The following is a 55,277-nucleotide window of genomic DNA, read 5'->3' as shown; positions in this document are numbered from 1 at the left end:
TGAAGATCATCACGCCCATCACCATCGGCAGGTCGAGGGTGGTGACCGAGTCGACCGCCAGCCGGCCGAGTCCCGCCAGCTGGAAGGTGAACTCGGTGATCATCGCGCCACCGAACAGCGAGCCCAGGTCCACACCGAGGATGGTGACGATCGGGATCAGCGAACCGCGCCAGGCGTACCGCAGGAAGACGTAACGCGCCGGCATGCCCTTCGCCTTGGCGGTGCGGACGTGCTCCTCCTGGAGCTGCTCGATCATCGTCGAGCGCGCCATACGGGTGTACTGCGCGGTGAAGATCGTCGCCATCACCAGCCACGGGATGAGCAGACCCATGAACCAACCGACCGGATCGCTGGTGAGGTTCACGTACGCGGGCGCGGCCATGATGCCGCTGTAGACGAAGATGCCCAGCACGACGGGGCCGAGGATGTAGATCTGCACCGAGCTGAGGATCATCGACAGACTCGTGACCGTCTTGTCCAGCAGCGAGCCGCGCTTCCAGGCGGCCAACAGGCCGGCGCCCACGCCGATCAACAGGAAGGCCACGACACCGCCGAAGGCCAGCGACGCGGTGAGGGGCAGCCGGTCCATCATCGTGGCCCAGACGTCCTGCTTGGTGGCGAAGGAGTAGCCGAAGCAGGGGGCGCTGCAGTGGCCGAGGGTGAAGTCGCGGCCCGCGAAGATCCCGACGAGGAAGTGCCAGTACTGGACGGGCACGGGCTGGTCCAGGCCCAGGTTCTTGTGGATGAGCGCGACGTTGTCGGCGGTGCAGTTCTTGCCGCACGCCATGAGCGCGGGATCACCGACGGAGAAGAAGACGAAGAAGGTGAAGGCGCTCAGCAGGAGGAGGATGACGACCGCGCCGATCGTCCGGCGAAGTAGGAAGGGAAGCATGACAGTTCGCTGCTCTCAGGACGGCGGCTGCAGTGGGGTGAGGGGTGGCGGGAAGGCCCCGGAGTGCGCGCCCCACCTTGCGCGCGCACTCCGGAATGCCTTCGGCTGTGTGCTGCTTACTTCTTGATGAACAGCGTGTTCACGTCGAGGTAGTTGGTGTCCGTGTTGTAGCGGATACCGCCGATCTTCGAGCCGTACAGCTGGAGCGACTTGACGAAGAACACCGGGACGGCCGGGTTGACCTTCTCCACGATGTAGTGGTGGAGCTTCTGCCACTCCCCGGTCTGCTTCTGCACGTCCGGGATCTGCCGGATGCGGTCGATCTCCTGGCTGATCTTCGGGTCACGGACGTGCGAGTAGTTGGAGGCACCGTCCGCGATGATGCGGCCGTCGTAGGACGGCGGGATCACCGTGGAGGCGTCGGGCCAGTCCTGGCCCCAGCCGGTCAGGTAGACGTCGAAGCCGTTGTCGACCTTGCCCATCTGCTGGTACCAGGAGGAGGAGTCGACCTCCTTCTTCTGTACGTCGAAGCCGGCCTTGGTCAGCCCGTTGGCGATGGCGACCGCCTCGTTCTGCCGGATCTCGGTGTTGGCGTAGGCGTAGACGAGCTTCATGCCCACCTTGCCGGCTTCCTTCAGGAGCTGCTTGGCCTTCTCCGGGTCGCCGTTGGGCTTCTTCAGCTTGCCGTAGGGGTCGTAGCCCTTCTCGTAGCCCGCGACGGTCGGGGAGAGCAGACCGCCGGCGACCTCACCGCCGTAGCTGCCGCCCTCGATCCGGACGACCTGCTGGCTCGGCATCGCGTAGGTGATCGCGTCACGGATCCGCTTGTCCTTGATGCGGTCCATGTTCATGTTCAGCTGCCAGACGTAGGGCTGGTAGCCCTGTACCAGACGCTTGCTGGCGCTGGGGTCGCTCAGCACCTGCTGGGTCAGCGTCGGCTCCACGGCGTTGGTGAAGCTGATGGCGGTCTGGTCCTCGCCCTTGTCGGCCATCAGCCGCTTGGTGGAGTCGGAGAACTGGTGGTTGAAGGAGATGTTGTAGCCGTCGACGTACTGGTGGCGCGCCGGGTCGGTCTTGGGGTCCCAGCTCGGGTTCTTCACCAGTGCCATGGACTTGCCGGATTTGAACGACGCGATCTTGTACGGACCGCTGGTGACCGGCGCGACGTCGTAGCTGTCCTTGGTGTCCTTGGCGCTGTCCGGGACGGCGCTGTAGCCCGCCATCGCCAGCGCGTAGGGCAGCTGCGTCTGCGGCACCTTGAAGTGGAAGACGACGGTCTTGTCGTCCGGGGTGTCCAGGACGGACTTGGGCAGGTGGTCGCCCTTGTACGGGCCGTCCGGCAGCGCCTTGCGGTAGGTCGTGCCGTCGCCCGACAGCCACTGCTGGATGTAGGTCGGACCCTCGGTGATGAACGGCGCGTACATCCGCTCGATGGAGTGCCGGATGTCCTTCGAGGTGATCGGCTTGCCGTCCTCGAACTTGATGCCGTCCTTGAGCGTGTACGTCCAGGTCTTGCCGCCGTCGGACATCTTTCCGGCGTCGGTGGCGAGGTCGCCGACGAGGGTCTTGTTGCCCTTGTCGTCCTGCGTGTACGTGGTCAGGCCACGGAAGATCAACTTGGCCAGGTCGCCCACGTCGCTGACGTACATCTGGGCCGGGTCCAGGTGGTTGTAGCTGTCGCGCTGGTAGACGGTGATGGTGCCACCGTTCTGCGCGCCGGCCACCGCGGCCGCGGGGCCGTTGGACTGCGCCGCGGTGCCCAGCGGCACCACCTTGGACTGGGAGGCCGCGTCCTTGTCGGTCTGCGCGTTGTCCTTGCCCGCACGGCCGCCGCCGCTGCAACCGGTGAGCGCGAGCGAACCGGCCGCCAGGGCCACGATCACCGCGCGGGTTCTACGCGTGGAGAGTGTGTTCATGAGGATCCAAGCACCTGCCTGTCAGTCGTTGTCCCGATGTGCTGTCTGACGCATCCGGAGCGCCACCGGCGCGGGGGTGACAGCTGCCCCCGTCAAGAGGGCGATCAGCGCCCGGACTTGGGGTCGAACGCGTCCCGGACCGAGTCCCCGAGCAGGTTGAAGCAGAGCACGAAGATCACCATGGCGGCGCCCGGGAAGAGGAGGAAGGTCGGATCGTTCTCATACACCTGGCCGGCCGTTTTGAACAGTCGACCCCAGTCCGGAGTCGGCTCCAAGATGCCGACGCCCAGGAAGGACAGACCGGCCTCCGCTGTCACGAACAGCGGGAGCATGTAGGTGCTTTGCACCAGGATCGGGGTCACCACGTTGGGCAGCAGCTCCTTGGTGATGATCCGCCAGGGGGAGGCGCCGGTGATCCTCGCCGCCTCGACGAAGTCCCGCTCCCGTAGGGACATCACCTGTCCGCGCAGCAGACGGGCCAGACCCATCCAGCCCAGCGCCCACTGCACGAGGATCAGCGCGATCACGCGGATATAGGTGGGGGTCTCGTCGCCCGGCGCCACGAAGACCGCGACCACCGCGGGCATGAACGCCACGAACGTCAGCTGGCTGGGGAAGGCGAGCAGGAAGTCGATCAGCCGGCCGACCCAGTAGTCGGTCTTGCCGCCCAGGTAGCCCGCCGTGATGCCGATGATGGTGCCGGTGATGACCACCAGGATGGTGACCGCGAGCGAGATGCCCAGCGAGGTCCGCATGCCGTACAGCAGGTTGGTGAACAGATCGCGGCCGAGACGCGGCTCGATGCCGAACCAGAAGTCGCCGGACATGCCGCCGTTGGGCCCTGCCGGATAGCTGAACTCGTCCAGCAGATTGGGGTTGTCGCTGCCGTACAGCGTGTACGGGTTCTTGCCGTAGAGCGAGGCGATCACCGGGGCCAGGGCCGCGATGACGAAGAACGCGAGCACGATGATCGCGCAGATCATGCCGGTGCGGTCGCGCTTGAAGCGCGCCCACATCAATTGCCCGGGGGAACGGCCTACGAGCTCACCGCCCTTGCCCTTCTTTTCCTTCTTCAGACCCTTGGATGCAAGTCCCGGGGTATCGGGCTTGCCTGCCGCGGTCTGGGATGGACTAGTCATCGCGAAGTGCCCCCGCGCCGAGTTCTCTTGGAACGTGAAGCGGCACCGGTCGCACCGCTGGATGAGCGCGACTTTCGCAAGGGATTTACGGCGGAGTCAAGGGTATGAGGTGTGGTTGTGCACAGGACGTCCGCTTCTTGAGCGAACATTGCGCAGATTGACGCTAAGGCGTGCTTGACATGGGGTTGTCATGTGCGGCATTCAGGGAAAAATCACCCACCACCACTTAACGTGGTGGCAACTTGACTGTCGCAACACCGATATACGGACGCGTCATGCTGGAGTCCGTACGGCCGTGCGGGTGCCGTAAGCCGGCCGGGGGCGCCGATGGCTCCCCGGCCGGTCACCGCCTTGTGCGTCCTTCGGGCACCACTTCCTCCGTGTCCGTCGTCCACGTGCGGAGACCCGAGTAGACCTGCGGTAGCGCCTTCACGTATGCGAGGGCGCCGTGGAGGGGCGGGCCATCGACGCGGACGGGGGTGCGGGCCATTTCCGCGGTGCGGAAACGCCTTCTCGGCCGCGGCGAGCGCGGTACCGGTGGCCTGGCCTGTCTGCCGCTCGCGCCGGTGACAGCGCCAGTGGCCGCCCGGCGCCGCTCAGGCCATGCCCAACGACCTCTTGAGGAAGTCCACCTGGAGCAGCAGCAGGTTCTCCGCCACCTGCTCCTGGGACGCCATGTGCGTCACCCCCGACAGCGGCAGCACCTCGTGCGGCCGGCCCGCGGCCAGCAGCGCCGAGGAGAGCCGCAGGGAGTGCGCCACCACCACGTTGTCGTCGGCCAGGCCGTGCACGATCAGCATCGGACGGTGCGGTTCCGCCGCCCCGGACAACCCCTCGTCCGTCACCAGGGAGTTGAAGGCGTAGACCTCTGGCTCCTCGTCAGGGTGGCCGAGATACCGCTCCTGGTAATGGGTGTCGTACAGCCGTAGATCGGTGACCGGCGCCCCGACCACCGCGGCGTGGAAGACCTCCGGCCGGCGCAGCGCCGCCATGCCCGCCAGATAGCCGCCGAACGACCACCCGCGGATCGCCACCCGCCCCAGATCCAGCGGGAAGGAACCGGCCAGCGCCTCCAGGGCGTGCACCTGGTCCTCCAGGGCCAGCGGCCCGAGGTTCCGGGAGACCGCCTTCTCCCACGCGGGGGAGCGGCCCGGGGTGCCCCGGCCGTCCGCCACGATCACCGCGAAGCCCTGGTCGGCGAACCACTGCGAGGTCAGATGGGCGTTGTGCGCGGCGACCACCCGCTGGCCGTGCGGACCGCCGTAGGGGTCGAGCAGCACCGGCAGCGGGCCGTCGCCCTCCTCATAGCCGGTCGGCAGCAGCACCGCGCACGGGATCCGGCGCTCACCGGCGAGCACCAGCCGCGGCCGGGCGGTGAGATGCGGTGTCTCGGCATACGAGCCGATGACGGCTAGCACCTTCTCGCCGCCGTCCGGATCCAGCCGCACCACCTCCGACCGGGCGCCCGGCCGCTGCAACGACGCCTGGGTCAGCACCGTCAGCTCCCCGCCGCGCACCGCGGAGGACACCGTCGGATACGGCCGGTCGCCCACCCGCTCCCAGCCGCCCTGGTCCCCGCTGCCGCGGAACCACGCCCGATAGACCCCGATGTCGTGCGTGTCCGCGCCGCTCGCCGAGAACAGGACGTCGTCCTCGCCGATGTCCAGCACCGCCCGGACGTGCAGCGGCTCCCCGGTCAACGGCCGGTCGCCGACGAACAGCTTCCGGGCGCCGCCCTCGTCGGCGATCCGCACCAGTCGCCCGTCCGGCGTCCAGGCCGGAGCCCCCGGGAACGGCTCGACCCACGCGTCGTCCTGGTCCTCGTGCACCACGGTGGTCGCGCCGGTCTCCGGGTCGACCGTCAGATAGCGCTGGGCGCGCTGGTCCCGGGTCTGGACCAGCAGCAGCGGCGGACCGGCCGCCGACCAGTGCACGCGGGCCAGATAGGGGTAGTGCGCGGTGTCCCACCGGATGTCCGTCCGGGAGCCGTCCAGGCCGAACAGCGCCAGAGTGACCTCGGCGTTGGCGCTGCCGGCCACCGGATACGGCACCCGCGCGGGCTTCCGGTCCGGGTGCGCGGGGTCGGCGATCCACCAGCGGGTCACCGGTGCGTCGTCGACCCGGGCGGCCAGCACCCGGTCTCCCTCCGGGGACCACCAGAAGCCCCGGTGGCGGTCCATCTCCTCGGCCGCCACGAACTCCGCCAGTCCCCAGGTGACATCGGGGCCGTCGGGCTCCACCAGTGCCCGGTCCGCGCCCGCGGCACCGTCGCCGCCGCCGTCGGCCGCGACGACCCGCAGCGCGCCGTTCGCCACATAGGCCACATGGCGGCCGTCGGGGGACGGGCGGGGGTCCACCACCGGCCCCGCCGTGGGGAGTTCCCGGGTGGTGCCGGCCCGCAGCTCCGAGACGAAGAGCCGCCCCGACAGCGCGAAGGCGGCCAACTCCACGGCGGCGTCGACGGCGTAACCGACGATGCCCGCCGATCCCTCGCGGCTGCGCTCGCGGCGCGCCCGCTCCTCCGGGGGGAGCTCCTCGTCCGCGCCGGCCAGCAGGGCGTGCGGGTCCGCCGCGGCGAACTCCCCTCCACCGTCCAGATCGAGGACCCAGAGCTGCTGACTGCGGTCGGTGCCGGTGCGGGATCGGAGGAAGACGACGCGCGCGCCGTCGGGGGAGAGGGAGAAGTCGCGGGGCGTGCCGAGCGTGAAGCGCTGGGTGCGCGCGTAGTGCCGGGGGAAGGGCAGCTGTCCGGTCATGCCGCCGAGCCTACGGCGGGAGGGGCCCGCCGGTGCGGGACTGTGGAAAACGGCGTGCGCCCCCGTCGTGCTCCGGTGCACCGACTTATGCGCACGGACGGAAAGTTATGATCCCTTGCGCGTGGCGGGTGCGGGGTAAAGAGCCCTTGGCATACCCGGGTACATGGCGCCGACCCGTCGGCTCCCGTACCGTCAACTCTGTCCGGACCATGAGTACTTGGAGGTGAGCCGCCGTGGCACTCTCGATTTCGGCGGTGGTGCTGCTGGCGATCATCGTCTTCTTGTTGATCAAGAAGTCCGGGCTGAAGACGGTGCATGCATTTGTCTGCATGCTGCTGGGCTTCTATCTGGCCAGCTCGTCCATCGCCCCGACGATCAAGACCCTGACGACCAACGTCGCGGGGATGCTCGGCGGTATCAAGTTCTGACCGCGGTCCGAAGGTCCCGGGGGCCTGTCCGGAGGATCCGCGCGGGCCCGCTGTCGCACGTTCCCGGCTGACGCGGGGAGAGGTTCGCGCCCCGCGTCGTCGCATCGCCCGCGGACGTCCGGTCCGCGGCCGGCGCTCCGCCCGGCGACGCCCGGCTCCGCGCGCCGCGGAGTGTTCCACACCGGCCCACCGGGCCGACCCTCGGCCCCGCGCTCCCGCGGGGCGCACGGGCGGCCGTCCCGATCGGCTGCGGAGGGCGCGGCGGGCGGCTCGTAGGCTGTCCGCATGACCTCCCACCCGTCGCCCGCCGCCACCCCGAGCGGAGCCGCTGCGCCGCGTGGCGCAGCGCCCGTTCCCTCTCGCCGCCTCCTCTTGGTGCACGCGCACCCGGACGACGAGTCGATCAACAACGGCGTCACCATGGCCAGATATGCCGCCGAGGGCGCGCTGGTCACCCTGGTGACCTGCACCCGCGGCGAGGAGGGCGAGGTCATCCCGCCCGAGCTCGCCCACCTGGCGCCGGACCGCGACGACACCCTGGGTCCCTACCGCGTCGGTGAACTGGCCGACGCGATGGCCGCCCTCGGGGTCGCCGACCACCGCTTCCTCGGCGGCCCGGGCCGCTACCGGGACTCCGGGATGATGGGCGCGCCCCAGAACGACCGGCCGGGCTGCTTCTGGCAGGCCCCCGTGGACGAGGCGGCGGCCCACCTGGTGGCCGTCATCCGCGAGGTCCGCCCCCAGGTCCTGGTCACCTATGACCCGAATGGCGGATACGGCCACCCCGACCACATCCAGGCCCACCGCGTGGCGATGCGGGCCGCGGAGCTGGCCGCGGAGGCGGACTTCCGCCCGGATCTCGGCGGCGCGTATGCGATCGAAAAGATTTACTGGAACTGCTCTCCCCGGTCGGAGGTCGAGGCGGGCCTCGCCGCGGTGCGCGCGGCCGGGCACGGCTTCGCCGGGGTGGCGGTGGTGGACGACGTCCCCGGTGTGGTCCCGGACGACGCGGTCACCGCATCGCTCGCCGGTGCGGGCGCGTACGCGGATGCGAAGGCCGCGGCGATGCGCGCGCACGTGACGCAGATCGCGGTCGACGGAGCGTTCTTCGCGCTCTCCAACGCCCTGGGCCAGCCGCTGTTCGGCACCGAGCACTACCGGCTGGTCCACGGGGCGTCCGGTGCGGCCGACGGGGAACGCGAGGACGATCTCTTCGCGGGAATCGGGGAGTCGGCGGATTTGGTGGGTATGGAGGAGAGTGCCCGAATTGAGGAGGCGGCGGAATGACGACGTCCAAGGGTGGCGGGGCCGCGGACAAGGGCGGTGCCCGTAACGGCGGCGACACGGAGAAGGCGAAGAAGGCGGACAACGGGCGGCGGACGCGGGCGTCCGGCGGCGGCTCGGTCGCGGCGCGCGGTGGCGGTACCCCCGCGGCGCCGGCGGGCCGGCCCGCGCCGGGCGCACCGCTGACGCCGGGTCGCGTGGGCGTGTACGTCCTGCTGCTGGTCACGGGCGTCCTGCTCGCGTTCGCCGGAACGCTTCTCCAAGCGGCCTGGTTCCCGGGCGGATTGCTGCTGGCCCTGGCCGGCACGGCCGGCCTCTTCTACGGGGGCTCCCGGGCCACCGGGACCGTGGGCGGGGTGCTGGTGCCCGGCGCCGCCTGGCTGGTGACGGTGTTCCTGCTGCTCAGCGACGTCCGACCGGAGGGCGATTTCCTGTTCGGGCCGGGTATCGGTTCGTACGCCTTCCTGTTGGGCGGCATCGTGATCGCTGTGATCTGCGCCACCGGGAGCCAGGTGCGCGCTACCGGCGTGTCCCCGGGCCGAGTTGGCGGATGACGTGGTTCATACCAGGACGGATGCTGCGCGGTTCCGGGTGACCGGCCGCGGTGCGGGGGCGGATCCCGGTGCGGCGGTCTTCCCGCGCACCCCGAGTGTCGGCCGGCAGCGGCCAGTATGGTGGTGCGCGCCGCCGCGCCGCCCTGGGGGCGCTTCCCCAGCTAACGCTGGGGGCTCCCCCACTCGGCCTGAGGCCGAGGATCATCTCTGACGAGCGGCGGAGCCAACCGGGAGAACCTGCTTTGAGTCGTGAATCTGACAGTTCGTCCTCCGGCCCCCGGGGCCGTGGCGGAGCCGTGTACCCGTCGGGGACACCGCCCTACGGCTCGCCCAGGGGAGAAGCCGGCGAGACGCCGGTGCCCGGAGCCGCGGACCGGCCGGGGGAGCCCAAAACCGAGACCACGCTGACCACGCGGATCAAGATCAACATTCCGGGGTCCCGCCCCATCCCGCCGGTCGTCGTGCGCAAGCCCGTCGGTGAGGAGTCCGGCATGAACGCATCGGCTGCATCCGGCGGTTCCGCCGGCCCGTCCGGTTCCCCGGGGACGTCCGGGCCGGCCTTCGGCGGCGAACGGCCCGCCGAGCGCACGGCGGAGACGCCGCGGCCGGAGGCGACGGCGGACGAGGCACCCGCCGCCCCGAAGGAGAAGACGACCAGCGACTGGTTCTCGCCGCGCAAGCCGCAGGGTCAGGCCGGCGGGCAGCCGGCGACGCCGGCTGCCACCCCGGCGCCCGGGGCGACCGGCGGCAAGTCCGCGCAGCGTCCGGACCTCCCGTACTTCTCGGATGCCCCGGCGGGCTCCGGGTCGGCCGCGCAGAGCCCCGGCACGCCCTTCGACGGCGCCCGCGGGCATGGCGGTTCGCCCTACGAGAGCGACCCGCTCGGTGGCGACCCCCTGGGCAGCGACCCGCTGGCCGGCAACCCCCTGGGCAGCGACCCCCTGGGCGGTGCCTCCCTCGGGAGCGACCCGTTGGGCAGCGACCCGCTGGGTGGCGACCCCCTCGGGGCCGATCCGCTGACCGGGCCCTCCCCGTTCGACGGTGGTCCGCGGGGCGAGGCGTCCCCGTTCGACGGTGGCCCGCGCGGCGGTTCGCCGTTCGACGCCCCGGCGCAGCCGGCCCGCGACCGCAACCCGTTCGACTCCCCGGCGGGCGCCGCCGCCCCCACCGGCCCGACGACCGGCCCGGCGCGCGGCGACTCGGCGCTCGACCTCCCGCCCGGATTCAGCGACCCCAGCGCCGGCAAGAGCGCCGCGGGCCGGATGAGCGACGACACCGCCGAACTCACCCCGCAGCCGTCGGCGCCGCCCGGCGGCCTCGGTGTCACCGGCGGCATCACGGGCGGCCGGAAGGACAAGGGCGACGGGACCGGCCCCAAGGGCGGCCCGAAGAGCGGCGGCCCCGGTGGCCGGGTGTCCGGCGACACCCTCGTCAGCGGGATCCCCAAGGTGCCCGGGAAGACCGGACCGACCGGCGCCACCCCGTTCGCCGGGGTGTCCGGTGGCGACGAGGAGAGCGCCGCCCCCAAGCCGCGGCCCAAGATCCCCGAGCCGATCAAGCCGGCCAAGAAGGGCCGCAACAAGCTGGTGCTCATCGGCGTCGCCGTCGTCTTCCTGGCCGGCGTCGCCTACGGCGCCGGGCTGCTGCTCGACCACGCCGACGTCCCCAACAACACCACCGCGCTCGGCGTGGACATCGGTGGCAGTTCCAAGGACGACGCGGTCAAGAAGCTGGAGACCGCACTCAAGGACCGCCGCACCGCGCCGCTCAAGATCACGGTCGACGGCCGGACCGAGACCCTGCTGCCGGCCCGGGCGGGCCTGGACATCGACCTGCAGGCGACGGTCCGCAACGCCTCCGGCAGGGACTACAACCCGGTCTCCGTCGTCGGCTCGCTCTTCGGCGTCAAGCGCACCGCCCTGCCCGCGGTGATCACCGACAAGGAGAAGCTGGCGGTCGCGCTCCAGGGCCTGACCGGGCCGGCGGACGCGGCGGCGGACGGCGGGATCACGTTCGAGAACGGCAAGGCGGTGCCGCACTACGGCGCACCGCACAAGGCGATCGACGCCGCGGCCTCCGAGAGCAAGATCACCGACGCCTACCTCGAGCGTGTCAGCACCGGCAGCGACACCCCCGTGGTGCTCGCCGCCACCACCCAGCAGCCCAAGGTCGACAAGGCCGCGGTGGACAAGGCCCTCAAGCAGTTCGCCGAGCCGGCGATGTCCGGGCTGATCACGGTCCGGACGGACCCCCAGCACACGGTCTCCTTCAGCCCGCAGAAGTCCATCCCGAAGTTCCTGTCCTTCAAGATCATCAGTGGCCAGCTGGTGCCGTTCTACGACCGGCCGGCGCTCAAGGAGCTCTACGGCAACACCTTCGACAGCGTCATGGTGACCAAGGGTGACGGCAGCAAGCACCCGGTCAGCGTCGAGGAGGTGGCCAGCGCGGTGGGCAAGGCACTGGTCGGCAAGACCCCCGCCGAGCGCGTGCAGACCATCGAGACCAACGGCAGCTGACGCCCGCGGTATCGCGCACCGGCCGCCGTAGAATACGGAAAGAGCAGGTCAGAGGCCCTCTGGGGCGAGTCCTCCGGGATTCCCCCTAGGGGGCCTCACCCATGACATCTGTCATGCCGATTCGCAGACGGTTGACACTGCCGCACGGTCCGGCGATCCAGGAAGCTAAAGGACATGACGACGACAGCTACCACCACAGCCACCACCGCGCAGGACGCGGGACGGGCCCCGGTGGTCAGCTTCCAGGGGGTCAGCAAGAGTTACGGCGCGGTGCGCGCGGTGGCCGATCTGCACCTGGAGCTGCACCCCGGCGAGACCGTCGCACTCCTCGGCCCCAACGGCGCGGGCAAGTCCTCCACCCTCGACCTGCTCCTCGGCCTCCGCACTCCCGACACCGGATCGGTGTCCCTGTTCGGCACCACTCCGCAGCGCGCCATACAGCAGGGCAAGGTCGGCGCGATGCTCCAGAGCGGCGGCCTCATGGAGGGCGTCAAGGTACGCGAGCTGGTCCAGCTGGCCCGCGATCTGCATCCGCAGGGCTATCCGGTCGACCAGATCCTGGCCAACGCCGGCATCACGGACATAGCCGACCGCCTGGTCGGCAAGCTCTCCGGCGGCCAGGAGCAGCGCGTGCGGTTCGCCCTCGCCACCGCCGGCGCCAACGACCTGATCGTGCTGGACGAGCCCACCACCGGCATGGACGTCTCGTCCCGGCAGACCTTCTGGGGCGCCATGCGCCGCCAGGCCCAGGAGGGCCGCACGGTCCTCTTCGCCACGCACTACCTCGAAGAGGCCGACGAGATCGCCGACCGGGTGATCGTGCTGCACCGCGGCCGGGTGCTGGCCGACGGCACCTCCGCCGAGATCAAGGCCCGTGCCGGCGCCCGCCGGATCAACTTCGACCTGACCGAGCCGGCCGACCGCGCCGCGCTGGAGGCCCTGCCGCACCTCACCGCGCTGACCGTGTCCTCCAGCGGCTCCGGGAGCACCGTCCGCATCCAGTCCCAGGACGCCGACGCGACCGTGCACGCCCTCTACGGCCTCGGCCTCTACCCGCGCAACCTCGAAGTCTCCGGCCTCGGCCTGGAGCAGGCGTTCATCGCCATCACCACCGCCGAGGAGGCGGCCCGATGACCACTCTGATCAAGCTTGAGATCATCCGCGCGCTGCGGAACAAGAAGTTCATGTTCTTCTCGGTGATCTACCCGCCGGCGCTCTACCTGATCATCGCCGGCGGCGCGGACAGCAAGCCGATCCCCGGCACGGGGCTCGACATGGGCCTGTACTACATGGTCTCGATGGCCGCGTTCGGCGCCATGACCGCCGTCCTGCTGGGCAACAGCGAGCGCATCGCCAAGGAGCGCGAGCAGGGCTGGGTGCGCCAGCTGCGGCTGACCGCACTGCCCGGCCGCGGCTACGTCGCCGCGAAGATAGCCGCCGCGGCGACGGTCAGCCTGCCCTCGATCCTGCTGGTCATGATCGCCGCCGCGACGGTCAAGGGCGTCCGCCTCGAAGCCTGGCAGTGGATCGCCATCGCCGTCGGCACCTGGCTCGGCAGCTTCGTCTTCGCCGCCCTGGGCGTCGCCATCGGCTATCTGGCCAGCGGCGACGCGGTTCGCCCGATCTCGATGCTCTGCTTCTTCGCGCTGGCCTTCCTCGGCGGCCTGTGGATGCCGATGACGCTGCTGCCGCAGTGGGTGCAGAACATCTCCGAGTGGCTCCCGACGCACGCCTACGCCGCGCTGGGCACCGCCGTTGAGGCCGGCGGCGCGCCGCACGTCAAGGACATGGCGATCCTGCTCGGCTACCTCCTCCTCTTCGTGGGCGGTGCGGCCTGGCTGTATCGCAAGGACACTCGGAAGGCATGAGACCGGTGGAGACGAAGAGCGCGTTCGACGACCGGAACCCGGTGCTGATCGGACAGCGGCCGCGCAGCCGTCGCCAGGCCCTGCGCAAGGCGATGTGGATCGCCCTCTGGCTGCTCTACCTCGCCGGCCCGGTGGGGGAGCTGACCGGCCACGGCTTCAGCACCGCCCAGCGGATCTGGGGCATCACCGGCCTCGCGCTCTTCGTCCTCGCCTACTGCGTCCTGGTCTTCCGCCACGTGTGGCACCGACCGCCCGTCTCCCAGCGCTACACCCCGCTGGCGGCGATGCTGGTGCTGTCCGTCGCCCTGACCTGGACGCTGGGCTACACCTGGCTGGTGCTGTTCATCTTCACCAGCGTGGCCTCCGCCGTGGTGCTGCCCTGGCAGCGCTCCCGCTGGGTCATCCCGCTCGTCACCGCGGTGGTGATAGCCGTCGGCGCCCGCTATCCGGAGATACGCGGCTACTACCTCTTCGCGTACGCCCTGCCCGCTCTCGGCAGCGGCTTCGTCATGGTCGGCGTGCAGAACCTGATCCGCACCACCCAGGAGCTCCGCGCCGCCCGGGAGGAGGTCGCCCGCCTCGCCGCCAACGAGGAGCGGCTGCGGCTCGCCCGCGATCTGCACGACCTCCTGGGCCACTCGCTCTCCCTGATAACGCTCAAGAGCGAGCTGGCCGGGCGGATGCTGCCCGGTCGCCCCGAGGACGCCGCCAAGCAGGTCGCCGACATCGAGCAGGTCAGCCGCCAGGCCCTGGTCGACGTCCGTGAGGCGGTCACCGGCTACCGCCGCCCCCGCCTCGCCGTGGAGCTGGCCGGCGCCCGCGCCGCGCTGCGCACCGCCGACATCGCGCTGACCGTCGATCCGGCCCTGGAGGACGAGCCGCGCGGACTGACCGCCGACACCGAGGGCGCCCTGGCCTGGGCGCTGCGCGAGGCGGTCACCAACGTCGTCCGGCACAGCGGCGCCGGCCGCTGCGCACTGCTGCTCACCGAGGAGTGGGAGGCCGACGACCGCCACTACGTCTGCCTCACGGTGAACGACGACGGGGACGGCCCGCCCCGCGCCCAGCACGACGGCAACGGCCTCGCCGGCCTCCGCGAGCGGCTGGCACTCGCCGACGGCCATCTGGAGACCGGCCAGCCCCGCGGGTCGCGGGGCTTCACCCTGCGCGCGTACGTCCCCAAGAGCAGTCCCACCGTGTCCCCCGACGACCCGATACCCGTGCCGGACACGGCTCCCGGAGCGGCGAACGGAGCGCCCTAGGGGGGGCGTGTCCGGCGGACTCGGGGTGCGGCCGGGCCCAGGGCGGCCGGGCACCCTCCGTGCCGTTCCCACCCGCTTTTCCCGCACCGGCTGCGGGCCGCCGTGTCGGTGCCAGGCCGTAAGCTGACCCGCATGATCAGACTGCTGCTGGCGGAGGACCAGTCGATGGTCCGGGAAGCGCTGGCAGCGCTGCTGTCCCTGGAGGACGACCTGGAGGTCGTCGCCCAGGCGGCGCGTGGCGACGAGGTCGTCGGCCAGGCGCGGGCCCACGAGGTCGATGTCGCGCTGCTGGACATCGAGATGCCGGGCCTGAGCGGACTCGACGCCGCCGCCCTGCTGCGCGCGGAGCTGCCCGGCGTGAAGGTTGTCATCCTCACCACCTTCGGCCGCCCCGGCTATCTGCGCCGGGCCATGGAGGCGGGCGCGGACGCCTTCCTGGTCAAGGACGCCCCGGCGGCCCGGCTCGCGGAGGCGGTGCGCCGGGTGCTGCGCGGGGAGCGGGTCATCGACCCGGTGCTGGCGGCGGCCGCGCTGGCCGACGGCGCCAGCCCGCTGACCGACCGCGAGCGCGAGGTGCTCCGGGCCGCCGCCGACGGCTCCACCAACGCCGAGATCGCCGCCGCCCTGCACCTGTCCCAGGGCACGGTCCGCAACTACCTCTCGCTCGCCATCCAGAAGACCGGCGCCCGCAACCGCGCCGAGGCCGTCCGCACCGCCCGCGACAAGGGCTGGCTCTAGGGCGCTTCTGATGGATCTCCGCGGCGTCGCGGCGCCTGCCACGCACGCTCGCGGCGTTGCCGAAATGCCCCCATAGCTCCGCTATGAAGACATCCCGGCGCCTTGCGATCGCACGCACCAGGCGCCGCTCCTTCTTCCACGGAGATCCATCAGAAGCGCCCTAGGTGTTCTGTCCGGGGAGGTTGTGGACGGGTGAGCCAGGTCTCGGCTGGGGGATCTTGAACGGGTGAGGGCCTTCCGGTTCGGTGTGGATTGCGACGTCTACACCGACAGAAAGGCCCTCATGCCCCACCGTAATGCACCCCTGACCGAGACCGGACGCCTGCGCCTGGCCCGCTGTGTGGTCGAGGACGGCTGGCCCCTGCGCAGGGCAGCCGAACGTTTCCAGGTCTCCCCGACCACGGCCCAGCGATGGGCAGACCGCTACCGTCAGCTCGGCGAGGCGGGCATGGCCGACCACTCCAGCCGCCCGCACCGCAGCCCGGGACGAACCCCGACCCGCACCGAACGGCGGATCATCAAGGTCCGCCTCCTGCGCCGGTGGGGCCCCGCCCGCATCGCGGGCCTGCTCCACCTGGTGCCGTCCACCGTGCACCGCGTCCTGACCCGCTTCGGTCTGGCCCGCCTGTCCCACCTCGACCGTGCCACCGGCCGTGCGATACGCCGCTACGAGCGTGAACGACCAGGAGAGTTGGTGCACGTGGACATCAAGAAGCTCGGCAACATTCCCGACGGCGGCGGCCACAAGGCGCTCGGCCGGCAAGCAGGCCGCAAGACCCGCTCGAACGCCGGCTACAGCTACATCCACACCGCCGTCGACGACCACTCCCGCCTCGCCTACAGCGAGATCCACACCGACGAGCGCAAAGAGACCGCCACCGCCTTCTGGCAACGCGCCCAGGCGTTCTTCACCCAGGCAGGGATCACCGTCGAGCGGGTCCTGACCGACAACGGCTCCTGCTACCGCTCACACGACTGGCGGGACGCGCTGGCAGCGGCCGGGATCACCCACAAGCGCACCCGGCCCTACCGACCCCAGACCAACGGCAAAGTCGAACGCCTCAACCGCACCCTGCTCGACGAATGGGCCTACGCCCGCCCCTACCGCTCGGAAACCGAACGACGCGAAGCCTTCCCACAATGGCTACACACCTACAATCACCACCGCGGACACACCGCACTCGCAGGCCAACCACCCGCCAGCCGCGTCCCCAACCTCACAGGGCAATACACCTAGGTCTGTCCGATGGCGCCAAGGCCGGCCCCGGCCGATCGCACCGTCGGCGCCGTGTCCAGGACCTTCGCCGGTGCGCGGCCGGACCTTCGCCCCTGTGCGGGCTCGCGGAACGTCCCGCAGGCTTGAAGTGTCATGCCAGCCCATCGCCCCGCCGAGGGCGGCCTCCTCGCCCCCGTGCTGCTGATCCTCGCCATCGTGGTCGTCGCGACCGTGGACGCGACGACCGGCCCGGAGCTGCACATCTCCGCCTTCATGGGGATCGCCCCGCTGGTCGCCGCGCTGCGCTGCTCCTACCACCGGACGCTGCTGGTGGCCGTGGTCTACGTCGTCTGCCTCACCTACGTCGATCTGCTGACGGTGCCGGACTGGGCCCCGGCCAGCCGGGTCGTCGGCGTCTTCGGCGCGTTCCTGGTGGGCGTCTTCTCCCTGGTGCTGTGCCGTACCCGACTCGAACGCGAGGCGCTGCACGCCCGCACCACCCTGGTCGCCGACACCGTGCAGCGGGCGATGCTGCGCGAGCTGCCGCTGCGCGCCGGACCGCTGGAGGCGTACGGCTTCTACGTGTCCGCCCAGGAAGGCGCCCGGGTCGGCGGCGACATCTACGAGGCCGTCGACACCCCGCACGGGCTGCGGCTGATGATCGGCGACGTCCAGGGCAAGGGCATGCCGGCGATCGGCGCGGGCCTGGAGGTGCTGGCGTCGTTCCGCGAGGCGGCGCAGTACCAGGAGTCGCTGGAGGGCGTGGCCGGCCGGATGGAGCAGGCCCTGACCCGCTACAACGCCCGCTCCGCCAAGGAGGGCGCCGACGAGCGCTTCGTCACCGCGCTGCTGCTGGAGGTCCGCGGGTCCGGCCGGGCCCGGCTCCTGTCCTGCGGCCACATCCCGTACTACGTGGTGCGGAACGGCATCGTCCAGGAGCGCTCCGACGGTGAGGGCGGGCTCCCCCTGGGGCTGGGCGGACTCAGCCGCGAGCCGCGCCGCAGCGTCCGTATCCAGCACGAACCCCACGACTGGGTGGTGCTGTGCACGGACGGCGTCACCGAGGCCCGTGGCGGCGACGGCCGCTTCTACCCGCTGGCCGAGCGGCTCACCACCTGGGTCGACCTGGAGCCGGTCGAGCTGGCCCGCACCCTCCGTGCCGACCTGGAGCACTTCACCGGCGGCGATCTGAAGGACGACGCCACGCTGCTGGTCGTCCGCCGCACCCCGGCGGAGCGGACCGCGCCGGCGCCGGCCCGGTCCGCGGCGGCCTGACCGGGCCCGGCCCCGTCGAGCCCTCAGTTCAGCCGGGCCCGGGCCGCCCCGGCCTCCCGGCGCAGCGCCGTCGCCGCGGCCGGCTGGACCGGCTCCAGCACCCGCGCGTACTCCTCCAGCTCGGCCGCCCCGGCCAGGAACTCGCCCCGCTGGACGAGGAGTTGGGCGCGTTCATGGCGCAGCCGCGCCGGATGGCTGGGCAGCAGCAGCGACAGGTCCAGCGCCCACAGATGGACCGCGCTGTGCTCCGGCCGGGCCTGGGCCCAGGCCCGGATGTTGTTGAGGATCCGCTGGATGATCTCCAACGGGCCGGCCGGGGACAGCATCCCCGGGGTCAGCGCCTCACCGGTCGCCCCCGCGACGATCATCGCCGCGTCCTGGTCGGTGAGCGGCCGCCCGCCCTCGAACGGATCCGCCAGCACATGCCGCCCGGCCGGATCCCCGAGGCCGACGACGAAGTGGCCCGGCAGCGCCACCCCGTACACCGGCGCCCCGGCCCGCCGGGCGACCTCCAACCAGATCACCGACAGCAGGATCGGCAGCCCGTGGCGGCGCCGCAGCACCTCGTGCAGCAGCGACGACTCCAGCCGGCGGTAGGCGCCGGGCGAGCCCACGAAGCCCTCCCGGGTGCCCAGCAGCTCGGCGAGGTTCCGGGCCCAGGCGCCGGGGCCGCCGGCGGGGGAGTGCGGCAGCAGACCGGCCAGCCGGTCCAGTTCGATCTGGGCCGCGTCGATACCGGCCTCGTCCAGGGCGGGATCGGCCTCGGCGCCGATCAGCAGGCACAGCAGCGCGAGGTCGGGCCGCTCCTCGCGGGCCGCCGCCGCGAACTGCCGCCGCCGCTCGTCGCGCGCCGCGTCCCGCTCGGGCCCCGGTTCCCCGCGCTCCGCTCGCTCACCCATACCGGACGGATACCCCCTCAGGCCCCGGCCCCGCCGCCCGCCGGGCCGCGTCGATAGTGATAGCCGTGGTGCTCGACGAACCCCAGCCCGTCGTAGAGCGCCAGGCCGCCGGCGTTGTCCGCCTCGACCTGGAGGTACGCCGCCGAGGCGCCCTCGGTCAGGGCCCGCTCGGCGAGCGCCGCCATCACCAGTGTCGCCAGTCCCTCGCGCCGCCGCTCGGGCGCGGTCTCCACCGCGGCGAACCCCGCCCAGCGCCCGTCGACGGCCAGCCGTCCGATCGCCGCGGTGCCGCCGCCCGGCGCCGGCACCCGTGCGAACCACACCGAGGGGCCGCCGGTCAGCACCGCCAGCCCCGTCGCCGTGGGCGCCCCGGCCCGGTTGTACAGGCCCAGCCAGCCGTCGTCCGGCTGCCGGGAGAGCAGTACGCCCGAGGTGTCCGCCTCGGTGTCCGCCAGCGGCGCCAGCGCCGCGATCCGCACGGAGGTGTGCGCCTCGTCGCGCCATCCGCGCTCGCCCAGCGCGGCGGCCAGTCGCTCGTCGGCGTCCGCCCGCCCGGTGGCGACGGAGACCAGGGTGGGCAGTCCGCGCTCGGCGTACCACCGGGTGGCCCGGCCCAACGCGTCGTCCAGGGGGACGCCGGGGTCGCCGAGCGGCAGCACGGAGTTGGCGCGGCGGGTGAAGCCGGTCCGCTGCGGTCCGCCGGGAGCGCCCGCCGCACGTGCCGTCTCCTGGACGGACGCCCGCAACGTCCACTCACCGAGACGCTCCGTCTCAACGGCAGGCCACCCGCGGGCGGCCACCTCCTGGAGCTCCCGGACCGTGGCCGCCGGGACCTTCCGGCGGGCCGGCGCAGCCGGGACAACCTTGGCCGCTACCAGCGAAGACTCCTCGACCCGCACGGATCCGCCATCGCGCCGTGTGATGCTCAGCACACCGTCGTCCCATGATGTGAGAACGCCGATCGCGTCGGTGAACGCGGGCTCCCCGGCCGGAGCCCCGGTCAAGCGCCGGACGGATACCCTTTTGCCCACGTCGGCACGGGTGATCCGGACCTCCGCGCGCCCGCCGGAGAGGAATTCCATTGATCTCTGACCGCCCCTCTTGTTCGTCTCGTGCCCGGGAACGGAGATACTAGGTGGCGGGCATCGACGACGCCGCGCTCCCGCGCGCCCAGCGGCGGTACCGCCGATCGGTCCGCCGGCCCTAACGAGGAGGAACGACAGCGTGACCTACGTCATCGCGCAGCCTTGTGTCGACGTCAAGGACAAGGCATGCATCGAGGAGTGCCCCGTCGACTGCATCTACGAGGGCTCCCGGTCCTTGTACATCCACCCGGACGAATGCGTCGACTGTGGTGCCTGTGAGCCGGTCTGCCCGGTCGAAGCGATCTTTTACGAGGACGACACTCCGGAGGAGTGGAAGGACTACTACAAGGCGAACGTGGAGTTCTTCGACGAGCTCGGTTCTCCGGGTGGTGCCAGCAAGCTCGGCCTGATCGAGCGCGACCACCCGTTCATCGCCGCGCTGCCGCCGCAGAACCAGGACCACTGACACCCCGGAGGGCGGAGCGGAGCCGGCCGGCTCCTCCCGTGCCTCCGAGGCCGCTGGGGGTAGCCCCGGCATGAGCTGGGGAAGGCCATACGGCGCCGCCCGGTCCCGTACGGCCCACCCGCTGTACGGGACCGCGGCGTTTTCGCGCGCCGACGTCCCCCGCGCCACCCCGTACGAGAAAGAGAGCACCGTGGGCGCAGTCTCCCCTCGCCACCCGTCGGGCGCGACCCTCCGCGACCTCCCGCCCGTCTCCCACCGCCGCCCTTCGGGGACGTCGCTTCGCGACCGCCTTCCGGCCTTCCCGTGGGACCGCCTGGAGCCGTACAAGGCGACCGCCGCCGCCCATCCGGACGGCATCGTCGACCTCTCCGTCGGCACCCCGGTCGACCCGGTGCCCGCGCTGGTCCAGCGCGCGCTCACCGACGCGGTGGACAGCCCCGGCTACCCCACGGTGTGGGGCACGACCGCCCTCCGGGACGCGCTCACCGGCTGGGCCGCCGACCGCCTCGGCGCCCCCGACCTCGCGCACACCAACGTGCTGCCGGTCGTCGGCTCCAAGGAACTCGTCGCCTGGCTGCCGACCCAGCTGGGCCTGGGCCCCGGCGACAAGGTGGCCTACCCGCGGCTGGCCTACCCCACCTACGAGGTCGGCGCCCGCCTGGCCGGCGCCGAGCCGGTCGTCTACGACGCCGAGACGTTCGCGTCCTCCGACGCGGGCGTCGACCTGGACCCGACCGGCCTGAGGCTCCTCTGGCTCAACTCCCCGTCCAACCCCACCGGTCAGGTGCTCACCGTCGACGAGCTGCGCCGCACCGTCGCCTGGGCCCGCGAGCACGGCGTCCTGGTCTTCAGCGACGAGTGCTACCTCGAACTGGGCTGGGACGCCGAGCCGGTCTCCGTCCTGCACCCGGACGTCTGCGGCGGCTCCTACGAGGGCATCGTCGCCGTCCACTCGCTGTCCAAGCGCTCCAACCTCGCCGGCTACCGCTCCGCGTTCCTGCTCGGCGACGCCGCGGTCCTCGACGACCTGCTCCAGATCCGCAAGCACGGCGGGATGATGGTGGCCGCGCCGGTCCAGGCCGCCACCGTCGCGGCCCTCGGCGACAGCGCGCACGTCGCCGAGCAGCGCGAGCGCTACGCCGGCCGCCGCACCGCGCTGCGCACCGCCTTCGAGGCCGCGGGCTTCCGCATCGAGCACAGCGAGGCGTCGCTCTACCTCTGGGCGACCCGCGACGAGCCCTGCTGGGACACCGTCGGCGACCTCGCCGAGCGCGGCATCCTGGTCGCCCCCGGCGACTTCTACGGCACCGCGGGGGAGCAGTTCGTCCGGATCGCCTTCACCGCCACCGACGAGCGGGTGGCCGCCGCGGTGCGCCGCCTGACCGCATGAGCCGCTGAACCACCGCACGCACGGGGGCCCGGGGAGAGCAGTTCCCCGGGCCCCCGTGGCGTCGTACGGAAGGTCAGTGGGTGCCGTTGCCGATCGGGATCCCGCCGATCAGGCCGTGGACCGGCGTGCGCGGCTCCTGGGGGGCGCCCACGAGGTGCTTGACCGCCTCGCCGGCCAGCGAGTTGGTCGACACGCCCTTCTTCGCGACCGGACGGGCCGCGTCCTCCGCCTGGCGGGCGGTCTCCTGGGTCAGCGGCGCGGCCTCCTCGACGATCGGGGCCAGCGTCCGGACCAGCGCGGGGGCGAGGGTGCGCGCGGCCTCGTCGCCGGTCTTGTTGACCAGGCCGACGCCGGTCCGTGCGGCGCCGTCCAGGGTCTTGGCGGTGTTCGCGGAGTCCACGGTGGTCAGTCCGCCCAGCTCGTTGCCCTGAGGCGGCAGGTTCACAGCGTTCGCGGATCCGGCCGCGGCGACCACGGGAGCGGCGCCCGCCGCGACCAGCAGGGCGGCTCGGGCGATCCGACGCGTAACGGGGAGGGACATGGTGCTCCTTTTACGGAGAAGAACTCGTACTTCTGACAGATGTGCCATGTCCGCCGGGCGGACGGACGCCCTGAATACCGCGTCAGGTGCCCGAAGGTTGCGGTGAAATCCGGTAAAGAATTGGCAACGTGTCACATAATCTGCCCTCGATAAATACGAGGAATGTGTGCGTGTGCCGAAGCCGCGCGGAAAGGTCACAGACCTCTAAACGCAAGGGAATTGGCCGAGGATACGGTCACAAGCAGGTGAAATCCCGGACCGGGAAAGGGCATTGCCGCCGCGCCGCCCGTCGGCGACGTCAACCACGGTCCCCCGAGGGGTCGGTGGACTACTGCGCGGTGACGATCCGCACCGCGCCCGCGGCGTCCCCGGCTGCCGCCGCGCCCTGCCAGCCCTTGTCCGAGTCGGCCGCCGTCCACGTCCGCCCGGCGTACGAGATCCGCTCGATGTGCAGGTCGGCGGCGTGCGCCAGCGCCCAGTTCGCCAACTGCCAACCACGCTGGCCGGCATCGCCCGGGGTCGTCGCCTGGTACCCGTCCGACTGCACCGGCACCGTCAGGCTGCGGCCGGAAACCGCCGCCCGCCCGCCGGCCGCGTCCGTCCGCGGCAGCACGTCCGCGCCGAACTCCCGCACCAGCTTCTCCCGCACCTTCGTCGCGCCGTCCGGCCCGGCGCCGTCCACGGGGTGGCTCACCGTGCAACTCAGCACGTCCCCGTTCCGGCCGGTCAGCGCCCCGGTGAGCAGTGCCGCATTCGCCTCGTGCTTGGCGTACGCCTGCGGATAGCCGCTGCGCTGCACCTTCTGTGCGGCAACGGTCAACGGCAGCCGGGAATAGCCGGGGACTTTCACCAGATGGCGGTAGAACTCCCCGGACGAATAGACCGGGTCCATGATCTGTTGCACGGTGCCCCAGTCCTGCGACGGCCGCTGCTGGAACAGCCCCACCGAATCCCGGTCACCGAAATTGATGTTGCGCAGCCCGGACTCCTGCATCGCGGTCGCCAGCGCGATCGTCACCGCCCGCTCCGGCAGCCCGCGCGAGGCCGCCACCGCCGAGATCGTCGCGGCGTTCGCGGCCTGCTCGGGGGTGAGCTCGTACGGGTCCCCGTCGCCCTGGACACGCACCGAACAGCGCGGCGCCCCGGGGCCGCTGGTGACGTACTGCACCAGGAGATACGCGACCACCCCGAGAAGGACGGCGACCGCCGCGGCGGTACGCCACAGGCGGGCGCGGCGGACAGGGGAAACGGGCTGGGCGGACACGCAGCACAACGTACCCGAGGGCCGCCGGATAGGGTCGGCTCCATGGAGCGCACCACTCACCCCGGCCTTGACCTGTCGCTGGACGCCGCCGCGCTGACCGCCCAGCTCGTCGACTTCCCGTCCGAGAGCGGCGACGAGAAGGACCTCGCGGACGCCGTCGAGAACGCCCTGCGCGCCCTGCCGCACCTGACCGTCGACCGGTACGGCAACAACGTCGTGGCCCGCACGCACCTGGGCCGCGCCGAGCGGGTGGTGCTCGCCGGACACCTCGACACCGTGCCGATCGCCGACAACGTCCCGTCCCGGCTCGACGAGCACGGCGTCCTGTGGGGCTGCGGCACCTGCGACATGAAGTCCGGGGTCGCCGTCCAGCTCCGGATGGCCGCCACCGTCCCGGCCCCCAACCGGGACCTGACCTTCGTCTTCTACGACAACGAAGAGGTCGCCGCGCACCTCAACGGCCTCGGCCACGTCGCCGACGCCCATCCCGACTGGCTCACGGGCGACTTCGCCGTCCTCCTGGAGCCCTCCGACGGCCAGGTGGAGGGCGGCTGCCAGGGCACCCTCCGGGTCCTGCTGCGCACCCGGGGCGAGCGCGCCCACTCCGCGCGCAGCTGGATGGGCGCCAACGCCATCCACGCCGCCGCCCCCATCCTGGCGAAGCTCGCCGCCTACGAGCCGCGCCGCCCGGTCATCGACGGCCTGGAATACCGCGAGGGCCTCAACGCGGTCCGCGTCGAGGGCGGGGTGGCGGGCAACGTCGTCCCCGACGAGTGCACCGTCACCGTCAACTTCCGCTACGCGCCCGACCGCACCCCCGAGGAGGCGGTGGCCCACGTCCGCGAGGTCTTCGCGGACTGCCCCGTGGACGAGTTCGTCATCGACGACCACTCCCCGGGGGCGCTGCCCGGCCTGTCCCACCCGGCGGCCCAGGCGTTCATGGCGGCGGTCGGCGGCACCGCCAAGCCCAAGTTCGGCTGGACCGACGTCTCCCGCTTCAGCGCCCTCGGCGTCCCGGCCGTCAACTACGGGCCCGGCGAGGCGCTGCTGGCCCACAAGAAGGACGAGCGGGTCGCGATCGACCGGATCCTGCACTGCGAGGAGCGGCTGCGCACCTGGCTGACCGCCGGCCCGGCGGCTTGACGGCCCCGTCGCCGACCGCCCGCATACCCGGCGAATTCCCCTCCGCTTCACACCGACGGATCTACGCTGAAGTGGCAAACGATCTGTCAGCGGAGGGAGCACGTCATGGTCGACCCCGAGGGAGCGCACGTCCCTGAGGAGCAGCGACTGGGCCCCGTACTGCGCCGGCACGACCAGGTGCAGACCGGCACGACGACGGACCAGCGGCTGCTGGACTCCGAAGGCCCCTCCGAGTGGGTGCACACCGACCCCTGGCGCGTGATGCGGATCCAGTCGGAGTTCGTCGAGGGCTTCGGCGCGCTGGCCGAGCTGGGCCCGGCCGTCAGCGTCTTCGGCTCGGCCCGCACTCCGCGCGGCACGGCGGAGTACGACGCGGGCGTGCGGCTCGGCGCCGCGCTGGTGAAGGCCGGATTCTCCGTGATCACCGGCGGTGGCCCCGGGGCCATGGAGGCCGCCAACAAGGGCGCCTTCGAGGCCGGCGGCACCTCCGTCGGGCTCGGCATCGAGCTGCCCTTCGAGCAGGGCATGAACGAGTACGTGAACCTCGGGGTGGACTTCCGCTACTTCTTCGTCCGGAAGACCTGTTTCGTGAAGTACGCGCGCGGCTTCGTCGTCCTCCCCGGTGGACTCGGCACCCTCGACGAACTCTTCGAGGCGCTGACCCTCGTCCAGACCCGCAAGGTCACCCGCTTCCCGATCGTGCTGTTCGGCTCGGACTACTGGAGCGGGCTGCTCTCCTGGCTGCGCGAGACGGTGGTCTCCCAGGGGAAGGCGTCGGTGCACGACCTGGAGCTGTTCCACCTCAGCGACGACGTCGACGAGGCGATCGCCCTGGTGACCAAGGAGGTCGGGATCTAGGACCGGGACCGGGGCCGGGGGCGGGGACGCGGGGCGAGGGCGGTGGCGATACAGGGCCGGGGCGGGGCGCGCACGGCGTCGCGGCCCCGCCCCCGATCCGACGACCCGGCCCCGGCCGTCCCCTAGGGAATCCGTTCGCACGCCCTCTGGGCGCGCCTCCTTACGCCAGGCCGCGGCGGGCGACCGCCGGCGGGCGGTGGCCGGCGATCGAGGCCACCATGTCCAGCACCTGGCGGGTCTCGGCGACCTCGTGGACGCGGTAGACCTGGGCGCCCAGCCAGGCGGAGACGGCGGTGGTCGCGAGGGTGCCCAGCACCCGCTCCTTGACCGGCTTGTCCAGCGTCTCGCCGACGAAGTCCTTGTTGGACAGCGAGACCAGCACCGGCAAGGGGGTGTCCCCTGCGCGAGCGAAGCCGAGAGCTCGGGGAACGGCCTCCGCCATCTCGCCGAGCCGCCGGGTCGCCTCCAGGCTGTGCCGGGTGTTCTTCCCGAAGTCGTGCCCCGGGTCGATCATGATCCCGTCCCGCCGGACGCCCAACTCCACGGCCCGCTCGGCCAGTCCGAGCGTCACCCGCAGGATGTCGGCCATCACGTCGTCGTAGACCACCCGGTGCGGCCGGGTACGCGGCTCGGCGCCGCCCGCGTGCGTGCACACCAGGCCCACGCCGTACCGCGCGGCGACCTCGGCGAGCCGCGGGTCGACCCCGCCCCAGGCGTCGTTGAGCAGGTCGGCGCCGGCCTCGCACACCGCCTCGGCGACCTCGTGCCGCCAGGTGTCGACGCTGATCACCACGTCGGGGTGGCGGCGCCGCACCTCGGCCACGAAGCCGACCGTGCGGCGGGCCTCCTCCTCGGCGTCCACCTCCTCGCCGGGGCCGGCCTTGACGCCGCCGATGTCGATGATCGCGGCGCCCTCCGCGATCGCCTGTTCCACGCGGTGCAGCGCGGGTTCGTCGCGGAAGGTCGCACCCTGGTCGTAGAAGGAGTCCGGCGTCCTGTTGACGATCGCCATGATCACCGGCTCATGCGCCCCGAACTCGCGTTTTCCCAGCCGCAGCATTCCCTTGACTCCCTCTCCGTGGTCCGGGAGCGACCCTAACTGTCAGACCCGCATGGCACGATCGGTGCAGGCACTCAGTCCGGGGAGTTGGTCGTGTTCTGGTTCATGCTGATCGCGCTGGTCGTGGTGGTGGCCGCGGTCACGCTGGTCGTCGTCGGCGGGGGAGACGCCGGCGGGGAGGGCGGCGGCCTGCGCGAGGCCGAGCCCGCGGGCCTGTACGACCCGCTGCCCCAGGACCGCCCGCTGGCCCGGGCCGATGTCGAGGCCGTCCGGCTGCCGATGGCCGTCCGCGGCTACCGCATGGACGACGTCGACGACGTCCTGGACCGCCTCGGCGCCGAGCTCGCCGAGCGGGACGCCCGGATCGCCGAGCTGGAGGCCGCGCTGGCCGGCGCCAACGCCGCGGCGATGGGCGGGCCGGGCCTCATAGAGGGTGCGTCGCCGGTGCCGCCCGCGGTCGGACCGGCCGGGCGGCCGGGTACGCCGGGCGGTGCCGCGGAGCCCGACAGTCCGGATGGCCCCGAGCGGGGAGACCGCCGCGCCGAGCGCGGAGAAGGCGAGGAGCAGGCATGAGCGAGCACAGCATGGGGGTCCCCCCGGCCGAAGGTTGGGGGAGAATCATCACGGGGTGCGCGCCTCGCGAATGCGCGGGCGAGCGAAGCGAGTTCTCGGCATGAGCGGAGTGGTGACGGCGCCCGACGGCGTCCCGCGCTGTCCCTGGGGCATGGAATCCGAGCAGATGGCGGACTACCGCGTCTACCACGACACGGAGTGGGGCCGTCCGGTCCACGGCGACGACGCGCTCTTCGAGCGGATGAGCCTGGAGGCGTTCCAGTCCGGGCTGTCCTGGATCACGATCCTGCGGCGCCGCGAGGGGTTCCGCACCGCGTTCGCCGGCTTCCGCATCGCGGAGGTGGCGCGGTTCACCGACGAGGACGCCGAGCGACTCCTCGTCGACCAGTCCATCATCCGCAACCGCGCCAAGATCGCCGCGACGATCGCCAACGCCAAGGTCGCCGCCGACCTGGCCCCCGGCGAGCTCGACGCGCTGATCTGGTCCTACGCCCCGGCCCGGGCCGGCCGCCCGGCGCCGCGCACCAGCGGCGAGCTCCAGCCGGTGACACCGGAGTCCACCGCGCTCGCCAAGGACCTCAAGAAGCGCGGCTTCCGGTTCGTCGGCCCGACCACCGCGTACGCCATGATGCAGGCGTGCGGCCTGGTCAACGACCACCTCGCGGACTGCCATGTGCGCGCGGCGGTGGAGGCGGCGGCCGCCTGACCGCCGGCCGGGCCCGCCGCCCGTTCACCGCGCGCCGGGCTCAGCGCCCCAGGAAGACCGGCTTCTCCTTCTTGACGAACGCCTCCACCGCGCGGTGGTGGTCCTCCGAGGCCCCGGCCCGGACCTGGAGCTCGTCCTCCTTCTCCAGGGTCTCGGCGAGCGCGCGCCCGGAGCCGAAGGCCAGCGACTCCTTGATCGCGGCGTAGGCGGCGGTCGGCCCCTCGGCCAGCCGGCGGGCCACCGCCGCCGCCTCGTCGGCCAGCTCGTCCGCGGGGACGACCTTGTTGGCGATGCCCAGCTCGTGCGCCTCCTGGGCGCCGACCGAGCGTGGGAAGAGCAGCAGATCGGCGGCCCGGCCCTGGCCGATCAGCCGCGGCAGCGTCCAGGACATCCCGGAGTCCGCGGTCAGTGCCACCCCCGCGAACGAGGTGTTGAAGGAGGCCGTGTCGGCGACGACCCGGTAGTCGGCGGCCAGTGCGAAGCCGGCACCGGCGCCCGCGGCGACCCCGTTGACCCCGGCCACCACCGGCTTGGGCATCCCGGCCAGCGCCGTGACGATGGGGTTGTAGTGCTCCCGCACGGTGTTCATGGTGTGCCCGGTACCGGTCTTCCGGTCCTCGGCCAGCAGTCCGATGTGCTCCTTGAGGTCCTGTCCGACGCAGAACGCGCGCCCGGTGGCGGTCAGCAGCACCGCCCGTACGGCCGGGTCGGCGGCGGCCTCCTGGAGGATGTCCCGGAGTGCGACCTTCGCCTCCGTGTTCATCGCGTTCATGGCATCGGGGCGGTTGAGAGTGACCGTCGCCAGTCCGTCGGTCACGTCGTAGAGCACGGTGTCGGCCATAGTGGAGTCCCCTCCGTCGCGGCTCTGGACTGCCCGGTAACGGCAGCCAGCGCTCAGGATGCCGGAGATCATCCGGCGTCGGCATGTGACGTACGTCAAAGATTGTGGGCGCGAGGGGTGGCGGAGAGTGGCGCAGTATCGCAGGGCGCTCCCCGAATTGGGTGGGTTTGCGGGAGCGCGTTGCCAAAGGGATGCCCCCTGATGTTGGTCATCGGGTCGTTCGATGCGGGATAATGGCCTGGAAGCAATGTGTTCGACGCCGGTGACACGCGCCTAATAAGGCCGTCGGCTGAGATGAGCTGGTTTCAGGAAGGGGAACGAGCATGGCGGCCATGAAGCCGCGGACGGGTGACGGCCCGCTCGAGGTGACCAAGGAGGGGCGGGGCATCGTCATGCGCGTTCCGCTCGAAGGCGGCGGTCGGCTCGTCGTCGAGCTGACCCCCGACGAGGCCAAGGCCCTGGGTGAGGCCCTGGAGAAGGTCACCGTCTGACGAGGGCGGAGAAACCGCTGCGGTTTTCGGGGACTCCACCCCGGTACCTCCAGCCAGATACCCCGGCCCCGGCACGCGGCACGCCAAGAAACGGCGTGCCGCGTGCCGGGGCCGTTTCGCGTGCCCGCGCGCGGTCGCGGACCGGTGCTCCGGCCGGGGCGGGGACAACCGGCTCAGCCGCGCTTGACCGCGCAGAGCAGCCCGTCGCCGACCGGTAGCAGGGCCGGCACCAGTGCGCTGCTCTCCCGAATGGCCCGCAGCAGCTCGCGGACCCGCAGCACCTCGTCGGGCTGCTCCGCGGAGTCCACCGTCCGGCCGTCCGCGAAGACGCCCTGGAAGCAGACGAGGCCACCGGGGCGCAGCAGACGCAACGATTCAGCGAGGTACTCCAGGTACTCCATGAGGTCGCCGTCGCAGAAGACGAGGTCGTAGCCGCCGTCCGCCAGGCGCGGCAGGACGTCCAGGGCCCGGCCCGGGATGAAGCGGGCGCGGTTGCCGGCGAAGCCCGCGGCGCGGAACGCCTGCTTGGCGAAGGTCTGCCGCTCCGGTTCGAGGTCCACGGTGGTCAGCACGCCGTCCGGGCGCATGCCGTGCAGGAGGTAGATGCCGGACACCCCGGTGCCGGTGCCGATCTCGGCGACGGCCTTGGCGTCGGCGGTGGCGGCGAGCATCCGCAGGGCCGCGCCGGTGCCGGCGGTCACCGTGCGGACACCGACCTCCCGGGCGCGGTCGCGGCACCAGAGCAGGGCGGTGTGGGCGTCGTCGTCGAGAGTTCCGGCGCCGTACGCCTCGGCGAATGCCAAGCTCGTCTGCCGGTTGCCGGTAATGGCCCTCTCCTGTCCCCGTAGTTGACGCAACCGTGACTGTATCCGCTGTGCGCGGGAACCCGCAGATGGGACCGGGCGTTAGGAGAGGGCGAGGGGAGAGACGGGGGGACGCACCGGTGGATACCGCGCAAGAGGCCCGGCGAGAGCCGCGGCAGGACGAGAAGCCAGACCAAATGCTGGTCAAAACTGCTTATCCGGAGCTAACGGGCGAGGTGGATATGGTAGGGGCTCTACTGGACACCACCAGAGCCACCAGGGGAGGTGCGGCTGCGGCGGGTGACCGAAGGGTGCGCAGGCGCTTGCGACGGTCGTTCACCGGGCCGAAATCCGTGACCAACACCGCTGACCGATTCCGCCCTCACGGCCCCAAGGCCAGGGGAGGGGCCCCCATCGCCGACGCCCCCACCGCGACCTTCGCCGCCGACGCGGACGTGCAGGCGTGGTCTCCGCCCACCTGGGAGGAGATCGTCAGCACGCACAGCGCACGGGTGTACCGCCTCGCCTACCGCCTCACCGGCAATCAGCACGACGCCGAGGACCTCACGCAGGAGGTGTTCGTCCGCGTCTTCCGCTCGCTGTCGACGTACACCCCCGGCACCTTCGAGGGCTGGCTGCACCGCATCACGACCAACCTCTTCCTGGACATGGTCCGCCGCCGCCAGCGCATCCGCTTCGACGCGCTCGGTGACGACGCCGCCGAGAAGCTCCCCAGTCGTGAGCCCGCACCGCAGCAGCAGTTCGACGACACCCACTTCGACGCCGACGTCCAGCACGCGCTGGACACCCTCGCGCCCGAGTTCCGCGCCGCCGTGGTGCTCTGCGACATCGAGGGCCTGTCGTACGAGGAGATCGCCGCGACGCTCGGCGTCAAGCTCGGCACGGTCCGCAGCCGGATCCACCGGGGCCGCTCCCACCTGCGCAAGGCGCTCAAGCACCGCTCGCCGGAGGCGCGCGCGGAGGAGCGCCAGGAGCAGCGGCGCGAGCAGCGGACCCTGGCCGTGGTGCCCAGTAGGGAGGTCGGAATCGCGTGAGCGGCAGTGGCGGTCCGTCCCCCGCCGAGCAGCATCTCGGCGACCGCCTCGCGGCCCTGGTCGACGGTGAACTGGGGCACGACGCACGGGAGCGGGTGCTGGCGCACCTCGCGACGTGCGGGAAGTGCAAGGCGGAGGCCGACGCGCAGCGCCGGCTGAAAAGCGTGTTCGCGCAGGCGCTGTCCCCCGGGCCCTCCGAGGGGCTGCTGGCGCGCCTTCAGCAGTTGCCCGGCGGCGATCCCGACGGGCCCGGCAGCCGGCTGGGCAACGGCACCTTCGGTCGCGGCGAGTTCGTCCGCGGCGACGGTGCGTTCCGTTACGTGCCCTCGGACGACCACCTCGGTGGTGCCATGGCGGCCGTCGCCGCCCCGTCCCGGGCGCGCGGCTTTCGGGTGCAGGAGCCGGAGCGCGGCGTCCCGCAGCGGCGCCGGCTCGCGTTCGCGGCGGCCGGGGCGGTCTCGTTGGCGGCGTTCGCGCTCGGTGGCGCCCTCCCGCTGGAGGCCGCCGTCGACGTGCCCGGCCCCCGCGCCGAGGGCAGCGGCACCGCGGTCACCCCGCTCGGCGCCCGTCCCGCGGCCGGCTCCGGCGTCTTCTCCGGCGGTGCGGAGGGCCCGACCACGCGTGAGCCCGGTCCCGGGTCCTGGCCCTCCGCCAGCGACCCCACGGGCGCTCCCGCGCCGAGCCCGATGTCCCTGCTCGCGCCGGGCGAGAGCCGCCCCTCGGACGCGGTGCCGGCGTTCAGCCCCGCGCCCGGCCGTTTCGGACTCTCGCCGCTGATAGCCGCCACGGGCCCGGCGGCGGATTTCCGCTTCGCCCAGTTGTCCGCCTTGAGTGGCAACGCCCCGGTAAGTCATGTGCCGCCGTCGCTGCCGCCCCTGGAGCCGATGCGGCCGCTGCTCGGCTCGCCGGCCCCCACCGGCCAGGCCGCCTCCGGCCCGCACTGACCGGGCTCTGCGCGTCCCCGCCCGGAACTGGTTGAATCCCTTCTCGGGCGGCGCGCCCCTGCCCGGGGCGCGTACCGCACGGGCCTGTCGCCGGACAGGCCCCAGGTGGCGGTGGCCCGCGCAGGGGCGCGGGTGAATTGTTGGGGAGAGCATGGACGACGCGAAGGCCGCCGGGCCCAAGCTGAAGTGGTGGAGCCGCCCGGAGCAGGTTCCGGGGCCCGGGCAGTCCGCTCCGGCGGCGGCCGGGGAGCCGGAGCCCGGTGCGTCCGGGGCCGAGGCGTCGGGCGACTGGGTCGTCCGTCCGCCGCAGCCCGCGCCCACGGCGGCGGCCCGCACGGCGCCGGACGCCGCAGGTGCCGCAGCGGCCACGGAGGCCGCGGAAGGCACGGATGCCGCGGGAGCCGCGGGTTTCCAAGAGGCCGGTGCAGAACGGGAGTTGGCCGCCGCGCCGGCGGAGATGTCCGGGGCGGCGCCCGCGGCGGAGGCCGCCGGTGCCCACCCCGTCGAGGACGCGACGGCCGCGCCCGCCCCCGCGGAGCGCCCCGCCGCGACCATGACGCTCGGTCAGGTGCCCGCCGGTGCCCGGACCGATCAGCTGCCCGACCCGCGCACCGAGCCCCCGGTGGCGCCCGACGCCGCACCCCCTGCCGCGCCCCCCGCCCCCACCGGCGGCGTGCCGCGGCAGCGGCCACTGCACCCCGAGGACCCGTACGGCACGCCGCCCTACGGCGGCCCCGGCCCGTGGGCGCCGGCCCCGCTCGTCCAGCGCCCGACGGCCACGCCCGCCCACGGCACCGTGCTCCCGCCCGCGCCACCCGCTCCGCCCGCCCCGGCGCCGGCGGCCCACGCCGCCCCGCAGGACGCCCCGGCCGGCCCCGTCGCCGCACCGAGGCCGACCGGCCCCGAGCTGGCCGAGGGCGGCTTCGTCCCGCACCCCGGAGACGGCGGCCCCCGCCCCGCGCCCCCGGCCGCGCCCGCCGCCTGGCAGCAGTACGACCCCTGGAGCGCGCCCCGGCCCGCCGGGCCGGCCGTCGCGCCCCGGCCCCGGCCGCGCGGCCGGCGCTCCGGGCTGGTGGCCGGCGCCGTGGCGTTGGCGCTGCTGGCCGGCGGCGTCGGCGGGGTGGCCGGCGCATACGTCGAGCGGTACGGCGGCATCGACGACATCAAGCTGCCCCAGGTGGCGGGGGACGCGGGGAGCCGCAGCCCGGAGAGCGTGGCCGGGATCGCCCGGGCGGCGCTGCCCGGCGTGGTGACCCTGCACGTCCGGGGCAACGCCGAGCAGGGCACCGGCACCGGCTTCGTGCTCGACCGGCAGGGGCACATCCTCACCAACAACCACGTCGTCGAGCCGGCCGGGACCGGCGGCGAGATATCGGTGACGTTCAGCGGCGGGCAGACCGCCCGGGCGAAGGTCGTCGGGCGGGACGGCGGCTACGACCTCGCGGTGGTCCAGGTCGAGGGCGTCACCGGGCTGCACCCGCTCACCCTCGGCGATTCGGACGCGGCCCAGGTCGGCGACCCGGTGGTGGCGATCGGCGCGCCCTACGACCTCGCCAACACCGTCACGTCCGGGATCATCAGCGCCAAGCAGCGACCGATCACCGCGGGCGGCAAGAAGGGCGACGGCGGCGATGTGTCGTACGTCGACGCGCTGCAGACCGACGCACCCATAAACCCGGGCAACTCGGGCGGGCCCCTGGTGGACGCCAAGGCCCGGGTGATCGGGATCAACAGTGCGATCCGGGCGGCCGACAGCGGCAGTGGCGGGCTGGACGGCGGCGGCCAGGGCGGCTCCATCGGGCTGGGCTTCGCCATACCGATCAATCAGGCCAAGCGGGTGGCCGAGGAGCTGATCAACACCGGCCGGGCCACCCACCCGGTGATCGGCGTCACGCTGGAGATGGAGTACGCCGGCGACGGCGCGCGGGTCACCGAGGGCGGCAAGACGGGCGCGCCGCCGGTCACCCCCGGCGGTCCCGGTGCCAAGGCCGGCATCCGGCCGGGCGACGTCATCACCCGGGTGGACGGAGCGCCGGTGCACAGTGGTGAGGAGCTGATCATCAAGGTCCGCAGCCACCGGCCGGGGGACACGCTCACGCTGACGGTCCAGCGGGGCGGCGCGGAACGGCCCGTCCGGCTGACACTGGGTTCCTCAAGCGGGAGCTGATCGTTTGTACGGTGTTGGTACGGGCGACTCCCCCCCGACGCCCGGGGCCAGGTACCGTGAGAGGCGGCCTTGGCCCAAAGGCCCTCGAAGGCCGCGGATACCCCAAGGAGCTGCAAGGTGTTCTTCGACATAGGACCCCTAGAGCTGGTTGCGATCGTGGTCCTCGCGGTGCTCATCTTCGGCCCGGACAAACTGCCCAAGGTCATCCAGGACGTGACGGGGTTCATCCGTAAGGTCCGGGCGTTCTCCGACAGCGCCAAGGAGGACATCCGCAGCGAGCTCGGCCCGGAGTTCAAGGACTTCGAGTTCGAGGACCTCAAGCCGCGGAACTTCGTCCGCAAGCACGTGCTGGAGAAGGACGAGTACGGCCTGCGGGAGCTCGCCGAGATCCGCGACGGCTTCGACCTGAAGAAGGAGATGGCCGACGTCACCGAGGCGGTCCGGGACTCCACCGCGCCCCGTCCGGCGCCGGCTGCCCCCGCCGCGTCCGGTGGTGCGCCCCTGAGCCTCTCCAAGGAATCCCCGGCCGCGTCCGGCGGCCGACCGGACATGTTCACCAAGGGCGCCGACCCGTCCCGCCGGGAGCCGCCCCCGTTCGACGCCGACGCGACCTGACATCTCGTATGCCCGGCTGGGTTGACCCCACTGGCTATGCTCCGGGTGTCCGGGGTGAGGTCGCCTGAGGGGGGCGGGCCGCCCACGACGCAGGGCAACGAGGAGGCTCCGCGCAGATGGAGACGACGAGTCGGGCGGTCACCCGCGAGGTGTCCGCCGATACCGGCCGGAAGGTCGACGGCTATCTGCTGGCCGCATTCCCGTGGTACGGCCTCGATGAGGCGTTCACCGGACCGCGCTGGCTGATGCAGGTCGGCTCGGCCGCGGACGGCACCGTCGAGCACGGTGCGACCGGTCATGGCGTGGAGCCCACCATAAAGGTCGAGAAGCCGGAGGACGAGCGCTTCGCGGTGGTGGTGACGGTCGCCAGTCGCCCGGTGCGGCGCAGCGCGGACGGCACCGGCGTCCTGGAGGCCACCTCGGTCTCGACGGCGGCCTGGCTGGCCGGTTCCGGTCTGCTCTCCCACACCTGGCCGACCCAGATGGACCGGACGCTGCGCCAGGACTGGCTGGACCAGCAGACGACACTCGCCTGGGAGTTGGCCGACGACCTCGGCGAGGAGAGCTGGAGCGAGCTGATGCTGCCGGTGGACGGGGTGCCGACGCCGTTCTGCTACCGGGAGTCCGAGTACGGCTGGGTGCTCGCCGGGACCGCCGGCCAGGAGGGGCCGGAGGGGGTGCACCTCGGTGCCTACGGGCGGGGGATGAGCGCGTACGGCCTGGGCTTCTCGGTGATCAAGGACCTGAGCGCCTACGGGGGCTGAGCGCCCGCAGGGGGGCGCGTGCGGGACGAGGTGCGGCCCCTTCGGGCGGCGCGCGCGGCGCACGCAAAAGGGCGGACCATTGCGGATCCGCCCTTCCCGGCGTCGCACGGGACCGGTGACCGGCCCGTGGCGATCAGAACTTGTTGCGCGGGGTGATCCCCAGCGACATGCCCGCCAGACCGCGCTGACGGCCGCCCAGCTTGCCCGCGATGGCGCGGATCGCCGCACCGGCGGGGGAGTCCGGATCGGTCAGCACCACCGGCTTGCCCTCGTCGCCGCCCTCGCGCAGCCGGACGTCGATCGGGATGGCGCCGAGCACCGGGACCTGCGTGCCGGTGGTCTTCGTCAGGCCCTCGGCGACCCGCTCGCCGCCGCCGGTGCCGAAGACGTCGACCATCTCGTCGCAGTGCGGGCAGGGCAGCCCGGACATGTTCTCCACCACGCCGACGATCTTCTGGTGGGTCTGCACGGCGATCGAACCGGCCCGCTCGGCGACCTCGGCGGCGGCCTGCTGCGGGGTGGTGACCACCAGGATCTCGGCGTTCGGGACGAGCTGGGCCACCGAGATGGCGATGTCGCCGGTGCCCGGGGGCAGGTCCAGCAGGAGGACGTCCAGGTCGCCCCAGTAGACGTCGGCGAGGAACTGCTGGAGGGCGCGGTGCAGCATCGGGCCGCGCCAGACGACCGGGGCGTTGCCCGGCGTGAACATGCCGATCGAGATGACCTTCACGCCGTTGGCCGACGGGGGCATGATCATGTTCTCGACCTGGGTGGGCCGCCCGTCCGCACCGAGCATCCGGGGCACCGAATGGCCGTAGATGTCGGCGTCGACCACGCCGACCTTGAGGCCGTCGGCGGCCATCGCGGCGGCGAGGTTGACCGTCACCGACGACTTGCCGACGCCGCCCTTGCCGGAGGCCACCGCGTAGACCCGGGTCAGCGAGCCGGGCTTGGCGAAGGGGACCTCCCGCTCGGCGGTGCCGCCGCGCAGCGCCGTGGCCAGCTCCCGCCGCTGCTCGTCGCTCATCACGTCCAGCTCGACCGCGGCGCGGGTCACACCGGGCACCCGCTCGACGGCCTCGCGGACGTTGCTGATGATCGTCTCCCGCATCGGGCAGCCGGAGACCGTGAGGTAGACCACGACCGCCACCGAGCCGTCCGCGGCGACATCCACCGATTTGACCATCCCCAGTTCGGTGATGGGGCGGTGGATCTCGGGGTCGTTGACCGTCGCGAGCGCTTCGCGGATCGCGTCCTCGCTCGGCGCGGAGCCGTTGGGCTGGGGCGTGTCTGTTGCCATGACTTGATGGTACGGCGGCTGAGGCCGCCTCCGGAAAGGTCCTCAGCGGTCGCGTTCGTCACGCTCCGGGTGCTCGCCGTCGGCCGTCTGTCGCAGTTCCAGCTCCCGCAGCAGATCCTCCAGTTCGGAGCGGATCCAGTCGCGGGTGGCGACCTCGCCCAGGCCCATCCGCAGTGCCGCGATCTCCCGGGTCAGATACTCGGTGTCGGCGATGGAGCGCTCGTTCTGCTTGCGGTCCTGCTCGTGGGTGACCCGGTCGCGGTTGTCCTGGCGGTTCTGCGCCAGCAGGATCAGCGGCGCCGCGTACGACGCCTGCAGCGAGAGCGCCAGGGTCAGGAAGATGAACGGGTAGTTGTCGAACCGCAGAGAGCCGGGCACGGTGACGTTCCAGCCGATCCACAGGATGATCGTGACCGTCATCCAGACGATGAAGCGGCCGGTCCCCAGGAAGCGGGCGATCTTCTCGGACATCCGCCCGAACGCCTCCGGGTCGTACTCCGGGAAGAACGTCCGGCGCGGTACCCGCGGGAGGTCCAGCCGCACCCGCGGCCGCGGCTCGGAGCCCCGGGACCGCTCCCCGGCGCCGCCCCGGCGCACCGCCGAGGCACCGTGCATCCGCCGCTCCTTGGGGTTCTCCCGGTCCTCAGGGCCCATCGGCGGTCTTCCCGTGCGGCTCGACGGCATCGTCGCCGGTGGCCGTGCGGCCGTGCAGCCCGGCCTCCCGCCAGTCGTCCGGCAGCAGGTGATCCAGCACGTCGTCGACGGTGACCGCGCCCAGCAGCGCCCCGCCCTCGTCCACCACCGGCGCCGCGACCATGTTGTACGCGGCCAGGTAGCTGGTCACCTCGGGCAGCGGGGTGTCCGGCGGCAGGGCCGGCAGATCGGTGTCCACGATGAAGCTGACGAGGGTGAACGGCGGGTCCCGCAACAGCCGTTGGAAGTGCACCAGGCCCAGGTACTTGCCGGTCGGCGTCTCGTCCGGCGGGCGGCAGACGTACACCTGGGCGGCGAGCGCGGGGGAGAGGTCCGGGTCGCGCACCCGGGCCAGCGCGTCCGCGACGGTGGCGTCCGGGCGCAGCACGATCGGCTCGGTGGTCATCAGGCCGCCCGCGGTGCGCTCCTCGTAGGACATCAGCCGCCGGACGTCCGCCGCCTCCTCCGGGCGCATCAGGGTCAGCAGACGCTCCTTCTCGTCCTCGGGGAGTTCGGAGAGCAGGTCGGCGGCGTCGTCCGGGTCCATCGCCTCCAGGACGTCGGCGGCCCGTTCGTCCTTCAGCTTGCCGATGATCTCGACCTGGTCGTCCTCCGGCAGCTCCTCCATGACGTCGGCCAGCCGGTCGTCGTCGAGCGCCGCGGCGACCTCGGCGCGGCGCTTGGGGGTCAGGTGGTGCAGGACGCCGGCCAGGTCCGCCGGGCGCAGCTGCTCGAAGGTGGCGAGGAGGTTCTCCGCGCCCTGCCCGTGCTCCTCCAGGGAGAAGCCGGTCACCGCCGACCACTCCACCGTCAGCGTCTCGCCCTTGCGCCGCAGCGCCCCGCCCTTCCCGCGCCGGACGAAGACCTTGTCGATCTCCCAGTCGCGGCGGGCCGGCAGCTGGGTGATGCCGATGTCGAGCACGGTGACCTCCTCGCCGGTCTCGACCAGCCGCACCCGCCGGTCCAACAGCTCGCCGAAGACCAGCGTCTCCGACGCCCGCTGCTCGAAGCGCCGCATGTTGACCACGCCGGTGGTGACGATCTGGCCGGACTCCACGCCGGTCACCCGGGTCATCGGCACGAAGATCCGGCGCCGGCTGATCACTTCGACCACCAGCCCCAGCAGCCGCGGCGGGCGGTCCCCGACCCGGAGCAGCGCGACGAGGTCCCGCAGCCGCCCGACCTGGTCGCCGTTGGGGTCGAACACGGCGATGCCGGAGAGGTGGGAGACGAAGATCCGGGGAGTGACCACCGCCATGGAAAGCGCCGCCCTTCTCCCTTTCCGTCCGGATAGCTCCATAAAAGACCGGAGAGCAATGCATTGATCCGGGTTCAGGCTAACCCGTCGGGGTGGGCCGCGCCCCGACGGGAACGGCCGTATGGTGGCCGCCCGGCATCCGGTCTGCGGGCCCGCGCCCCCGGGTACGCTGCCGTGAGCTGTCGAGGTCACCCGCATCAGGAGGCAGAGCCGACGTGAGCGCCATCCCCCCGGACACCACCCGCCGACCGCCGGCCTGCACCCGACGCAGTGGGCGGGCGGCGCTGGTGGCGGCGGTGTGCGCGGCGCTGACCGCGACGGTGGCCGGCTGCGCCGCGGAGGACCCGGACGCCGGCACCAACGGGGTCGGCAAGCTGCCCGCCCAGCAGATCGAGGCCAAGGCCCGGGCCGCCGCCGCGGGCACCGACACCGTGCGACTCTCCGGGAAGGTCGTCAGCCAGGGCGCCACCTACACGCTGGACATGCGGCTGGCCAAGAACGGCGCCCGGGGCGAGCTGACCACCAAGGCCACCTCGTTCCAACTGCTGCGGATCGACGACGCGCTCTATCTCAAGGCGGACGCGTCCTTCTGGGCCGGGGAGAAGAGCGGCTCCGCCGCCACCGCCGCCAAACTCGGCAACAAGTACGTCAAGGTGCCCGCCGCCGACCCCGTCTACCAACGCTTCAGCGGCTTCACCGACAAGGACACCCTGCTCGCCGGATTGCTCGGCCTGCACGGCGAGCTGACGGCCAAGAACCGCGGGACGGTCGGCGGGGTCCGCACCGTCCAGGTCGCCGCCGGCTCCGGCTCCGGCGGCACCCTCGACGTCTCCCTGGAAGGCACCCCGTACCCGCTGCGGTTCCAGCGCGCGGGCGGCGCGGGGGAACTCACCCTCGCCGACTGGGGCAAGAGCGTGGACCTCAAGACCCCCGACCAGAGCCAGGTCGTCGACTACGGCAAGCGGATCTCGCAGACCGGCGGCTGACCGCCGCGGGCCCGGGCCGGTCAGCCCCTGCGGCCCCGGCGCAGCAGCTTCGGCAGCGCGGCGGGCACCGGCCGGCGGGTGATCGCCGGCGAGGCCGGCGGCGGTGCGGCGTGCGAGCCGTCCGGCATCCGGCCGGGGCGCTGCTCCGCCTCGCCGGTCGGCGTCAGCCGCAACACCCGGCACTCCCGAGCCCAGCGCTCGGCGATGGTGTCGGCGTCCGGCGCGTTGAGTCGCTTGCCCTTCAACTCCTCGACGGCGGCCTGCCACTCCTCGCCGCCGGGCGGGAGTTCACGGACCGCGGCCGGCCAGGCGACGAGCCGGCCGCCCTTGTCCTTGCTGCGGACGGTGACCGTGGCGGTGCCGCCGTCGGTGAGCCCCAGCGCGGCCAGCGGCTGCTCACCGGTGCCCTCGCCGACCAGGCAGACCGCCCCGTCGTGCCAGACGTGCCACAGCGCGCGGGCCGGGCCCGTCGCCCCCCGCACCCAGATCAGGCCGGACTTCTTCGTGGCCTCTTCGACGAGCGCCTGATCCAGCAGGGCCTGCGACACGGTCTCCTCCGTCATGGGCCTCAGCCTAATCGGCCCGGTGGCGGGTATCCGGGGGCGCCCAGGCGGTGAGACACCGCGTCCCGGCCCCCGGCCGGAGAAGCCGCCGGCCGCCTCTACAGCCAGCCGTTGCGCTTGAAGCCGCGGTGGATCCCCAGACAGATGGTGACCGTGACGAGCATCATCGCCGGGTAGCCGTACTTCCAGTGCAGCTCCGGCATGTACGTGAAGTTCATGCCGTAGATGCCGGCGATCATCGTGGGGACGGCGAAGATGGCCGCCCAGGCGGTGATCTTGCGCATGTCCTCGTTCTGCGCGACGGCGGCCTGCGCGAGGTTGGCCTGGAGGATGGAGTTCAGCAGGTCGTCGAAGGACAGCACCTGCTCGTTGACCCGCGCCAGGTGGTCGGCGACGTCCCGGAAGTACTTCTGGATGCCGCTGTCCACCAGCCGCATCGGGCGCTCGCTCAGCAGCTGCATCGGCCGCAGCAGCGGGGACACTGCGCGCTTGAACTCCAGTACCTCACGCTTGAGTTGGTAGATCCGCCCGGCGTCACCGCCCTTCGCGGCCCCCTTGCCGCCGGCGCCCTTGCCGTTGGTGCCCGAGCTGAAGACGTCGATCTCCACCTCGTCGATGTCGTCCTGGACCGCGCCGGCCACCGCCATGTAGCCGTCGACGACCTGGTCGGCGATGGCGTGCAGTACCGCGGACGGGCCCTTGGCCAGCCGCTCCTGGTCCTCCTGGAGGCGGTGCCGCAGCGCGCGCAGCGAGCCCTGGCCGCCGTGCCGGACGGTGACGATGAAGTTCGGGCCCGTGAAACACATCACCTCGCCGGTCTCCACCACCTCGCTGGTCGAGGTCAGCTCGGCGTGCTCGACGTAGTGCACGGTCTTGAAGACGGTGAACAGGGTGTCGTCGTACCGCTCCAGCTTGGGCCGCTGGTGGGCGTGGACGGCGTCCTCCACGGCGAGCGGGTGCAGCCCGAACTCCTGGGCGATGCCGGCGAATTCGGCCTCGGTCGGCTCGTGCAGGCCGATCCAGACGAAGCCGCCCTCGTCCCGGACGCCGGCGATCGCCTCGCCCGGGGCGAGGTGCCCGCGCACCCGCTGGCCGTCGCGGTACACGCCGCAGTCGACGATGGCGCTGTTGGCGCAGGCCGGGGCGGCGGATTCGGTGCGGTAGGGGGAGTCGTCGCGGCGTCGAGCCGGTCGGACGGCGGCGCGCAGGTCGCGGATCATCGACATGGCAGGCTCCTTCGGGCCGGCCGTCAGTGGTGCGTGCCGCGGGCGCAACGCGGCCCGGAACGAGGGCGTACGAGGCGACAAAGGGCCGTACGTCCGCAAAGCGGGCGGCGCTCGGCGCGGGGCTACTGACGGCAGTTCGCTGACATCACGGAAGTAAGAGTCGGAGGCGCTCTTCCGTCATCTGCGTCCGGAGCGGGAGAACTTCACGGTTTAGCCGCGGTGCGGCCGGGTACGGAAGCTCTCGGATCAGAAGGATCGCGGTGCGAACGGGATGACGGGAGAACTATCGGTACTGCACGGTCGACTCGGATCCACCGCAGCCCCACCTCCTCCGGCCGGTCCCCGCTGGGGGACGTTCGTCATTCCCTGACCAGACGGCAAGGCTATCAGCCGCCTGAAGCACTAGGGCTCCCCTTTGCACGTTCGATACGAAGTGCAGAGCCAAGGCGCCGCCTCCCGGCGCATCGGGGCGCGGCGGGCGGGCATCGGGGCGGCACCTATGCTCGGCCCATGTCTGACGTTCTTGAGCTGGTCGAGGCCCGGTTGCGCACGGCGCTGGGCGAACCGGACGCGCGAGCCGCCGTCACCTTCCTCGGTACCGACCGCATCGAGGTGCTCCGCTTCGTCGACGGGGACGTGCTCCGTTACGCCACCCTCGGGATGTCCGCCCAGCCGATGGCCGACCCCACCGCGGTGGTCGCCGACCCGCTCCGCGGCCCGCGGGCCGAACTCCTGCTGTCCGTGCGGGCCGGCCGCGCGGAGACCGACAAGGTGCTCCGGCCGCTTGCCGTCCTCGCCGCGTCGCCTCAGGTCGAGGGCGTGATCGTGGCTTCCGGGGCGTCGTTGGACGTCGGCGAGCCGCTGTGGCCCGGGGCGCCGTTCACCTCGGTCCTGGTGGGGGCCTCCGGCGGCCTCGTCGAGGATCTGGAGCTGGACGAGCCCATGGATCCGGTGCGGTTCCTGCCGCTGCTGCCGATGACGCCCAACGAGGCCGCCTGGAAGCGGGTGCACGGTGCCGAGGCGCTGCAGGCGCGCTGGCTGGAGCGGGGCACCGACCTGCGCGATCCGCTGCGCGCCGGCGTGCCGCTGGACTGACCGCACGGCGGGCGCGGCCCGGCGCACCGCCCGTGCCGTACCCGGGCGGTGCGTCAGGTCCCTTGCCCCGGCCGCCGGTTGTCGGGGGCCCGCCGGGGCTCAGGGGTCGGCGAAGGCCGAGACCTCGTCCCCGGTCGCGTGCCGGGGTGCCGGCTCCTCGGCGTGCAGGGTCAGCGCCCGGCGGCGGACCGCGACGACGCCGGCGCCGATCACCGCGGCCAGCGCCGCGACCACGAACGGGATGTGCTGGTCGGTCCGCTCCGCGATCTTCGGGGCGAGGAACGGCGCGGCCGCCGCCGCACTGCCGCCCGCCTGTCGCCCGTCGCCGCCCCGAGCGGAGGCGCTGTGCGAGGCCCCCACGGGATGCGCCGCCCCACGATCACCGCCAGTGCGGTCGAGACGAAGAGCGCGTTGCCCAGGCCCCAGCCGGCCCGGAAGCCGACCAGTTCGCCGACCGAGGACGAGGTGCCGGACAGCGCGGCGAAGACCACCACCAGGGCCAGCCCGGTGAGCAGCGTCCTGCGGCTCCCTATCCGACTGGAGACGAAGCCGGTAAGCGACGACCGAGGCGCCGGCGGTGGCCCGGACCGCCATCGGCTGGCGGAGGAGCGGGGTGCCGCCGGCCCCTCGCCGGCCGCCGTCCCGGGCGGCGTCGCGGTGCGATGCCCCGGTGGGACTGTCGAAGGGGTCGTCGTGGGTGTCACCGTCGTGGCCGCTGTTGCGCATGCCGGGTTCTCCTTCCTGCCCATGTGCTGCGTGCGCCGAAATGGTTGACGTGTGCACACGGTAAGTTAGGTGGGCTAAATAGTGTAAGATGCAACTAATTTTCGAGGATGCGGAGCACTGGCAAGAATCGGCCAAGTGTGCGGTCCTGTACGCGATTAGGGGCACACCGGTCGGGTGATCGTCCTTGACGGGACGGCGGCCCTGGAGGACCGTTGGTCCTTATGAGGGGCGAACCCAGTTGCCCAAAGTGCGGAGGCCGGGTGCGGACGCCCGGTCTCTTTTCCGATACCTGGCAGTGCGCCGTCCATGGCGCCGTGCACCCGCTCCAGCCGGTCGTCCCGCCGAGCGTCGAGGCGCTCGGCGTTGTCGTGCACCGCGCACAGGTACCGGTATGGATGCCCTGGCCGCTACCGGTCGGCTGGCTGTTCACCGGTGTGGCCTGCGCCGGTGACGACCGCAGCGGCGGTCGGGCGACCGCCGTCGCCTGCTCCGGCCCCGGGCCGCTCGGCGGCCCCGGTGAACTCCTGCTGGTCGCCGAGGAGCTGGGCGTCGGACTCGGCGCCCGCTACGCCGGCATCGACGGCCCCGACCCCGGCCTGCATCTGCGCGTCGACAAGCCGCCGAACGCGAAGGTGTTGGCCGCCGGCCGCCCGACCCCGATGTGGCAGGTTCATGGCGCCCCGGCTGACCGCGCGGTCTTCGCCGGCGAGGCCCGCGGGCTGTGGCTGTGGGCCATCGCCTGGCCGGAGCAGTCCGCGCTGCTGATGTACGACGAACTGGTGCTGACCGATCTGAGGGAGGCCGGCGCCGAAGTCGATCTACTGCCCTGCGGGGCCCTGTCGCCGAGGATTCTGAGCTGAGGCGAGCGGTGCGGCTGCGGATCTTCGGATCCGGTGGAGCGGTGGACTGACGGGGGCATGTCCGGCCGCCCGGTATCCTTCCTTCTGTAGTCCGTGGTAGTGCCGTGTAGTCCTTACGGTGGCCCGCGGTGCGGTGCCCGGTCCGGGATCACCGCCGAGTCCGTCCCGCAGCAGTCTGGAGCCCGTGCCGTGCGTATCGATCTGCACACCCACTCCACGGCCTCGGACGGCACGGACACCCCCGCCGAGCTGGTGCGCAATGCCGCGGCCGCCGGGCTGGACGTCGTCGCGCTGACCGACCACGACACCGTCGGCGGGCACGCCGAGGCGCGCGCCGCGCTGCCCGAGGGGCTGACGCTGGTCACCGGAGCCGAGCTGTCCTGCCGGCTCGACGGGGTCAGTCTGCACATGCTCGCCTACCTCTTCGACCCCGACGAGCCGGAACTCGCCCGCGAGCGGGAGCTGGTCCGTGACGACCGGGTGCCGCGCGCCCGGGCCATGGTCGGCAAGCTGCGCGAGCTGGGCGTCCCGGTCACCTGGGAACAGGTGGCGCGGATCGCCGGCGACGGCGCCGTCGGACGGCCGCACATCGCCACCGCCCTGGTCGAGCTGGGCGTGGTCGGCTCGGTCTCCGACGCCTTCACCTCCGAGTGGCTCGCCAACGACGGCCGGGCCTACGTCGAGAAGCACGAGCTCGACCCGTTCGACGCGATCCGGCTGGTCAAGGCGGCCGGCGGGGTCACGGTCTTCGCGCACCCGCTCGCCGTCAAGCGCGGCAGCTGCGTCCCGCAGAGCGCGATAGCCGAGCTGGCCGCTGCCGGCCTGGACGGCATCGAGGTCGACCACATGGACCACGACGACGCCACCCGCGCCCGGCTGCGCGGGCTCGCCGCCGACCTCGGGTTGCTGACCACCGGCTCCAGCGACTACCACGGCAGCCGCAAGACCTGTCGCCTCGGCGACTACACCACCGACCCCGAGGTCTACGGGGAGATCGTGCGCCGGTCCACCGGCGCCTTCCCCGTCCCCGGCGCGGGCGGCTGAGCCCGCGGCACCGGCCGTCCGGCCGTTCGCCGAACCGCGTGCTCCGCCGAGCGGGCCGCGCTCCGGCACGCCGCCACCTCTTTCCTCCCTCCGCTCTCTTTCCCACGGGCCGCCCGTCGGCCGTGCCGCGTCCGGTCCCGTGCGTCTCCTTCCGTTCGTCCGTACCACTCGCAAGGCCAGCACCGTGTTCGACGTCGCCGTCTTCAGTACCCTCTTTGTCACGCTGTTTGTGATCATGGATCCCCCGGGAATCACCCCGATCTTCCTCGCCCTGACCTCTGGCCGGCCGGCCAAGGTGCAGCGCCGGATGGCCTGGCAGGCCGCCACCGTCGCGTTCTGCGTGATCGCCGTCTTCGGCCTCTTCGGCAAGCAGATCCTGGGGCGCCTGCACATCTCCACGCCCGCGCTGATGATCGCCGGCGGGCTGCTGCTCCTGCTGGTGGCGCTGGACCTGCTGACCGGCAAGTCCGAGGAGCCGACCCAGACCAAGGACGTCAATGTGGCGCTGGTGCCGCTGGGCATGCCGCTGCTGGCCGGGCCGGGCGCCATCGTCTCGGTGATCCTCGCGGTGCAGCACGCGCAGGGCGTCGCGTCCCAGGTCGCGGTGTGGTCGGCGATCGCGGCGATCCATGTGGTGCTCTACCTGGTGATGCGGTTCTCGCTGGTGATCATCCGCGTGATCAAGGACGGCGGGGTGGTCCTGGTGACGCGACTGGCCGGCATGATGCTCTCCGCGCTCGCCGTGCAGCAGATCATCAACGGTGTGACGCAGGTGATCCAAGGGTCCTGAGCGGCCCCGGACACGACGGCGCCCCCCGTACGGCAGGTCCGTGCGGGGGGCGTTCGCGCGTCGTCGCTACGTGGTCGTCACGTCGTCGTCCGGACGCGGTGGGCGGTGTCGGTGATCAGCTGACCGCGGCCGTGTCGGCCGGGCGGATATAGATCCGCTGCCCTATGGCGGCGGCCTGCTGCACGATCTGGTTGACGGAGGCGGCGTCCACGACGGTGCTGTCCACGGCGGCGCCGTCGACATCGTCCAGGCGCATGATCTCGAAGCGCATACGGCTTCTCCCTTCGTCTGATCCTCCTGCGGAGAACTTTTTGACAGGACTTGCCTGGCTTCGTTGCCGGGCGTTCCGTATGGGTACAACGAGCCTACAGCTGAAATGATTCCCTACGCTAAGGAAATTTTTTCATGGTCTAAGGAATGCATCTGCGGAAGTCCGCGTGGTTGTGCCCTCCGAGTGCCCGCCCGGACAATGGATCCCGAAATGAACGACCTCCAGCCCACGGGCACCACCGACCTCGCGGCGCTCGCCGCCGGCATCGAGCGCACCAACGAGCTGCTCACCCGGGTCCTGGCGGAGGTCGCCACCACCCCGTCCACCCATGCGATCTTCGTCGACGCGGGGTACGTCTACGCCGCCACCGGGCGGCTGGTCACCGGTACGGAGGACCGCAAGGCGTTCGAGCTGGACGCCGAGGGGCTCATCGAGGCGTTCATCGACAAGGCGCGGACGATCTTCCCGGACAGCCGGCTGCTGCGGGTCTACTGGTACGACGGCGCCCGCCGCCGGATCCACACCCAGGAACAGCAGCGGGTCGCCGAGCTCCCCGACGTCAAGGTCCGGCTCGGCAACCTCAACGCCCACAACCAGCAGAAGGGCGTGGACTCGCTGATCCGCACGGACCTGGAGTCGCTGGCCCGGCACCGGGCGATCACCGATGCCGTCCTGATCGGCGGCGACGAGGACCTGGTCTCCGCGGTGGAGGCGGCCCAGGGCTACGGCGCCCGGGTCCACCTGTGGGGTATCGAGGCCCCGGGCGGCCGCAACCAGGCCGAGCCGCTGATGTGGGAGGTGGACAGTGCGCGCACCTTCGACCTGGACTTCTGCAAGCCGTACGTCACCCGGCGGACGGTCGCGGAGCACCCCGAGCCGGGCGTCGGCGAGGGGCCGGTGCCCAGCCGCGAGGAGGTCCGGTTCGTCGGGGCGCGGGTCGCCGCCCAGTGGCTGTCGGAGCGCGGCCCGGCATGGGTGGCCGATCTGCTGCCCGGCCACCCCTACCTGCCCGGCGCCGTCGACCAGGAGCTGCTCACCGCCGCCGAGGCGCTGCTGAAGCACTCCCTGCGCGGCCACGCCGATCTGCGGCGGGTGCTGCGCGACGGGTTCTGGGACCACGTGCAGGGGCGGTTCTAGCGGCGCGGCACGCGGCGACGTCGCGGTGCCGGTGCCGGCCCGGACCGTGGGCGCGAGTCAGCCGACGTCGCTCCAGAAACCGGCCAGCGCACCGGCGGTCTTTTCCGGGCGCTCGGCGTTCGGGGAGTGCTCGGCGCCCTCGACGACCGTGCGGCGGGCGGACAGCCGGCGGGCCATCGCGTCCATCAGCGGCACCGGCCAGGCGTAGTCCACGACCCCGGAGACGACGTGCACCGGCAGCCCGGTGCGGGCCAGCTCGTCGACCCGGTCCGGCTCCGCCAGCATCTGCCGTGCGGTGGCGATCAGTTGCTCGGGGGCGGTGTTCAGCCAGCGCTGCCGGAGGAACGCGGCGATCTCCGGTGGTGCCGCGTCGTCCGCCGCCTCCGGCGGATCCAGCGCCCGCATGGCCTCCCACACCTGTTCCCGCTCCATCGTGCCGAGCGCGTCGATCAGCATCCGCACCCGGGCCTGCTGGGCCGGGTCGATGGCGGCCGGACCGGAGCTGAGCACGGTCAGCGAACGGAACGGGGCCGGGTCGCGGAGCACCGCGGCCCGGGTGATCAGCCCGCCGAGGGAGTGGCCCAGCAGGTGCAGCGGGCCGCCGTCGGGTACCTCCAGGGCCCGCGCCTGGGCCAGCACGTCCAGCGCCAACTCCTGCTGCTCGTACGCCTGTTGAGAGTGCCGGCCGGGGGATTCGTGCTGCCCGCGGCCGTCCACCGCGACCGTTCGGAAGCCGGCCGCGGCGAGCGGTGCCAGCAGGGCGATGAAGTCCTCCTTGCTGCCGGTGAACCCGGGGACCAGGAGGGCGGTGCCGATCGGTGCGCCGTCGGGGCGGGCGTCGTGCACGGCGAACGCGCCGCGTGCGGTGTCGAGTCGGTACGCGCGGGCGCACGGCGGCAGTGTGAGGGTGGGCGGCCTGCTCATGGGGTGAGGCTATCGGGACGGCCGGGGAAAACCCGCCCGGTACGCCGGCGTTGCCGGGGCACCCTGGCCCGGAACGGCGGCGACCCGGCGCCCGCACGAGGCGGGGCCGGGTCGTCAGGTGCCGTCGGAGGCGGGCCGGATCAGCTCTCGGCCGACGCCTCGGCAGGCTTTGTCTGCGTCCGCTTCCGGGTGCGCTTCGGCTTGGCCTCCGCGCCGTCCACCGCTTCCGCGGGGGCGGCCTCGGCGGCCTTGGCGGCGGCGGTCTTCCGCGTCCGCTTCGGCTTGGCGGGGGCCTCCCCGTCGGCGACCTCGGTCACGGCCGACTTCGCGGCGGTCTTGGCGGCGGCGGTCTTGGCCGCGGCCGTCTTCCGGGTCCGCTTGGGCTTCTCCGGGGCGACCTCGACGCTCTCGGCCGCGGCGGGGGCCACGGCGGCCTCGGCCTCGGGCTTGGCGGCGGCCGTCTTCCGGGTCGTCCGGGTGCGCTTGGGCTTGGCCGGCGCCTCGGCGTCCGCGACGGCGGTGTCCGCCACGCCCTCCGCCGTGTCCACGGCGTCAGCAGCCACGGCCTTCTTGGTCGCGGCCCGCTTGCGGGTGCGCTTGGGCTTCTCCGGGGCGGCCTCCGCCGCGACCGGCGCCGACGCGGTCTCCTGCGCCGCCTCGACCACGGTCTCCACGGTGGCCTTGGCGGCGCTCCGGGTACGGCGTCGGCGCGGCTTGGCGGCCGGGGCCTCGTCGGTGTCCGGACCGGCCGTGGCGGCCAGCGCGGGGGCGGCCTCGACGACCGTGTCGGCCGCGGCCTCGCGGGCCTCGGCCACCGCGGCCTCGGAGGCGGCGGCCGACACCGCGGCCCGGGTGCGGCGCCGGCGCCGGGGCGTCCGCGCGGCGGCCTCGGTGCCCTCGGCAGTGCGCACCGCAGCGTCGGCGGCGCCCTCGGCGTTCGCGGTCTCCGGCGCGTCCGCGCCGGCCGCCTGGCTCACGGGCGTTCCGCCCCGCGTCCGGCGCCGCTGGCGCGGCGTCCGGGTCCGCTGGGGCTCTTCCTTGGTGTCCGGGGCACCGGACCGCCGGCCACGCCCGCGGCCACCGGGCTCGCCCAGGTCCTCGACCTCCTCGGCGGCCAGCCCCGCCCGAGTGCGCTCGGCGCGCGGCAGCACGCCCTTGGTGCCCTCGGGGATGTGCAGCTGCTCGTAGAGGTGCGGCGAGGTGGAGTAGGTCTCCTCCGGCTCGTCGAACGACAGGTCCAGCGCCTTGTTGATCAGCTTCCAGCGCGGGATGTCGTCCCAGTCGACGAGGGTGACCGCGGTGCCCTTGGCGCCCGCCCGGCCGGTGCGGCCGATCCGGTGCAGGTAGGTCTTCTCGTCCTCGGGCGACTGGTAGTTGATGACGTGGGTCACACCCTCGACGTCGATGCCGCGGGCGGCGACGTCGGTGCAGACCAGGACGTCGACCTTGCCGTTGCGGAAGGCGCGCAGCGCCTGCTCGCGGGCGCCCTGGCCGAGGTCGCCGTGGACCGCGCCGGACGCGAAGCCGCGGCGGGAGAGCTGGTCGGCGATGTCGGCGGCGGTCCGCTTCGTGCGGCAGAACACCATGGCCAGCCCACGGCCCTCCGCCTGGAGCATGCGGGCGACCATCTCCGGCTTGTCCAGGGAGTGCGCCCGGTAGACGTGCTGGGTGATGTTGGCGACCGTCGCGCCCTCGTCGTCCGGCGCGGTGGCGCGGATGTGCGTCGGCTGCGACATGTAGCGGCGGGCCAGCGAGATGACCTGGCCGGGCATGGTCGCCGAGAACAGCATGGTCTGCCGCTTGGCCGGCAGCAGCTGGATGATCCTCTCGACGTCGGGCAGGAAGCCCAGGTCGAGCATCTCGTCGGCCTCGTCCAGGACGAGCGTGCGCACCCGCGACAGGTCGAGCTTCCGCTGGCCCGCCAGGTCGAGCAGCCGGCCGGGCGTGCCGACGACCACGTCGACGCCCTTCTTCAGCGCCTCGACCTGGGGCTCGTACGCCCGGCCGCCGTAGATCGCCAGGACCCGGACGTTGCGCACCTTGCCGGCGGTCAGCAGGTCGTTGGTGACCTGCTGGCACAGCTCACGGGTGGGCACGACCACGAGGGCCTGCGGCGCCTCGGTCAGCTGCTCGGGCGTGGCCCGGCCGGCCTCGACGTCGGCGGGGACGGTGACCTGCTCCAGCAGCGGCAGGCCGAAGCCGAGCGTCTTGCCGGTGCCGGTCTTGGCCTGGCCGATGACGTCGTTGCCGGAGAGGGCGACGGGGAGCGTCATCTCCTGGATGGGAAAGGGGGTCACGATGCCGACGGCTTCCAGGGCCTCGGCGGTCTCGGGGAAGATCCCGAGTTCTCGGAACGTCGTAGACAGAGTCTTGCCTCTTCTGTGAGACGCGGCGAGAGGCGGCGAAGGGGGTCGTACCGCACCGTCGTACGGGTTCGTACGGCGCCGACCCGAAGGGGCCGGATGGCGCGGGACCACTGCCGTCGCTCAGGCACTCTTGCCGCGAGCGGTGTGCCTCCTGCTGTGCGTACGTCGCGTACGCGCCGCGGGGGAGGGCGGTCGGTTGGAGCCGATCGGGCCACCGACCGGGCATCCGCTTTCGTGGAACGACCCACCGATACTCGGCGGGTCCTTTAGCACTGTACCCCGGATATCGCGCGTGAATCCGAAGGCGTGTATGACTGAGGAATTCATCACGGCGCGCCGGACCGCTCGCGGCGATCACTCGCACGGGTGACCGGGCCGTGGCTGACCAGGGCCTTCCAGGACCCCTCGGGCGGGCTATTGTGCCGGTCATGGAGACGCCTGACAACGCCGCTGCCGACGCGCAGGAACACACCGGAATCGCCGCCCAGGACTGGGATCGGGCATCCGCGGACCCGCAGTACCGGGCCGCTGTGATCGATCTGCTCGGCGCCCTCGCGTACGGCGAGCTGTCCGCCTTCGAGCGCCTGGCGGAGGACGCCAAGCTCGCGCCCACCATGGACGACAAGGCCGAACTGGCCAAGATGGCCTCGGCGGAATTCCACCACTTCGAGCGGCTCCGCGACCGGCTCGCCGAGATCGAGGCGGAGCCCAACGAGGCGATGGAGCCGTTCGCCGCGGCACTGGACGAGTTCCACCGCCAGACCGCGCCGTCGGACTGGCTGGAGGGCCTGGTCAAGGCGTACGTCGGCGACTCGATCGCCAGTGACTTCTACCGCGAGGTGGCGGCCCGGCTGGACTCCGACACCCGCGACCTGGTGCTCGCCGTGCTGGACGACACCGGCCATGCCACCTTCGCGGTGGAGAAGGTCCGGGCGGCCATCGAGGTCGAGCCGCGGGTCGGCGGGCGGCTGGCGCTGTGGGCCCGCCGGCTGATGGGCGAGGCGCTCTCGCAGGCCCAGCGGGTGGTCGCGGACCGCGACGCGCTCTCCACGATGCTGGTCGGCGGGGTGGCCGACGGCTTCGACCTGGCCGAGGTCGGCCGGATGTTCTCCCGGATCACCGAGGCGCACACCAAGCGGATGGCGGCGCTGGGCCTGGCGGCCTGACGCCCGTCAGCAGGCCGTCCGGTGGCCCTTCAGGGGGGTGGCCGGGCGGCGCACCCGGCGGCGCGGCGGGCGCACCAGGACCGACAGCAGCGCGGCGCCCACGGCGAACGCGGCGACCATCACCTGCACGGGGTGTCCGGGGCCCAGGATCGAGCGGGTCAGCAGCGCGCCGAGCAGCGCCGCGACCGGTCCGGTGGCCAGGGTGAGGGCGTGGGCGGGGAATCGCTCGGGGAGCCAGCGCCGCGCGGACAGGGCGATGGCGAATCCGACGATCACGGAGCCGAGCGCTTCCCAGATCATGCTGTTCCCTCCCGCGTGACGAGGCCGATCCAACAAACAAATCGGTCGTAGGCGGTCGTACCCAAGGGCTGCCGGCAGCAACCCTCCGGCGCGGCCCCCTTGTCCGGTCAGCGTGCGCCCTCGTCCGGCCATCGGGCAAGGGTTTTCGGACGGGGATTGCGCACATCGCGGCCGGCGGTCGGCGTCGGGCACCGGTGACACGACGCAGGGCGGCGGCCCGGAGAACTTCTCCGGGCCGCCGCCCTGCGTCAGTGACGGCGCCTCGTGCGCCGGTGCGCCGTCGCTCAGGGAGCGCCGAAACCGACCTTGCGGGTGGTCGGCTCGCCGAGCTCCACGTAGGCCACCCGGTCCGCCGCGACGAAGACCTTGCGGCCGTGCTCGTCCACCAGGCTCAGCAGCTCCGTCTTGCCGGTCAGCGCCTCGCTCACGACGCGCTCGACCTCTTCGGCGGACTGCCCGCTCTCCAGAACGATCTCGCGGGGCGCGTGCTGCACGCCGATCTTGACCTCCACGGCTTCTGTCCCTCCGATGGTCTGGGGGTCCCCCAGCGTCGGCTGGGGGACGATGCGCGGCCAGCCGCGCGGTACGCAGCACACATTAGCCCGGTACGGGGACGGACAGGACGTCGCCGACCACGCCAGCAGCGAACACGGTCAGTGCATGTCGGTGCCGTGCAGCGGGAATCCGGCGATGCCCTTCCAGGCGAGCGAGGTCAGCAGCTGCACCGCGGTGTCCCGCGGCACCTGGCTCTCCGAGGACAGCCAGTAGCGCGCCACCACCTGGGAGACTCCGCCCAGGCCGACGGCCAGCAGCATCGACTCGTCCCGTGACAGCCCGGTGTCCTCGGCGATCACCGCGCTTATCGCCTCGGCGCACTCCAGGGACACCTTGTCCACCCGCTCGCGGACCGCCGGCTCGTTGGTCAGGTCCGACTCGAAGACCAGGCGGAAGGCGCCGCCCGGGTCCTCCACGTAGGCGAAGTAGGCGTCCATCGTGGCCGCGACCCGCTGCTTGTTGTCCGAGGTGGACTCCAGGGCCGTGCGCACCGAGTGCAGCAGGGCCTCGCAGTGCTGGTCGAGCAGGGCCAGGTACAGCTCCAGCTTGCCGGGGAAGTGCTGGTAGAGCACCGGCTTGCTGACGCCCGCCCGCTCGGCGATGTCGTCCATCGCGGCCGCGTGGTAGCCCTGCGCGACGAAGACTTCCTGGGCCGCGCCCAGGAGCTGGTTCCGCCGGGCTCGGCGTGGCAGGCGCGTGCCCCGCGGACGCGCCGCCTCGGTCTGCTCGATGGCGCTCACGCTGCCTCCCAGAAATCGTTCCGTTCGCGGTCCGTACAAGGTGGTGCACCGCGGCCGTCATCGTACTTTTGGGTAACGGGGCTGTGTGCGGTCCGCGGCGAGAAATTCTGCCCCGCACCCTTCCTCGAAGCCGACATAACGTCCCAGGTCATCGATATTCGTCTTCGTTGAGTTCGACGACCCGGGCCTGTTCGGCCCGGTCCGCCTCATTGGCGGAGAAGTCGCTGCCGGTCACCGTCTCGTCGTGCCGCGGGGCGAGCTCGGCGTGCTGTTCGGCGGCATCGGCCTCCGGTGCCTCCACGTCGGTCTGGGTGAGGGCGGGGCCTTCGGCCGCCTCCTCGAAGGTGTCGGGGTCTGTCGGGTCGACGCGCATGATGGCTCCCTTTCCGGTGCTTGCTGGGGCCGTGGCCCGCCGTGGGGGCGGTCGCCCTAGCTACGAGCCTAGGAGAGCGGTTGCGGCAGCGCGATGCGGTGTGTGACCGCGAACACACAATCGGGGGCGTGATCGTCTCGTAACATCGACAGCATGTCTTCGACCGAGTCGCCGGACACCGCGACAGCCGCCGCCCTCCCGGTGCCGCCGGCCGGACCCGGTGCCCCGGACGCGGCGGACGAGGCGGTCGACTGGGTCGCGCTGGCGACGCCGCCGCGACTGACCCTGGCCGTCCGCACCCCGGCCGCGCGCCCCGGCGCACCGGCCGACGCCGCCGGCCGGGACCGCGAACCGGCGCTCTACGTCCACGGCCTGGGCGGCTCGTCCCGGAACTGGTCGGCCCTGATGCCGCTGCTCGCCGACCGGCTGGACGGCGAGGCGATCGACCTGCCCGGCTTCGGCGAGTCGCCGCCGCCGGAGGACGGCAACCACTCGGTCTCCGCGCAGGCCCGCGCGGTCGTCCGCTACCTCGACGCGGCCGAGCGCGGCCCCGTCCACCTCATCGGCAACTCCATGGGCGGCGCCGCCGCGACCCGGGTCGCGGCGATGCGCCCCGACCTGATCCGCACCCTCACCCTGATCTCGCCCGCGCTGCCCGAACTCCGGCCGCAGCGCACGGCGGTGCCCACCGCGCTGCTCGCGGTCCCCGGCGCGGGCCGGCTGTTCGGCCGGCTCACCCGCGACTGGACGCCCGAGCAGCGCACCCGCGAGGTGCTGGCGCTCTGCTACGGCGATCCGGCCCGGATCACCTCCGAGGGCTTCGAATCGGCCGTCGAGGAGTACGCCCGACGGCTGGAACTCCCTTATTTCTGGGAGGTGATGGAGCGTTCGGCGCGCGGTGTGGTGGGCGCCTACACGCTCGGTGGCCAGCAGGGCCTGTGGCGCCAGGCCGAACGGGTCCTGGTGCCCACGCTTCTCGTCTACGGTGGACGCGACCGCCTGGTCTCCATCCGGATGGCGCGGCGGGCGGCCGCGGCGTTCCGCGGCTCACGGCTGCTGACACTCCCGGAGGCGGGGCACGTGGCGATGATGGAGTATCCCGAGGCGGTGGCGCGGGCCGTCCGCGAGTTGGTCGACTCCACCGCGGCGGCCCGGTCCGACGTGTCGTCCGGCGCGGGCGGGAGCTGACGGCGCCGTGGGACGACACAGCCGCCAGGGCGGGCCGCAGCGCCCGTCCGCGGAACCGGCCGAGAGCGCCGGCAGCACCCAGCACGCCCCGGGGACGGGGCGCCGCCGCCGGGCGACCGGTGCGCCGGAGGACGGCGCCGCGGTCCGCGGCGGCCATCCCGAGCAGCACCAGCCGGGCGGCGCCTGGGGCGCGGTCCCACCGCCCGC

General features: G+C 72.6%; 55 protein-coding genes and 1 pseudogene (2 of these 56 running past the window's edge). 31 read left to right on the top strand and 25 right to left on the bottom strand.

The features are described 5' to 3' along the window. The 4 genes from SNOUR_RS15150 to SNOUR_RS15135 all read right to left on the bottom strand — a co-directional run. A protein-coding gene (locus SNOUR_RS15150; protein WP_067347237.1) for an ABC transporter permease crosses the window boundary here: on the bottom strand, positions 1-892 show its 5' portion. Its footprint begins 80 nt before the window's first position; 892 of the gene's 972 nt are visible here — the first part of the coding sequence; its start codon is at positions 890-892; its stop codon lies beyond the left edge, outside the window. Positions 893-1,008: 116 nt separating this feature from the next. Next, on the bottom strand, positions 1,009-2,808 hold the full coding sequence (locus SNOUR_RS15145; RefSeq protein WP_067347235.1) for an ABC transporter substrate-binding protein: 1,800 nt from the start codon (positions 2,806-2,808) through the stop codon (positions 1,009-1,011). A gap of 104 nt (positions 2,809-2,912) precedes the next feature. Next, positions 2,913-3,947, bottom strand: a complete 1,035-nt coding sequence (locus SNOUR_RS15140; protein WP_067347234.1) for an ABC transporter permease — start codon at positions 3,945-3,947, stop codon at positions 2,913-2,915. 596 nt (positions 3,948-4,543) lie between these two features. Then, on the bottom strand, positions 4,544-6,703 hold the full coding sequence (locus SNOUR_RS15135) for a S9 family peptidase (protein ID WP_067347232.1): 2,160 nt from the start codon (positions 6,701-6,703) through the stop codon (positions 4,544-4,546). 233 nt (positions 6,704-6,936) lie between these two features. On the opposite strand from SNOUR_RS15135, the gene SNOUR_RS15130 reads away from it, so the two are divergent. The 10 genes from SNOUR_RS15130 to SNOUR_RS15085 all read left to right on the top strand — a co-directional run bounded on the left by SNOUR_RS15130 (position 6,937) and on the right by SNOUR_RS15085 (position 17,844). Beyond that, entirely contained in the window at positions 6,937-7,131 is a 195-nt protein-coding gene (locus tag SNOUR_RS15130; RefSeq protein WP_067347230.1) for a hypothetical protein, read from the top strand. Positions 7,132-7,416: 285 nt separating this feature from the next. Further along, a complete protein-coding gene (mshB, locus tag SNOUR_RS15125) occupies positions 7,417-8,418 on the top strand; it encodes an N-acetyl-1-D-myo-inositol-2-amino-2-deoxy-alpha-D-glucopyranoside deacetylase (RefSeq protein ID WP_079142653.1) in 1,002 nt (333 codons plus the stop codon). Continuing rightward, positions 8,415-8,969, top strand: coding sequence for a DUF6113 family protein (locus SNOUR_RS15120; protein WP_067347222.1), 555 nt, complete (start codon positions 8,415-8,417; stop codon positions 8,967-8,969). The genes mshB and SNOUR_RS15120 overlap by 4 nt, the downstream gene beginning before the upstream one ends. A gap of 491 nt (positions 8,970-9,460) precedes the next feature. Then, entirely contained in the window at positions 9,461-11,485 is a 2,025-nt protein-coding gene (locus SNOUR_RS15115) for a hypothetical protein (protein ID WP_079142651.1), read from the top strand. A gap of 174 nt (positions 11,486-11,659) precedes the next feature. Beyond that, the gene (locus tag SNOUR_RS15110; RefSeq protein ID WP_067347218.1) at positions 11,660-12,619 is read left to right on the top strand and encodes an ABC transporter ATP-binding protein; all 960 of its coding nucleotides are present in this window, start codon (positions 11,660-11,662) and stop codon (positions 12,617-12,619) included. Continuing rightward, entirely contained in the window at positions 12,616-13,353 is a 738-nt protein-coding gene (locus tag SNOUR_RS15105) for an ABC transporter permease (RefSeq protein ID WP_067347216.1), read from the top strand. The genes SNOUR_RS15110 and SNOUR_RS15105 overlap by 4 nt, the downstream gene beginning before the upstream one ends. Continuing rightward, complete coding sequence (locus SNOUR_RS15100; RefSeq protein ID WP_067347214.1) at positions 13,350-14,615, top strand: ATP-binding protein; 1,266 nt, start codon at positions 13,350-13,352, stop codon at positions 14,613-14,615. The genes SNOUR_RS15105 and SNOUR_RS15100 overlap by 4 nt, the downstream gene beginning before the upstream one ends. A gap of 132 nt (positions 14,616-14,747) precedes the next feature. Continuing rightward, a complete protein-coding gene (locus tag SNOUR_RS15095) occupies positions 14,748-15,353 on the top strand; it encodes a response regulator transcription factor (RefSeq protein ID WP_079142649.1) in 606 nt (201 codons plus the stop codon). A gap of 283 nt (positions 15,354-15,636) precedes the next feature. After that, complete coding sequence (locus SNOUR_RS15090; RefSeq protein WP_067358055.1) at positions 15,637-16,590, top strand: IS481 family transposase; 954 nt, start codon at positions 15,637-15,639, stop codon at positions 16,588-16,590. A gap of 132 nt (positions 16,591-16,722) precedes the next feature. After that, complete coding sequence (locus SNOUR_RS15085) at positions 16,723-17,844, top strand: PP2C family protein-serine/threonine phosphatase (RefSeq protein WP_067347212.1); 1,122 nt, start codon at positions 16,723-16,725, stop codon at positions 17,842-17,844. A 23-nt stretch (positions 17,845-17,867) separates the two neighbouring features. Here the strand turns inward: SNOUR_RS15085 and SNOUR_RS15080 are convergent, their stop codons facing one another. After that, positions 17,868-18,743 carry a transglutaminase family protein gene (locus tag SNOUR_RS15080; protein ID WP_067347210.1) on the bottom strand — a complete coding sequence of 292 codons (876 nt, stop codon included), beginning with the start codon at positions 18,741-18,743 and terminating at the stop codon, positions 17,868-17,870. A 17-nt stretch (positions 18,744-18,760) separates the two neighbouring features. Further along, positions 18,761-19,825, bottom strand: a complete 1,065-nt coding sequence (locus SNOUR_RS15075; RefSeq protein ID WP_067347208.1) for a GNAT family N-acetyltransferase — start codon at positions 19,823-19,825, stop codon at positions 18,761-18,763. A gap of 142 nt (positions 19,826-19,967) precedes the next feature. Here SNOUR_RS15075 and fdxA point away from each other — a divergent pair, with 142 nt between their 5' ends. Both fdxA and dapC read left to right on the top strand, forming a co-directional pair. Continuing rightward, positions 19,968-20,294: a ferredoxin gene (gene fdxA / locus SNOUR_RS15070; protein WP_016573354.1), complete on the top strand. Its 327-nt coding sequence runs from the start codon at positions 19,968-19,970 to the stop codon at positions 20,292-20,294. 70 nt (positions 20,295-20,364) lie between these two features. Further along, positions 20,365-21,684 (top strand): succinyldiaminopimelate transaminase, encoded by a 1,320-nt coding sequence (gene dapC / locus SNOUR_RS15065; RefSeq protein ID WP_312632576.1) that lies wholly within the window; start codon positions 20,365-20,367, stop codon positions 21,682-21,684. Positions 21,685-21,757: 73 nt separating this feature from the next. Here dapC and SNOUR_RS15060 read toward each other — a convergent pair whose 3' ends face one another. Both SNOUR_RS15060 and SNOUR_RS15055 read right to left on the bottom strand, forming a co-directional pair. Continuing rightward, positions 21,758-22,225, bottom strand: coding sequence for an ATP-binding protein (locus SNOUR_RS15060; RefSeq protein WP_067347207.1), 468 nt, complete (start codon positions 22,223-22,225; stop codon positions 21,758-21,760). 328 nt (positions 22,226-22,553) lie between these two features. Then, the gene (locus SNOUR_RS15055) at positions 22,554-23,489 is read right to left on the bottom strand and encodes a VldE C-terminal domain-containing protein (protein WP_067347205.1); all 936 of its coding nucleotides are present in this window, start codon (positions 23,487-23,489) and stop codon (positions 22,554-22,556) included. A 42-nt stretch (positions 23,490-23,531) separates the two neighbouring features. On the opposite strand from SNOUR_RS15055, the gene dapE reads away from it, so the two are divergent. After that, positions 23,532-24,632, top strand: a complete 1,101-nt coding sequence (dapE, locus tag SNOUR_RS15050; protein WP_067347203.1) for a succinyl-diaminopimelate desuccinylase — start codon at positions 23,532-23,534, stop codon at positions 24,630-24,632. A 105-nt stretch (positions 24,633-24,737) separates the two neighbouring features. Beyond that, positions 24,738-25,490: an LOG family protein gene (locus tag SNOUR_RS15045; RefSeq protein WP_067347201.1), complete on the top strand. Its 753-nt coding sequence runs from the start codon at positions 24,738-24,740 to the stop codon at positions 25,488-25,490. 160 nt (positions 25,491-25,650) lie between these two features. Here the strand turns inward: SNOUR_RS15045 and folP are convergent, their stop codons facing one another. Then, positions 25,651-26,550 carry a dihydropteroate synthase gene (gene folP / locus SNOUR_RS15040; RefSeq protein WP_067347199.1) on the bottom strand — a complete coding sequence of 300 codons (900 nt, stop codon included), beginning with the start codon at positions 26,548-26,550 and terminating at the stop codon, positions 25,651-25,653. Between the two features lie 93 nt (positions 26,551-26,643). Between folP and SNOUR_RS15035 the strand changes: the two genes are divergently transcribed. After that, a complete protein-coding gene (locus SNOUR_RS15035; RefSeq protein ID WP_067347198.1) occupies positions 26,644-27,123 on the top strand; it encodes a DivIVA domain-containing protein in 480 nt (159 codons plus the stop codon). A 100-nt stretch (positions 27,124-27,223) separates the two neighbouring features. After that, positions 27,224-27,829, top strand: coding sequence for a DNA-3-methyladenine glycosylase I (locus SNOUR_RS15030; protein ID WP_067347196.1), 606 nt, complete (start codon positions 27,224-27,226; stop codon positions 27,827-27,829). Positions 27,830-27,869: 40 nt separating this feature from the next. Here the strand turns inward: SNOUR_RS15030 and chcB are convergent, their stop codons facing one another. Continuing rightward, on the bottom strand, positions 27,870-28,670 hold the full coding sequence (gene chcB, locus SNOUR_RS15025) for a 2-cyclohexenylcarbonyl CoA isomerase (RefSeq protein WP_067347194.1): 801 nt from the start codon (positions 28,668-28,670) through the stop codon (positions 27,870-27,872). A gap of 323 nt (positions 28,671-28,993) precedes the next feature. Here chcB and SNOUR_RS15020 point away from each other — a divergent pair, with 323 nt between their 5' ends. Then, complete coding sequence (locus SNOUR_RS15020; protein ID WP_003985072.1) at positions 28,994-29,161, top strand: DUF3117 domain-containing protein; 168 nt, start codon at positions 28,994-28,996, stop codon at positions 29,159-29,161. A gap of 173 nt (positions 29,162-29,334) precedes the next feature. Here SNOUR_RS15020 and SNOUR_RS15015 read toward each other — a convergent pair whose 3' ends face one another. Further along, the gene (locus SNOUR_RS15015) at positions 29,335-30,018 is read right to left on the bottom strand and encodes an O-methyltransferase (protein ID WP_067347193.1); all 684 of its coding nucleotides are present in this window, start codon (positions 30,016-30,018) and stop codon (positions 29,335-29,337) included. Positions 30,019-30,317: 299 nt separating this feature from the next. Here SNOUR_RS15015 and sigE point away from each other — a divergent pair, with 299 nt between their 5' ends. The 5 genes from sigE (at position 30,318) to SNOUR_RS14990 (ending at position 35,509) form a co-directional block, all read left to right on the top strand. After that, complete coding sequence (sigE, locus tag SNOUR_RS15010; RefSeq protein WP_039633050.1) at positions 30,318-31,019, top strand: RNA polymerase sigma factor SigE; 702 nt, start codon at positions 30,318-30,320, stop codon at positions 31,017-31,019. Further along, complete coding sequence (locus tag SNOUR_RS15005; protein ID WP_067347191.1) at positions 31,016-31,963, top strand: anti-sigma factor family protein; 948 nt, start codon at positions 31,016-31,018, stop codon at positions 31,961-31,963. Before sigE ends, SNOUR_RS15005 begins: the two co-directional genes overlap by 4 nt. A 151-nt stretch (positions 31,964-32,114) precedes the next feature. After that, positions 32,115-34,130 carry a S1C family serine protease gene (locus tag SNOUR_RS15000; RefSeq protein ID WP_067347190.1) on the top strand — a complete coding sequence of 672 codons (2,016 nt, stop codon included), beginning with the start codon at positions 32,115-32,117 and terminating at the stop codon, positions 34,128-34,130. A gap of 117 nt (positions 34,131-34,247) precedes the next feature. Then, on the top strand, positions 34,248-34,745 hold the full coding sequence (locus SNOUR_RS14995; protein ID WP_067347188.1) for a sec-independent translocase: 498 nt from the start codon (positions 34,248-34,250) through the stop codon (positions 34,743-34,745). Between the two features lie 116 nt (positions 34,746-34,861). Continuing rightward, positions 34,862-35,509 (top strand): hypothetical protein, encoded by a 648-nt coding sequence (locus SNOUR_RS14990; RefSeq protein ID WP_067347186.1) that lies wholly within the window; start codon positions 34,862-34,864, stop codon positions 35,507-35,509. Between the two features lie 133 nt (positions 35,510-35,642). Here the strand turns inward: SNOUR_RS14990 and SNOUR_RS14985 are convergent, their stop codons facing one another. Genes SNOUR_RS14985 through SNOUR_RS14975 form a run of 3 tightly spaced genes read right to left on the bottom strand, consistent with a single transcriptional unit; the run spans position 35,643 to position 38,760 of the window. Beyond that, entirely contained in the window at positions 35,643-36,809 is a 1,167-nt protein-coding gene (locus SNOUR_RS14985) for an Mrp/NBP35 family ATP-binding protein (protein ID WP_067347184.1), read from the bottom strand. A gap of 42 nt (positions 36,810-36,851) precedes the next feature. Further along, positions 36,852-37,463: a DUF1003 domain-containing protein gene (locus tag SNOUR_RS14980; protein WP_067347182.1), complete on the bottom strand. Its 612-nt coding sequence runs from the start codon at positions 37,461-37,463 to the stop codon at positions 36,852-36,854. Next, on the bottom strand, positions 37,453-38,760 hold the full coding sequence (locus SNOUR_RS14975; RefSeq protein WP_067347181.1) for a magnesium transporter MgtE N-terminal domain-containing protein: 1,308 nt from the start codon (positions 38,758-38,760) through the stop codon (positions 37,453-37,455). Before SNOUR_RS14975 ends, SNOUR_RS14980 begins: the two co-directional genes overlap by 11 nt. Before the next feature lie 215 nt (positions 38,761-38,975). Here SNOUR_RS14975 and SNOUR_RS14970 point away from each other — a divergent pair, with 215 nt between their 5' ends. Further along, positions 38,976-39,746, top strand: coding sequence for a hypothetical protein (locus SNOUR_RS14970; protein ID WP_312632575.1), 771 nt, complete (start codon positions 38,976-38,978; stop codon positions 39,744-39,746). 20 nt (positions 39,747-39,766) lie between these two features. Here SNOUR_RS14970 and SNOUR_RS14965 read toward each other — a convergent pair whose 3' ends face one another. Beyond that, on the bottom strand, positions 39,767-40,309 hold the full coding sequence (locus SNOUR_RS14965) for a ferredoxin reductase domain-containing protein (RefSeq protein WP_067347179.1): 543 nt from the start codon (positions 40,307-40,309) through the stop codon (positions 39,767-39,769). Positions 40,310-40,407: 98 nt separating this feature from the next. Beyond that, complete coding sequence (locus tag SNOUR_RS14960) at positions 40,408-41,535, bottom strand: magnesium and cobalt transport protein CorA (RefSeq protein WP_067347177.1); 1,128 nt, start codon at positions 41,533-41,535, stop codon at positions 40,408-40,410. A gap of 510 nt (positions 41,536-42,045) precedes the next feature. Between SNOUR_RS14960 and SNOUR_RS14955 the strand changes: the two genes are divergently transcribed. Next, positions 42,046-42,630 (top strand): suppressor of fused domain protein, encoded by a 585-nt coding sequence (locus SNOUR_RS14955; RefSeq protein ID WP_067347175.1) that lies wholly within the window; start codon positions 42,046-42,048, stop codon positions 42,628-42,630. Positions 42,631-42,729: 99 nt separating this feature from the next. Here the strand turns inward: SNOUR_RS14955 and SNOUR_RS49255 are convergent, their stop codons facing one another. Next, entirely contained in the window at positions 42,730-42,990 is a 261-nt protein-coding gene (locus tag SNOUR_RS49255; protein ID WP_067347172.1) for a hypothetical protein, read from the bottom strand. 14 nt (positions 42,991-43,004) lie between these two features. Then, positions 43,005-43,187, bottom strand: a pseudogene (locus SNOUR_RS49250) (MFS transporter); the annotation flags it as partial. 390 nt (positions 43,188-43,577) lie between these two features. Here SNOUR_RS49250 and SNOUR_RS14940 point away from each other — a divergent pair. From SNOUR_RS14940 to SNOUR_RS14930, 3 genes are all read left to right on the top strand, one after another. After that, positions 43,578-44,216 carry a DUF6758 family protein gene (locus SNOUR_RS14940; RefSeq protein ID WP_067347168.1) on the top strand — a complete coding sequence of 213 codons (639 nt, stop codon included), beginning with the start codon at positions 43,578-43,580 and terminating at the stop codon, positions 44,214-44,216. Positions 44,217-44,405: 189 nt separating this feature from the next. Then, positions 44,406-45,260 (top strand): PHP domain-containing protein, encoded by an 855-nt coding sequence (locus SNOUR_RS14935; protein ID WP_067347166.1) that lies wholly within the window; start codon positions 44,406-44,408, stop codon positions 45,258-45,260. A gap of 184 nt (positions 45,261-45,444) precedes the next feature. After that, positions 45,445-46,050, top strand: coding sequence for a MarC family protein (locus SNOUR_RS14930; protein ID WP_067358323.1), 606 nt, complete (start codon positions 45,445-45,447; stop codon positions 46,048-46,050). A 115-nt stretch (positions 46,051-46,165) separates the two neighbouring features. On the opposite strand, the gene SNOUR_RS47140 is transcribed toward SNOUR_RS14930, so the two are convergent. Next, positions 46,166-46,321 (bottom strand): DUF8834 family protein, encoded by a 156-nt coding sequence (locus SNOUR_RS47140; RefSeq protein WP_099055693.1) that lies wholly within the window; start codon positions 46,319-46,321, stop codon positions 46,166-46,168. Positions 46,322-46,531: 210 nt separating this feature from the next. Between SNOUR_RS47140 and SNOUR_RS14925 the strand changes: the two genes are divergently transcribed. Beyond that, the gene (locus SNOUR_RS14925; RefSeq protein ID WP_067347165.1) at positions 46,532-47,458 is read left to right on the top strand and encodes an NYN domain-containing protein; all 927 of its coding nucleotides are present in this window, start codon (positions 46,532-46,534) and stop codon (positions 47,456-47,458) included. A 57-nt stretch (positions 47,459-47,515) separates the two neighbouring features. Here the strand turns inward: SNOUR_RS14925 and SNOUR_RS14920 are convergent, their stop codons facing one another. After that, positions 47,516-48,382: an alpha/beta fold hydrolase gene (locus SNOUR_RS14920; RefSeq protein ID WP_067347163.1), complete on the bottom strand. Its 867-nt coding sequence runs from the start codon at positions 48,380-48,382 to the stop codon at positions 47,516-47,518. A 140-nt stretch (positions 48,383-48,522) separates the two neighbouring features. Continuing rightward, complete coding sequence (locus SNOUR_RS14915) at positions 48,523-50,679, bottom strand: DEAD/DEAH box helicase (protein WP_312632574.1); 2,157 nt, start codon at positions 50,677-50,679, stop codon at positions 48,523-48,525. A 497-nt stretch (positions 50,680-51,176) separates the two neighbouring features. Between SNOUR_RS14915 and SNOUR_RS14910 the strand changes: the two genes are divergently transcribed. Further along, on the top strand, positions 51,177-51,914 hold the full coding sequence (locus SNOUR_RS14910; protein ID WP_039633016.1) for a ferritin-like fold-containing protein: 738 nt from the start codon (positions 51,177-51,179) through the stop codon (positions 51,912-51,914). Positions 51,915-51,920: 6 nt separating this feature from the next. Here the strand turns inward: SNOUR_RS14910 and SNOUR_RS14905 are convergent, their stop codons facing one another. From SNOUR_RS14905 to SNOUR_RS14890, 4 genes are all read right to left on the bottom strand, one after another. Next, the gene (locus SNOUR_RS14905) at positions 51,921-52,214 is read right to left on the bottom strand and encodes a hypothetical protein (RefSeq protein ID WP_067347160.1); all 294 of its coding nucleotides are present in this window, start codon (positions 52,212-52,214) and stop codon (positions 51,921-51,923) included. 284 nt (positions 52,215-52,498) lie between these two features. After that, the gene (locus SNOUR_RS14900) at positions 52,499-52,726 is read right to left on the bottom strand and encodes a DUF3107 domain-containing protein (RefSeq protein ID WP_067347158.1); all 228 of its coding nucleotides are present in this window, start codon (positions 52,724-52,726) and stop codon (positions 52,499-52,501) included. A gap of 141 nt (positions 52,727-52,867) precedes the next feature. Further along, entirely contained in the window at positions 52,868-53,509 is a 642-nt protein-coding gene (locus SNOUR_RS14895; protein ID WP_067347156.1) for a TetR/AcrR family transcriptional regulator, read from the bottom strand. Positions 53,510-53,657: 148 nt separating this feature from the next. Beyond that, the gene (locus SNOUR_RS14890; protein WP_067347154.1) at positions 53,658-53,882 is read right to left on the bottom strand and encodes an Rv3202a family protein; all 225 of its coding nucleotides are present in this window, start codon (positions 53,880-53,882) and stop codon (positions 53,658-53,660) included. A 153-nt stretch (positions 53,883-54,035) separates the two neighbouring features. Between SNOUR_RS14890 and SNOUR_RS14885 the strand changes: the two genes are divergently transcribed. After that, a complete protein-coding gene (locus tag SNOUR_RS14885; RefSeq protein WP_067347152.1) occupies positions 54,036-55,070 on the top strand; it encodes an alpha/beta fold hydrolase in 1,035 nt (344 codons plus the stop codon). A gap of 7 nt (positions 55,071-55,077) precedes the next feature. Continuing rightward, positions 55,078-55,277: the 5' end (the start) of a DUF3152 domain-containing protein gene (locus SNOUR_RS14880; protein WP_067347150.1), read on the top strand. Its footprint extends 1,237 nt past the window's final position; the window shows 200 of its 1,437 coding nt (coding positions 1-200); its start codon is at positions 55,078-55,080; its stop codon lies off the right edge, out of view.

Origin of the sequence: Streptomyces noursei ATCC 11455 (assembly GCF_001704275.1) — a bacterium.
Lineage (GTDB): Bacteria > Actinomycetota > Actinomycetes > Streptomycetales > Streptomycetaceae > Streptomyces > Streptomyces noursei.
Note: the sequence above shows the minus strand (reverse complement) of the source record. Positions and strands in the feature narration are given on the sequence as shown.

Bases quoted from the DNA above. Each gene is read 5' to 3' on its own strand.
- SNOUR_RS15110 (WP_067347218.1), top strand. From the start codon at position 11,660: ATGACGACGACAGCTACCACCACAGCCACCACCGCGCAGGACGCGGGA.
- SNOUR_RS15075 (WP_067347208.1), bottom strand. From the start codon at position 19,825: ATGGAATTCCTCTCCGGCGGGCGCGCGGAGGTCCGGATCACCCGTGCC.
- SNOUR_RS15030 (WP_067347196.1), top strand. From the start codon at position 27,224: ATGAGCGGAGTGGTGACGGCGCCCGACGGCGTCCCGCGCTGTCCCTGG.
- mshB (WP_079142653.1), top strand. From the start codon at position 7,417: ATGACCTCCCACCCGTCGCCCGCCGCCACCCCGAGCGGAGCCGCTGCG.
- SNOUR_RS14885 (WP_067347152.1), top strand. From the start codon at position 54,036: ATGTCTTCGACCGAGTCGCCGGACACCGCGACAGCCGCCGCCCTCCCG.
- SNOUR_RS15135 (WP_067347232.1), bottom strand. From the start codon at position 6,703: ATGACCGGACAGCTGCCCTTCCCCCGGCACTACGCGCGCACCCAGCGC.
- SNOUR_RS15120 (WP_067347222.1), top strand. From the start codon at position 8,415: ATGACGACGTCCAAGGGTGGCGGGGCCGCGGACAAGGGCGGTGCCCGT.
- SNOUR_RS15095 (WP_079142649.1), top strand. From the start codon at position 14,748: ATGATCAGACTGCTGCTGGCGGAGGACCAGTCGATGGTCCGGGAAGCG.
- SNOUR_RS15105 (WP_067347216.1), top strand. From the start codon at position 12,616: ATGACCACTCTGATCAAGCTTGAGATCATCCGCGCGCTGCGGAACAAG.
- dapE (WP_067347203.1), top strand. From the start codon at position 23,532: ATGGAGCGCACCACTCACCCCGGCCTTGACCTGTCGCTGGACGCCGCC.
- SNOUR_RS14920 (WP_067347163.1), bottom strand. From the start codon at position 48,382: ATGAGCAGGCCGCCCACCCTCACACTGCCGCCGTGCGCCCGCGCGTAC.
- dapC (WP_312632576.1), top strand. From the start codon at position 20,365: ATGAGCTGGGGAAGGCCATACGGCGCCGCCCGGTCCCGTACGGCCCAC.
- SNOUR_RS47140 (WP_099055693.1), bottom strand. From the start codon at position 46,321: ATGCGCTTCGAGATCATGCGCCTGGACGATGTCGACGGCGCCGCCGTG.
- SNOUR_RS15085 (WP_067347212.1), top strand. From the start codon at position 16,723: ATGCCAGCCCATCGCCCCGCCGAGGGCGGCCTCCTCGCCCCCGTGCTG.
- SNOUR_RS14905 (WP_067347160.1), bottom strand. From the start codon at position 52,214: ATGATCTGGGAAGCGCTCGGCTCCGTGATCGTCGGATTCGCCATCGCC.
- SNOUR_RS15090 (WP_067358055.1), top strand. From the start codon at position 15,637: ATGCCCCACCGTAATGCACCCCTGACCGAGACCGGACGCCTGCGCCTG.
- folP (WP_067347199.1), bottom strand. From the start codon at position 26,550: ATGCTGCGGCTGGGAAAACGCGAGTTCGGGGCGCATGAGCCGGTGATC.
- SNOUR_RS15140 (WP_067347234.1), bottom strand. From the start codon at position 3,947: ATGACTAGTCCATCCCAGACCGCGGCAGGCAAGCCCGATACCCCGGGA.
- SNOUR_RS14980 (WP_067347182.1), bottom strand. From the start codon at position 37,463: ATGGGCCCTGAGGACCGGGAGAACCCCAAGGAGCGGCGGATGCACGGT.
- SNOUR_RS14910 (WP_039633016.1), top strand. From the start codon at position 51,177: ATGGAGACGCCTGACAACGCCGCTGCCGACGCGCAGGAACACACCGGA.
- SNOUR_RS14975 (WP_067347181.1), bottom strand. From the start codon at position 38,760: ATGGCGGTGGTCACTCCCCGGATCTTCGTCTCCCACCTCTCCGGCATC.
- SNOUR_RS14955 (WP_067347175.1), top strand. From the start codon at position 42,046: ATGTCTGACGTTCTTGAGCTGGTCGAGGCCCGGTTGCGCACGGCGCTG.
- SNOUR_RS15045 (WP_067347201.1), top strand. From the start codon at position 24,738: ATGGTCGACCCCGAGGGAGCGCACGTCCCTGAGGAGCAGCGACTGGGC.
- SNOUR_RS15145 (WP_067347235.1), bottom strand. From the start codon at position 2,808: ATGAACACACTCTCCACGCGTAGAACCCGCGCGGTGATCGTGGCCCTG.
- SNOUR_RS14890 (WP_067347154.1), bottom strand. From the start codon at position 53,882: ATGCGCGTCGACCCGACAGACCCCGACACCTTCGAGGAGGCGGCCGAA.
- SNOUR_RS15000 (WP_067347190.1), top strand. From the start codon at position 32,115: ATGGACGACGCGAAGGCCGCCGGGCCCAAGCTGAAGTGGTGGAGCCGC.
- SNOUR_RS14940 (WP_067347168.1), top strand. From the start codon at position 43,578: ATGAGGGGCGAACCCAGTTGCCCAAAGTGCGGAGGCCGGGTGCGGACG.
- SNOUR_RS14960 (WP_067347177.1), bottom strand. From the start codon at position 41,535: ATGTCGATGATCCGCGACCTGCGCGCCGCCGTCCGACCGGCTCGACGC.
- SNOUR_RS14990 (WP_067347186.1), top strand. From the start codon at position 34,862: ATGGAGACGACGAGTCGGGCGGTCACCCGCGAGGTGTCCGCCGATACC.
- SNOUR_RS15080 (WP_067347210.1), bottom strand. From the start codon at position 18,743: ATGGGTGAGCGAGCGGAGCGCGGGGAACCGGGGCCCGAGCGGGACGCG.
- SNOUR_RS14965 (WP_067347179.1), bottom strand. From the start codon at position 40,309: ATGACGGAGGAGACCGTGTCGCAGGCCCTGCTGGATCAGGCGCTCGTC.
- SNOUR_RS15115 (WP_079142651.1), top strand. From the start codon at position 9,461: ATGAACGCATCGGCTGCATCCGGCGGTTCCGCCGGCCCGTCCGGTTCC.
- SNOUR_RS15060 (WP_067347207.1), bottom strand. From the start codon at position 22,225: ATGTCCCTCCCCGTTACGCGTCGGATCGCCCGAGCCGCCCTGCTGGTC.
- SNOUR_RS15020 (WP_003985072.1), top strand. From the start codon at position 28,994: ATGGCGGCCATGAAGCCGCGGACGGGTGACGGCCCGCTCGAGGTGACC.
- SNOUR_RS15100 (WP_067347214.1), top strand. From the start codon at position 13,350: ATGAGACCGGTGGAGACGAAGAGCGCGTTCGACGACCGGAACCCGGTG.
- chcB (WP_067347194.1), bottom strand. From the start codon at position 28,670: ATGGCCGACACCGTGCTCTACGACGTGACCGACGGACTGGCGACGGTC.
- SNOUR_RS14985 (WP_067347184.1), bottom strand. From the start codon at position 36,809: ATGGCAACAGACACGCCCCAGCCCAACGGCTCCGCGCCGAGCGAGGAC.
- SNOUR_RS14925 (WP_067347165.1), top strand. From the start codon at position 46,532: ATGAACGACCTCCAGCCCACGGGCACCACCGACCTCGCGGCGCTCGCC.